This is a genomic window from Ferrimonas marina, assembly GCF_900129905.1.
In the GTDB taxonomy this organism is placed as follows: Bacteria; Pseudomonadota; Gammaproteobacteria; order Enterobacterales; family Shewanellaceae; genus Ferrimonas; species Ferrimonas marina.
Genome location: NZ_FQXG01000008.1, coordinates 12,152 through 69,822, shown reverse-complemented (window position 1 = coordinate 69,822; position 57,671 = coordinate 12,152). Strand labels below are relative to the sequence as shown.

Below are 57,671 nucleotides of genomic sequence, written 5' to 3'. Positions count from 1 at the left end.
GCGAAGCACCAAAAACTTGATCAGCATCTACTACGGGCTTTACCGCTACCCAGGCCTGTTCAATGCGCCAACTGGAGCCGGTAGCGTTATTGCCGCTGTCACCAAAGCGGACAATGAAATTGGTTTTTCGCTGAGTCCCATCCCATCGATTACTTAACTGCCAGTCGCCGTACTCTTTCGCCAGGCCTTCGAAACTGGTGAACTGTGGATTGGCCGGGCTATCGATGGCGTGATCGGTAATGGCACCGGCATGCTCGCCTGTGAGATACCAGTTGAACTGCTTCTCCTTTCCCTCTTTGTTGAGGTAGATGTTCACCACCACCTCTTTCATCACACTTGTGTCTTCCAGATGCAGCGCGGTTACTGAGAACGCCGCCTGGTAGTCACGCAGGAAGGTGGTGCCATCAAAATGATTGCTAAGGGGGTAGGCATAAGCTTCTTCATCAGACCCACGTACGGTTACCGCCCCGGTGGACGTGTCATGTCCTAAAAGATCCAGTCCGCTCAACTGAGCGGGCTCCAGCACCGGCATCACCCCAGGCTGCAGTTCAATGGGGTCAAACCCCGGATCACCGATGATGATACGACCACTGTCAGGATCGGATACCGGGGTGCCAAAATCGTAGTGGCCACGGGCCAGGAACGGGACCGGGTGATCCTCGAAATAGCCATGGATATCGGTGATCTGGAACACCGAGTCGGCGGTGACGTAAGCGTACAGGTACGGGGATTGGGTCTGCTCCTGCTGCAGTTGTTGCGGCCCGACCGGCGCCAGCTCATCCCGGCAATCTTCTGGCTTGCGCAGGGTACACTTGTCGCGGATCCCCATCATGCCAACCTCATTGACCTTGGTCTCCATCAGCAGGAAGTCGTCCGTGGCGTTGACGGTGACAAAGGCGTAGTGGTGATTGTCCGCTTCGATGGTCACCTTCTGATCTTCCCGATCGATCTCTAGAGGCTCCCCTGGCTTGGTGGCCACGGTGTAGTACTTGAAGTTGGTCTCTGAGGTTTCTACCGCCTCCGGATGGCTCAACACCACCTCGGCAGCCCCCATCACCTCCAGGCTCAAGGTGTCAGACAGTGAAACACCGGTCAGCTGGTAGTCACCACCGAAGCCGTCCACGCTGTCCTTTACATCAATGACATAGCCATCTTCGCGGATGAAGTGGGCGTAGCCCTTGCTGTCACGCACCTCGATCAGCTGGCCCACTCCGGGTAATTGCGGTTGCTCCTCCGCCGGCTTGACCTGTGGGTTCATCTCGCTGATCTCCGGGATCAGGGTCGAAGCCTCCACCAGGCGGCTCTGAGGGGCTGACGCTTCATCGCTGCTGTCGTCAGAACAGCCGGCCAGCAGGGCGGCAGAGATAACGAGGGCTAACGAGGTTTTGTTCATTAGGGGCTTCATATCGTATTCCATACGCTAAAAGGACAAAAAATTTTGCCGAATGGTTTGTGTTCGTGGCGGGCATTATTACGTATGCGATACCGATTGCAATCGACTGTGTGACTTTTGTTGAATCAGATCAAGCTTTTCATCAGCGTGGTGCCAAGGCGTGATCGGGCCTTTAAGTGCGCCATTCCTGGCGCTTTGCCATGGGCAAACCGTCACTTTTCGTATATAAGACGTATACTTAGTTCGGTTGTTTTGAAGAGGTACCCCATGGCCCGGATCTCCGCTGCCCAACGGGAAGAGAACTTAGCGCGCTATCGCCAGGGCGTGGTTGAACTGTTCTGGCAGGTTGGCTGGGACGAGCTGACCTATGGGCGCCTGTCTGAGCACCTTGGCGTTCGCAGTTCTACCCTGCAGGCCTACTTCCCCAACCGGGAGGCCTTCGGTGACTGCTTAAAAGGCAAGGTGTTCCCCGTGTTTATCGGCTTTCTGGATCTCAGTTCACGACAAGGCCTGGTCAGCTCCTGGACCCAGGCCCTAGAGGAGCCGCGGTTTCGAATGGTGCTGGAGCTGCTGTTGGGGAACCTGGTGGGCAAGTACCCCACGGATCTGGGGCGCCAGGGGCTGGCGAGATTAAACACCCTGCTCACCGAGCAATTGGGGGAGGCCGCCCAGCAGGACCTGGAACTGCTGCTGGGCCGCAGCGTGCTGGCGATAGCGCAAAGCTAATACAGCAAAGCCAAGGCAGCAATCCGCTCTCCCCCATATGGAGGGGTATTACTCTACCGCATCGCCCAGGGCGTCCTGCACCAGGCGCAAGGTCATCGCCATCACCGCCAGCACCTTACTGGGCACCGGACCAAACAGCAGCGACGTCGCACACAGGTAGTAGATCCAGGGTGAGCCACGCCGACCCTGCCAGAGGCCCCAAGCCAGATAGAAACCGATCCCCAGCCACAGCGCATTAAGCACCAGCAGGGCAACGGTGGCGATAGCGACCACAGTGGTGGAGGGGGTCGCCAGATAGGCGTCCATCAGTTGATAGTAGAGCGGCCACTGCCACAGGCTCAGCAGCAGCTGCAGCCCCAGGTAAAGGCCAATGGCCACGGCCAGGCCCTTGGAAAGATACTGAAAAGGTTGAGTACGCACGGAACTGCTCATGCAATGGAGTCAAGGTGCGCCAAGGGTAGCAGGCCCACGCGGGGAAAAGTAGCGGTGCCGGCCGGGGCCGGCACCGGCTTGCTCAAGCAATCACCAGGAAGAAACCCGTGGTCAGCACAATCCCTATCAGGGCGTAAGGGATCTGGCTCAGGGCATGCTGCATCGCGGTACAGCCACTGCCCTGGGCTGACAGGACGGTAGAGTCACTGAAGAAACAGGAATGGCTGCCCGCCGCGGAGGCGGAGATCAGCGCGCCAATCACCAGCGGCAGTGGCGAGCCGACCTCGGCTGCCAGCGGGAACACGATGGGCATGGCCACCGCGAACAGGCCCCAGGAGGAGGCGGTGCCAAACACCAGTGCGGTCATCACCAGGAAGATGATGGCGGGGAACATCCCCGGGGTCAGCAGCGGCGCCACGGTTTCAATCACGTATTGAGTCAGCCCCAGCTGGTCGTTGACGTTCTTCAGCATAAAGCCCCCCACCACGGTGGCAATGGGCAGCAGCATGATCTTGATGCCGTCGTACACCGCATCAAACATGGCGTGCATACTCAGCAGGTTCTGTACCCCGTACAGCACCATAGTGAATACCAGCGCCACGAACACCCCGGCCAGCAAGTCGATGTCGTAGTACCAGCTGGCGGCCACCAGCACCACCATCGGCAAGGCGAAATTGAGAACCCCCCAGGAGCTGTCGTTACTGGGGCCATCCTGACCCAGGCTGATCTCCTCAACCCCGTCGGGCTTGGGTTGTCCCTTCGCTGCGCGCTGTTCCGCTGCCTTCATCGCCCCCAGGTCCGGCACCTTGCCCAGCGCCACCAGCAGCACCACAGCCAGGGTAACCCAGCCGTACATCATGTAGGGAATCGCCTCGATGTAGACCTTAAGCCCGGCACCGCTTTCCGCCACCTCGTTGGCCTCCAGCAAGCCACCGAAGAACACCGCCCAGGTGGAGATCGGCACCAGGATACAGATTGGCGCCGCGGTGGAGTCCACCAGGTAGGCCAGCTTCTCCCGGGACACCTTGTAGGTATCGGTGATCTTCTTCATCGACGAGGAGATGGCGATGGCATTGAGGTAATCATCAATGAACACCATCAGCCCCAGCAGGAAGGTGACCAGCATCGACTGGCGCTTGCTGCGGATCCGCTTCACCATGGCGTTACTGAAGCTCAGCACGCTGCCGCCCTTCTCCAGGATGGTGATCAAGCCCCCCATCAGGCCGCACACCAGGATCAGCCAGGCGATGGTTTCATCCATCATCACCGTCATCGACAGGTCTACCACGTTGCCCACCAACTCACCGGGTGCCAGCATCAACAGGCCGGCCACTGCGCCAGAGAACAGCGCCTCAACAGTGCGTTGGGTCACCAGGGCGAACACCAGCACCAGCAGTGTCGGCAGCAGGCTTAGCCAGCCATACCCTTGCGCTGGGTCATGGCCCTGGCCGATGGCGACGAAGCCCAGAACGGTGAGTAGCATCACCCCCATCATCAGGGGACGCGAGCGCAGTGGTGCCCAACGGGCTCCCGGCGTGATCGCAGAGGTCTGTGTTGTCATTTAGCAATCCTTTGTCGTTTATCAGGCGGAATGCAGCATCCAATCCACTTCCAACGAGGTGACCGTGTGTTCGAACTCGGCCAGCTCGCTTTGCTTGCATGCCAGGAACAGGGCCAGGAACTCCGGCCCCAGGGTAGGGTAAAAGGCGTCGCCCTTAGCCAGCAGGGCCAGGGCATCGGACATCCGCAGCGGCAGGGCCGCCGCGGCAGTGCTCAGGGGTTCGGGGCAGTGCTGGGCGCCATACTCTTCGGCATGGAGCAGCCCGGCCAGCACCACGGTGACCAACAGGTAGGGGTTCACATCGGCACCGGCGATGCGATGCTCGATGCGGCGATTGGTGCTGTTGCTGTTGGGGATCCGCAATGCCACGCCACGGTGGTTCTCGCCCCAGTTGGCGTGGGTGGGGGCCAGGTGTTCGGCACTGAAGCGGCGATAGGCGTTGATGTTGGGGCACAGCAGCGCCATCGACTCGGGCATCATCGCCAATAGCGCGTTGAGGCTGGCATAGAACTCGGCGCTGGCTTCACCATTAGCCTTGCTAAAGCGGTTGTTGCCCTCACTGTCCAGCACGCTGGTGTGCAGGTGCATGCCGCTGCCAGCTTCGTGGCTGTAGGGCTTGGCCATAAAGGTGGCCTCGAAGCCGTGTTGGTGCGCCACCTTCTTGATCAAGCGCTTGGCGTAGATCACCTGGTCACAGGCGGCCAGGACATCGCCCTGGTGATGGAAGTTGATCTCGAACTGACCCGGCGCCGCCTCCGCCACCGCACCGGAGGTGTTGAGCCCCTGTTGCTGGGCGGCCTCGTTCAGATCCCGCAGAAACTCAGCATAATCATCCAGGTTGTCGATGCGGTGAATGTCGCAGAAGGCCTCGCGCTGATGATGGGCGGGGTTAATGGGCGGCTGCAGCGCGCCGCGCTCATCCCGGCTGGGATCCACCAGGTAAAACTCCAGCTCCAGGGCAATCACCGGGAACTTGTTCCGCGCCTTAAGTCTCTCCACCAGTTCGCCTAAACGATTGCGTGCCTGGAACTGACAAGGCGACTGGCCATCTTCCGCCAGCATGGTCAGCATCACCTGCCCCACCTCGGGGTTGGCGCTGGGGCGCAGGGTGCCAGCAATGGGAAAACAGAGATGGTCACGCTCGCCACTGTGCTGGCCCAGGCCAGCGGACTCCACCACGGCCCCCTGCAGGTTCAGTGAGTTGTTGGAGATCGGCATGTAAACGCCCTGCCCCAGCTTAGCGGCATCCTCGATGGCGATACGCTTGCCCCTGGGGATGGCATTAAGGTCCGGAAAGATCAGATCGAGATACCGTACCTCCGGCCAGGAGTGTTTAAAATTTTCAACATCTCGATGGAACGTTTCCATGCCTGCCACTGCCTCTATCACACTCTGAAGTGTTTCTTTTATTTCACACTTCCGTTCGATAAATCAAACACTCACAACGAACAGAAAATCGACACAAATCACACTTAGCGGCGCAAAACCGACCTTCATAGCGCAAAAAACCATCACCAATAAACTAATCCAGCTGCTTACTGTTCGAAATTCAGGCCAATAAACTTTCTTCCTTGAGCAATATTTTTGACATCACACACCCTTCCGTTTGCTTTTTAGAACAAGCGATGACTAGGATGGTGACAATTATATTGAACACGGATAGGGACTATGACACAGGATGCTCCGGTGATTGCCGTCGTCAGCTGCCGCAAGCAGCTCAATGGCTACACCCTGGCGGCGGTGACCACCTTATATACCGACGCTGTCCTGGCCTTTGGCGGAGTGCCGGTTCTGTTGGCCAGCTACCCGGACTCGGTTTCACTGGACCAGCTGCTCGCTCGGGTGGATGGCGTGTTGCTGCCCGGCAGTCACTCCAATGTGGCCCCGACCCACTACGGTGCCGATCACCAGGAGCCCAAACAGGACAGCGGACGCGATGGTGTCGCCCTGCCGCTGATCCGGCTCTGCGCTGAACAGAAAATCCCACTGTTCGGGATCTGCCGCGGTTTCCAGGAGATCAACGTGGCCCTGGGCGGCACACTGGATCCAGCGGTGTACCAGCGACCGGATGCGCTGGATCACCGCGAGCCGGACACTCCGGACTTTGCCGAAAAATACGCCCATCGACATAGCGTGCGGATCGCTCCGGATGGCCTGTTAAGTCAATGGTGGCCGGACGTGGCCAGCTTCTCGGTCAACTCCCTGCACAACCAGGGGGTCGAACGCCTGGCCCCTGCCCTGCAGCTGGAAGCGATCGCTCCCGACGGCCTGGTGGAGGCGTTCAGCCTGCCTGACCACCCTTTCCTGTTTGGGGTGCAGTGGCACCCGGAATGGCAAGCCACCGAGGAGCCGGCATCACAACTGCTGTTTGAGCGCTTTATCCAGCAGGCCCGCCAGCGACAAGGAGCACGCACATGAATCCAGAGCAACTGGGCCCACGCATCGCCTATCTGCGCAAGCAATACCAGATGTCACAGCGGGAACTGGCTGAACGCGCCGACATTACCCACAGCGCCATCTCCGCCATGGAGAACAGCAAGGTGAGCCCGTCGGTCAGCTCGCTGCACAAGCTGGTGCAGGTGTTCGGCCTCTCCCTGGCGGAGTTCTTCACCTTGGACGAGCCCGACCGCCCCACCCAGGTGGTGCTCAAGCCGGAGCAGCTGATCGAGCTGGGCAATGAGGCGGTGTCGATGAAACTGGTCTGCGATGGCCGCCCCAACCGCCAGCTCGGCTTTCTGCTGGAGCGGTTCGAGCCCAACACCTGCACTGGAACCGAGCGGATCCGCCACGAGGGGGAGGAAGCCGGTACCGTGCTGGAGGGGGAGATCGAGCTGACCCTGGGGGACCAGACCCATCTGATCCGGGCGGGCGAAAGCTACCTGCTGGATACCAGCATCCCACACAAGTTCACCAATCGGTCAAATCGGGTCTGTCGCCTTGTCAGCGCGCACAGTCCCGCCAATTTCTGATCCCAAGGGAGAGGGACATGCACACTCAGCAACAATGGCAGGCACTGAAACAGGAACTGGCGATCGAGGGCCGCGCCTTTATCAATGGCCAGTACCAATCCGCCAATGACGGCACCACCTTTGCCACCATCAATCCCGCCAACGACGAGGTGCTGGCTCAGATCGCCCGCTGCCAGGGTATCGATGCAGATCGTGCGGTAGAGGTCGCCCGGGCCCGGTTTGACCAGGGCGTGTGGAGCCAGATGGCACCAAGCCAACGTAAAGTCCTGATGTTGAGACTGGCCGATCTGGTGGAGGAGCACATCGATACCCTGGCCCTGCTGGAGACCCTGGACAGCGGCAAGCCGATCCGCCACAGCGCCAGCACCGACATCCCCGGTGCCGCCCAGGCACTGCGCTGGTACGCCGAGGCGGTGGACAAGACCTACGGCGAGGTGGCCCCGACCGAACGCGATGTCGTTGCCACCATCACCCACGAAGCGATCGGCGTAGTGGCGGCCATTGTGCCCTGGAACTTCCCACTCTGGCTGGCCTGTTGGAAGCTGGGCCCTGCCCTGGCCGCCGGCAACAGTGTGATCCTCAAGCCCTCGGAGAACACCCCATTAAGCGCCCTCTACCTGGGGCAACTGGCCCATCAGGCCGGGATCCCCGCCGGAGTGTTCCAGGTACTGCCCGGCTACGGCCATGAAGTGGGCGAGGCCCTGGCCCGCCACCCCGATGTGGATTGCATCACCTTCACCGGCTCCACCCGGGTGGCCCGCCAGCTGATGGTCTGCGCCGGCGAGTCCAACCTCAAGCGGGTATGGAACGAGGCCGGTGGTAAGAACGCCAACATCGTGTTCGCCGACCACCCCAACCTGGAGGGCGCAGCCGAAGAGGCCGCCGCCGGCTGCTTCTACAACCAGGGCGAGGTGTGTGTGGCCGCCACCCGGCTGCTGGTGCACGAGAGTATCCACGACCGCTTTGTTGCCATGGTGGAAGCCGCCGCGCAGCGCTTCACCCCCAGGGATCCGCTGGATCCGGAGTCCGCCATGGGCGCGCTGATCGATCAGGAGCACAAGGCCAAGGTGCTGGACTATGTGAAGCAAGGCGTGGCCGCTGGAGCAAACCTGCGCTGTGGTGGCGACCACCCCGGCCCGGGTGCCTTTGTCGCCCCGGTGATCCTCACCGGTGTCGACAACGCCATGGCGGTGGCCCGGGAGGAGATCTTCGGCCCGGTGCTCTGCGTCATCCCGTTCAGCAGCGAAGCGGAAGCCGTGGCCATCGCCAATGACTCCCCCTATGGCCTGGGCGCGGCGCTGTGGACCTCGGATCTGAACCGGGCCCACCGGGTTGCCCGTCAGCTGCGGGCCGGCTCAGTCTGGATCAACAACTACAACGAGGGCGACATGACCGTCCCCTTCGGTGGCTACAAGCAAAGTGGCAATGGCCGGGACAAATCGCTCCACGCCATTGAGAAGTTCATGGAAATCAAAACGACCTGGCTGCGGCTAGAGTCCTACTGAACGGAGTCCCTCATGCAAGCTCATACCTCGTCGTACTACGCCGACAGCGTCAATGACCAACAGCAATACCCGGTTTTGCAGGGCGAACACCAGTGCGATGTCTGCGTGGTGGGGGCCGGCTTCTCCGGTCTCTCCTCCGCCTTGCACTTGGCAGAGCAAGGTTACAACGTCATCGTGCTGGAGAGTGCCCGGGTTGGCTTTGGCGCTACCGGTCGCAACGGCGGTCAGATCGTCAACAGCTACAGCCGGGACGTGGACACCATCCGCCAGCGCTACGACAGCGCTACTGCCGATCAGCTATGCGCCATGATCTTCGAAGGCGGCGACATTATCCGTGAACGGATCCAGCGCTACGACATCCAGTGCGCCCACGTCGAGGGCGGGGTCTTTGCCGCCCTCAATGCCAAGCAGATGGCGGAGCTGGAGGCGCAAAAGCGCAATTGGGAGGCACTGGGTAACAACCAGCTTGAGCTGCTGGATCGCAACGGCATCCGCGCTGCGGTAGGCGCCGATTGCTACCTCGGCGGTCTGCTGGATCGCCGCGGTGGCCACCTGCATCCGCTGAATCTGGCCCTGGGCGAAGCCCGGGCGGTGGTGCTCAATGGCGGCCAGATCTTCGAGCAATCGGCCGTCACCCGCATCGACAAGGGCGCTCAACCTGTGGTGCACACCGCCCAGGGTCAGGTGCGGGCCCGCCAGGTGATCCTGGCCGGCAACGCCTACCTGGATCCCAAGCTGGCCCCCAGCCTGGGGCGCAAAGCGTTTCCCTGCGGTACCCAGGTGATCGCCACCGAGCCGCTGCCCCAGGACCTGGCCGACGAGCTGCTGCCGCAAAACTATTGCGTCGAGGACTGCAACTACCTGCTGGACTATTACCGCCTGACCGAAGACCGCCGTCTGCTGTTTGGCGGCGGGGTGGTCTACGGTGCCCGCGAGCCCGAGTCGGTGGAGGCGTTGATCCGACCCAAGATGGAGAAGGTGTTCCCCATGCTTGCCGGCGTCGGCATCGATTACGCCTGGACCGGCAACTTCCTGCTGACCTACTCCCGCATGCCGCAGTTCGGCCGCATCGACGACAACCTCTATTACCTGCAGGGCTACTCCGGCCACGGCGTCACCTGCACCCACCTGGCCGGACGACTGGTGGCTGAGGCGATCGGCGGCAAGCCGGAGCGCTTTGATGCCTTCGCCTCACTGCGCCACCTGGCGTTCCCCGGCGGACGCCATCTGCAGGTGCCCTTCACCGCCCTGGGTGCCGCCTACTATAACCTGCGTGACAAGCTGGCCTTGTGAGTCTGGAGAGCCCGATGAATCGAACCGTCACCTTTGCCTGCGTCCAGCTCAGCCTGAGCTGGGACCAGGACCAGAACTTCGCCAAGATCACCGACGCCGTCACCGAGGCCGCCGGCAACGGCGCCCAGGTGGTGGTGCTGCAGGAGCTGATCGCCACCCCCTACTTCTGCAAGCGCCAGCAGGCGCGCTACTTCGAGCTGGCGGAAACCACCGAGCAGTGCGCCCTGGTCGCCCACTGCCGTGAACTGGCCGCCCAGCACCAGGTGGTGATCCCGGTCAGCTACTTTGAGCGCTGCGGCAACAGCTTCTTCAACTCGCTGGTGATGGTGGATGCCGACGGCAGCGTGCTGGATAACTACCGCAAATCCCATATCCCCGATGGCCCCGGCTACAGCGAGAAGTTCTATTTCTCCCCCGGCGACACCGGCTTCAAGGTGTGGGACACCCGCTACGGCCGCTTTGGCGCCGGGATCTGCTGGGACCAGTGGTTCCCGGAGCTGGCACGCAGCCTGGCCCTGGCCGGTGCGGAGGCGATCTTCTACCCCACCGCCATCGGCTCAGAGCCGCAGGACCCCAGCCTGGATTCCCGCGATCACTGGCAGCGCACCATGCAGGGCCACGCCGCCGCCAACCTGGTTCCGGTGATCGCCGCCAACCGCACCGGCATTGAGCAGGACGACGGCATCGAAACCACCTTCTATGGCAGCTCCTTTATCACCGACCATACCGGCGCCAAGCTGGCCGAAGCCGGCCGTGACGAGGAGACCATCCTTTACGCCAGCCTGGACCTGGCCGCCTGCGCCCAGGCCCGACACAGCTGGGGGCTGTTCCGCGACCGCCGGCCGGAGCTGTACGACCGCGTCGGTTCATTGACCGGCAACGGCCGCGGCCAATAACGGAGGGGGATGCCATGGAGTTGGCCAGCACACCGAAACAGGACGGTTTCTACCTGCCGGCGGAAACCCACCAGCACCAGCGCATCCTACTGGCCTGGCCAGAGCGGCCCGATAACTGGCGACTGGGGGGCAAACCGGCCCAGCAGGCCTTCGCCACTTTGGTAGAAGCCCTGCTGGAGGTGGTGGCGGTGACCGTGGTGACCAGCGCCGAGCAGTTCCAACCGGCCCGCCGCTGCCTGCCAAAACAGGCGCAAGTCCTAGAGATGAGCTTTGACGATGCCTGGATGCGGGATATCGGCCCCACGGCGCTGCGCAATAGCGCCGGTGAGGTGCGCCTGGTCAGCTGGCACTTCAACGCCTGGGGCGGATTGGAGGATGGCCTCTATTTTCCCTGGGACAAAGATGACCAGGTGGCGCAGAAGGTGGCGGAGCTGACCGGCCTGCCCTACTACCAGGCGCCTATCGTGATGGAGGGCGGTGCCTTTCACTGCGACGGCGAGGGTACCCTCTACACCACCGAGGAGTGCCTGCTCCACCCCAGTCGCAATCCCCAGCTGTCCAAAGCACAGATCGAGGCCTGCCTGCAGGAGTACCTGGGTATTGAGCGGGTTATCTGGCTGCCCCAGGGTCTGGTGAATGACGAGACCAACGGCCATGTCGACAACCTGCTGCACGTAATGGGGCCGGCCAAGGTAGCGCTGACCTGGTGCGATGACCCAAACGATCCCCAGTCCGCCATCTCCCAGCAAGCCATGGCGGTACTCAGTCAGGCCCGGGATGCTCGCGGTCGGGCCATTGAGGTGATCAAGCTGCCCCTGCCGGGGCCGCTCTACTTAACTGAAGCGGAGGCGGCGGGGATTGAACCCAGCCAGGGGATGAAGCGCCAGGCCGGGGAACGGCTTGGCGCCTCTTACGCCAACCTGCTGATCAGCAACGGCTGCCTGTTTGTGCCTGAACTGGATCCCGCCACCGACGATCAGGCCAAGGCAATATTGCAGGCGGCGATGCCGGAGTACCGGCTGGTGGGGATCCCCGCCCGGGAGATCCTGCTGGGTGGCGGCAACATCCACTGCATTACCCAACCGCTGCTGGAGACCCGCAGCGGCTGAATTGCGCTACTGGTTCTCCTTCAGCGCAATCTGGCGCAGCGCCTGCTCAAACTGCTCAACCGGCTGACCACCGGTGATCAGGTAGCGCTCATTGATGACGAAGGTGGGTACCGACTGTACCCCCATGTTGTGGTAGTGCGCCTGCATGGCCCGCACGTGCTGGCCATACAAGCCGGAGTCCAGCACATCCTGGGCACGGCCCACATCCAGGCCGACACTGGCGGCCACGGTCAGCAGATCCGCCTTGTCTGACGGGTCACCGCCGTCAGTGAAGTAGTGCTTGAACAGCGCCTGCTTCAGCTCGGTCTGCTTACCCTCTTCGCCGGCCCAGTGCAGCAGGCGGTGGGCATCGAAGGTGTTGTACTTCTTCATCCCCTCGAAGAAGTTCATGGTAAAGCCCAGCGCCGCCGCCCGCTCGGTGATCATCGCCCGGTTGGCAACGCCCTGCTCCGCGGTCATACGGTACTTGCGCTGCAGGTGCTCTGCCAGGTCTTCCCCCTCAGGGGGCATCTCCGGGGCCAGCTCAAACGGCTGCCAGTGCAGCTCCGCCTCGACCTCCGAGTCCAAGTTTTCCAGCGCCTGGGCCAGCGCCCGGTAACCAATCACGCACCAGGGGCACATCACGTCGGAGACGATGTCGATCTTCAGTTTCTTCACAGTGGGTCCTGTCCTTGCTGTCTTAGCAGTAGATCTTGGGGTCACTGCGAGGGATCTCAACCTTGCTGCGCAATTCGAGTTACCGCACGCGTCAACGGAAACTATGCGCCAGTTCACGTCCACGCCAACACCCCTTGGTTTACACTGAACCCACAGGCGAGCGCGCCTAACCAAGGGAGACATGGAATGAACGATCTCTTTGTGATGAGTGTCGAGGGGCCCGACCGCACCGGGCTGCTGCGAAAGCTGGCGGAGACCACCCACGCCCACGGTGGCAAGTGGCTGGCCAGTAAGCTGAGCAACCTGGAGGGGCGCTTCGTGGCCCTTATCAAGGTGGAGGTGCCCAGCGAGAACACCAGCCAGCTGAAGGAGCTACTGGTGCAAAACAGCGAGGTCACCGTCACCTTTTATCCCTGCCAGCCCAGCACCGAACGGCGTATCAACGCCGCCTTTAACATCGACGCCAATGACCGGCCCGGGCTGGTCAACGACATCACCCAGCTGCTGGCCAACCACGATATCAACATCGAGGAGCTCGATAGCCACCGGCTGGGGCTGTCCGACGGCCAGAACCTGTTCACCGCCACCCTGAGCGTCACCATGCCGCCGGAGCTCGACCCGGCCTTTATCGCCCGGGAGTTGGAGGGGCTGCATGAGCAGATGGCGGTGAACGTGATCCCCACCCTCTGAGCTGGGGTGCCGTATTGAGATAACAGAGTTACGGAAATCAGGCTGAGACGATGAAGCTCAGCCAATAAAAAACGCGGCCCTGGGGCCGCGTTTTTGTGTTTTGGGCTTGGCTTACAGCCAGGCCTTGATGCCGTATTGCGGCTCCAGCATGCCCACCGTCAGCATGGCGAGCAGACAGATCACCAGCACGCCACCGGGGATCACGATGCGATCCAGCTTGGACAGGGTCTTGGGGCGCTCTTTGTCGCCGATCAGGCCATTGTTGTCCAGCAGCATGGTCAAGGCCCAGGCTAGCACCGGGTTGGTCACGGCGGCAGCAAACACGCAGATGCCGGCGGACTGGGAGTCCTTGGCGTCTTTGATCATCTGCATGCCCGCTTCCAGCAGCGGCAGGAACACACCCACCAGCAGCGCCACGCGCATCACCGGCGGCCACACCGCGGCGTCCATCGGGAAGCCCAGGTAGGCCACGATAATACACAGTGAGCCCAGCAGGATGGCGCCACCGGGGATGGGGCGCTTGGCGATGGCCGCGGGGATCATGTAGGTACCCCAGGAGGAGGTGATGTTACAGCCACCTACCGCGGTGCCCACCATCTGGCGGATGGAGCAGGTGGTCATGGTGTCATCCACGTCCATCAGCACCCGGTCGGTACGCTTGGGGTAGTTGAGCTCCTGGAAGATACGGTGACCGAGGAAGTCCGGTGACCACATCGCCACCGCCAGGATGGCGAAGGGCAAGGAGGCGATGAAGTGGCTGACCGTGGGCAGGCCCAGCATCCAACCCTGTTCGGTGGAGCCCCACCAGTACACCGGGTTCAGGTTAGGCAGGCCGGTCGGGGTTTCGAAGGTCAGGTCAAAACCGGCGCCCAGCGCCAGGGCGATGATCAAACCGGTAAAGGCACAGGCCGGGATTGCCAGCCAGCGTTTACCCACCTTGGCCAACACAGCGTACAGTACGATGGTCGCCGCCAGCACAATCAGGCCCACGTGGCCCATCTCAATGCCTTTAGACCAGGCCTGGATGCTGCCGATCTGGCTCATCGCGCCGGTAAAGCCGAGGAACACAAGGAGGCCCCCGGCGACCCCCTCACTGGTGAGATTCACCAGCTTCGAACCACCTTTGAAATAGGACAGCAATAAGCCGAAGATCCCCAGCAGGATCGCCAGCGCCAGCGGATGGGCACCGGCCAGGGCAATCGCACCAATCAGCGGGATCATCGGGCCGTGGTTGCCGGCCAGGTTGGCGCGGGGGTTTAGAAAGCCAGAGGCGAGGATACAGAACAGCAGGGCCGGGATCAGCATCTCCACCCGTGCCACCTCGATGGCAAAGGCTTTGCCCAGCTCGATGTGCTCCCAGCGTGCCGACAGGCCTTCGGCCCAGGCCATCCCCACCGCGGAGTACATGGCAATAATGCCGATGGTACCGGCCAGTGCCGGCACCAGATCTTCCCACTCGAATCGGAAATCCCGACCCGGCAGATTGAGCGCCCAGCGGCGCGGCTTCATGATTTGCAGCTCGTGGTCCAGGTAGTCACTCCGGGACGCGAACTCGCTACTGGGGCGATGCAACTCGCGGTAGGTTTTTTCTTGGTTTTCCTGCATGGAATAACCACTCCAACTTTCAAAGGAACACAATGTCGCTTGAGTCGTCTGACGGTCAGGAAGGGCTGATCACATCGAACGAAAGTATAGCCGTGGCCGATATTTTGGACCCTTCACCCCAGGATTCTGTGATCGCGATCAGATGTAAGACCAATTAACCAAATGTTCTGATAAAGATTTGATCCGACACCAACATAGTCGCTCACAACTTCATCATACAGTGATTATTACCGAGGTCTGGCGCATCTTTTTGCGAAGTGAATAATTATTTTCTTTCCGCTAGGGCGAAAACGTGATTCGCAACACCCCAAAAGTGAGCCCATTCCACCACCGCATCGAACTGACCAAGCTTGGTAAGACAACCAAACCATAGCGATTTGAGGCCGGTTGTGTCCCGGATGTAACGACGCCAACAAAGTGGCAAAGAGGCACAAAAAAGCCCGCCATTCGGCGGGCTTTTTCAGGTCACTGCAACTTACCAACCGGTAACGTCACGCAGCGCCTTGCCGATGTCGGCCAGGGAGCGCACGGTGCGAACACCGGCGTCTTCCAGCGCAGCAAACTTCTCTGCCGCGGTGCCTTTACCACCGGCGATGATGGCGCCAGCGTGGCCCATCCGCTTGCCCGGAGGCGCGGTCACACCGGCGATGTAGGAAACCACCGGCTTGGTCACGTTAGCCTTGATGTAGGCCGCCGCTTCCTCTTCCGCGGTACCGCCGATCTCACCGATCATCACGATCGCTTCGGTCTGCGGGTCGTTCTGGAACATCTCCAGGATGTCGATGAAGTTGGAGCCCGGGATCGGGTCGCCACCGATGCCGACACAGGTAGACTGGCCAAAGCCCTCGTCGGTGGTCTGCTTGACCGCCTCGTAGGTCAGGGTACCGGAGCGGGACACGATGCCCACCTTGCCCGGCTTGTGGATGTGGCCCGGCATGATGCCGATCTTGCACTCGCCCGGGGTGATCACACCGGGGCAGTTAGGGCCGATCATGCGCACACCGGCCTGGTCCAGCTTGACCTTCACGTCCAGCATGTCCAGGGTCGGGATCCCTTCGGTGATGGTAACGATCAGCTTGATGCCGGCGTCGATCGCTTCCAGGATGGCGTCCTTACAGAACGGGGCCGGTACGTAGATCACGGACGCGGTCGCGCCGGTCTGTTCCACCGCCTCGCGCACGGTGTTGAACACCGGCAAGCCCAGGTGGGTGGTGCCACCCTTACCCGGAGACACACCACCGACCATCTGCGTTCCGTACTCGATCGCCTGTTCGGAGTGGAAGGTGCCCTGACCGCCGGTGAAGCCCTGGCAGATCACCTTGGTGTCTTTGTTGATCAAAACGCTCATTACTGGGCCTCCGCTGCTTTTACCACTTGTTGCGCCGCGTCCGTCAGGCTGTTGGCTGCAATGATGTTCAAACCGGACTCCGCCAGCACCTTGCTGCCCAGTTCCGCGTTGTTGCCTTCCAGGCGGACCACGACGGGCACCTTAACGCCCACCTCTTCCACCGCACCGATGATGCCCTCAGCGATGAGGTCGCAACGAACGATACCGCCGAAGATGTTGACCAGTACCGCCTTAACGTTGTCGTCGGACAGGATGATCTTGAACGCCTCGGTCACCCGTTCCTTGGTGGCGCCGCCACCCACATCCAGGAAGTTGGCGGGGCTGCCGCCGTGCAGGTTCACGATGTCCATGGTGCCCATCGCCAGGCCTGCGCCGTTGACCATGCAGCCGATGCTGCCGTCCAGCGCCACGTAGTTCAGTTCCCACTTGGCGGCGTGGGCTTCACGCTCATCTTCCTGGGACGGATCGTGCATCTCGCGCACGCTGTTCTGACGGTACAGGGCGTTGGAGTCGATGTTGATCTTGCCGTCCAGGCAGTGCAGGTTGCCTTGCTCGGTGATCACCAGCGGGTTGATCTCCAGCAGGGCGAAATCCAGGTCCAGGAACATCTGGCCCAGGCCCATGAAGATCTGGGTGAACTGCTTGATCTGGGCGCCTTGCAGGCCCAGCTTGAAGGCCAGCTCACGGCCCTGGTAGGACTGCGGGCCCACCAGCGGATCGATGGCCGCCTTGTGGATCAGTTCCGGGGTCTCTTCGGCGACCTTCTCGATCTCAACGCCACCTTCGGTGGAAGCCATGAACACCACGCGCTGGGTGCCACGGTCGACCACCGCACCCAGGTACAGCTCCTGGGCGATGTCGGTGCAGGACTCCACCAGGATCTTGGCCACCGGCTGACCGTTGGCGTCGGTCTGGTAGGTCACCAGGTTCTTGCCCAGCCAGCTCTGTGCGAACTCGCGGATCTCTTCCTTGCTGGAGGCCAGCTTAACGCCACCGGCCTTACCGCGACCGCCAGCGTGCACCTGGCACTTCACTACCCATTTGTCGCCACCGATCTTGCCGGCCGCTTCTGCGGCTTCTTGAGGGGTGTCGCACGCATAACCTTCGGAGACGGGCAGGCCGTACTCAGCGAAGATCTGCTTAGCCTGATACTCATGCAGATTCATGTGATATGTCCGTTATTACTTCTAATGTCCTTCCAGCCGCCCAGGAGCGACTACTTGGGTGTGGGGCACGTTGCCATGCCCCGAATCGAAAATCAGATGTCCAGCAGCAGACGGGTCGGATCTTCCAGCAACTCCTTGATGGTTACCAGGAAGCCAACCGATTCGCGGCCGTCGACGATGCGGTGATCATAGGAGAGCGCCAGGTACATCATCGGCTGGATCACCACCTGACCATCCACCGCCATGGGGCGGTCCTTGATGGCGTGCATGCCGAGGATGGCACTTTGCGGCGGGTTGATGATGGGGGTGGACATCAGCGAGCCAAACACACCACCGTTGGTGATGGTGAAGTTGCCGCCGGACAGCTCCTCCACGGTCAGCTTGCCCTCCTGGCCTTTCACCGCCAGCTCCTTGATGCCCTTCTCGATCTCCGCCACCGACAGCTTGTCGGCGTCGCGCAGCACCGGGGTCACCAGGCCACGGGGGGTGGAGACAGCGATGCTGATGTCGAAGTAGTTGTGGTAGACGATGTCATCGCCGTCGATGGAGGCATTGACCTCCGGGTAGCGCTTGAGCGCTTCCACCACGGCCTTGACGTAGAAGGACATGAAGCCCAGGCGGATGCCGTGACGCTTCTCGAAGATGTCCTTGTACTGCTTACGCAGGGTCATGATGGGGGCCATGTTCACCTCGTTGAAGGTGGTCAGCATGGCGGTGGAGTTCTTGGCATCCAGCAGACGCTCGGCGATGCGCTTACGCAGGCGGGTCATCGGTACCCGCTTCTCGGTGCGATCACCCAGCTCCGGGGCCGGTGCCTTGGCTTGCGGTGCCGCTGCCGGTGCGGCGGGGGCCTTGCCCTTGTTCTGGATAAAGGCTTCCACGTCCTCTTTGGTGATGCGACCACCGACTCCGGTGCCGCTCAGCTGGGCCGGATCGATGCCGTGCTCGGCCACCAGGCGACGGACCGACGGGCTCAGCGCCTCGTCACCGCCCTCGCTGGGGGCGTCGGCACTGGCCGCTTCCTTGCTCACCTCTTCACCGGCCTTGGCGCCGGCAACGAAGTTGGCGATCACCTGCTCGGCCAGGACGGTGTCACCCTCGCTGTTGAGGATCTCGGTCAGTTGGCCATCTTCCGGGGCCACCACTTCCAACACCACCTTATCGGTTTCGATGTCGACCAGGTTCTGGTCGCGGCTCACCGCCTCTCCAGGCTGAACGTGCCAGGTCGCGATGGTGGCATCGGCCACGGACTCAGGCAGTACGGGAACCTTAATTTCGATGCTCATGCTTCTATCAATCCTTGTCTTCGCTTAATTCAGATTCAGCGCGGCATTCACCAAGGCCTGCTGTTGTTTGTTATGGACGGAAGGATACCCTACTGCCGGTGCGGCCGAAGCCTCACGGCCGGCGTAGGACAGGTTGGCGCCGGAGGGGATAGCCTGCCAGAAGTGGTGCTGGCTGCAATACCAGGCCCCCTGGTTCTGTGGCTCCTCCTGACACCAGACGAAGTCGGTCACGTGCTGGTAATCCTCCAGCACCTTGCTCATCTCCTCGGCGGGGAAGGGATACAACTGCTCAACCCGTACCAGGGCGACGTTGGTTAGCCCCTCACGGCGACGCTTGTCCAACAGGTCGAAGTAGACCTTACCGGAGCAGAACACCACCCGGTTGACGCCCTTGGGATCCAGCTCGTCCACCTCGCCGATGACGTTCTGGTAGGTGCCGTGGGCCAGCTCCTCCAGGTCGCTCACCGCCAGCGGGTGACGCAGCAGGGATTTGGGGCTCATCACCACCAGCGGACGACGCATCGGCCGCAGGGTCTGGCGCCGGATCATGTGGTAGACCTGGGCCGGGGTGGTGGGGATACACACCTGCATGTTGTGGTTGGCACAAAGCTGCAGGAAGCGCTCCAGACGGGCGGAGGAGTGCTCCGGGCCCTGCCCTTCGTAGCCGTGGGGCAGCAGCATGGTCAGGCCACACAGGCGGCCCCACTTCTGCTCACCGGACGAGAGGAACTGGTCGATCACCACCTGGGCACCGTTGGCGAAGTCACCAAACTGGGCTTCCCACATGGTCAGGCCGGACGGCTCCGCGGTAGCGTAGCCATACTCGAACGCCAGTACCGCCGCCTCGGACAGCACTGAGTCGTGGATCTCGATCGGGCCCTGGTCCTCCTTCAGGTGACGCAGCGGCATGTAGGTGGTGGCGTTATCCTGGTTATGCAGGACAGCGTGGCGGTGGAAGAAGGTGCCACGGCCGGAGTCCTGACCGGTGATGCGCACCCGGTACTGCTTCTCCAGCAGGGTGGCGTAGGCCAGGGTTTCCGCCATGCCCCAATCCAGCGGCTTGTCGCCGGCGGCCATCGCTTCACGGTCTTTGTAGATCTTGGCAACCCGGGATTGCAGCTTGTGCGACGGCGGCACCTCGGCGATCTCGCGGCCCAGGCGCTTAAGCTCCTCCAGCGGTTCCTTGTGTTCCCAATCGGCGTCCCAGTCGTGGCCCAGGTAGGGGCTCCAGTCGACGGAGTGCTCAGACATGGTGCGCCATTCCGGCACCACGCAGTCGCCGTGATCGAGCTGCTCGCGGTAGGTGTTGATCTGCTCGGTCACCTCTTCGCTGCTCATCACCCCCTGCTCGATCAGCCGGTCGGCGTAGATCTTACGCGGCGTCGGGTGCTTCTTGATCTTCTGGTACATCAGCGGCTGAGTGGCATTGGGCTCATCCGCTTCGTTGTGGCCATGACGGCGGTAACAGATGAGGTCAATGAACACGTCGCGGCCAAACTCGTAGCGGTAATCCACCGCGATCTGGGCCACCAGCGCCACCGCTTCCGGGTCGTCGGCGTTCACATGGAACACCGGTGCCTGCAGCATCTTGGCGATGTCGGTGCAGTACTCGGTAGAGCGGGTGTCGCGCGGGTTGGAGGTGGTGAAGCCCACCTGGTTGTTGATCACCACGCGGATGGCGCCACCCACATGGAAGCCCCGGGTCTGGGACATGTTGAGGGTTTCCTGCACCACGCCCTGACCGGCGATGGCGGAGTCACCGTGGATGGTGATGGGCATCACCAGCTTGCCGGTTTCGCAGTTGCGGCGATCCATCCGCGCCCGCACCGAGCCCATCACCACCGGGGCAACGATCTCCAGGTGCGAGGGGTTGAACGCCAGCGCCAGGTGGACGTTGCCGCCGGGGGTGGCGAAATCGGAGGAGAAGCCCTGGTGGTATTTCACGTCACCACTGCCCAGTGCCTCGTCGTGCTTGCCGGCGAACTCGTCAAACAGGTCACCGGGCTTTTTGCCCAGCACGTTGACCAGCATATTGAGACGGCCACGGTGGGCCATGCCGATCACCACCTCTTTGGCGCCCTGCTCACCGGAGCGGTAGATCAGTTCGCGCATCATCGGGATCATGGCGTCGCCGCCTTCCAGCGAGAAGCGCTTGGCGCCCGGGAACTTGGCACCCAGGTACTTTTCCAGACCCTCGGCGGCGTTCAGCCCGGCCAGGATCCGTTGTTTGTGCTCGGCGTCGTAGCGCGGCTGGGCCAGCACCGTCTCAAGGCGCTGCTGGATCCAGCGCTTCTCATCGGTGTTGGTGATGTGCATGTATTCGGCGCCAATGTGGCCACAGTAGGTCTTGGCCAGGCTGCCCACCAGATCGGACAGCTTCATGGTTTCGCCACCGTAGGCGTAGGAACCTGTGTTGAACTCCCGGCCCAGGTCCTCGTCGGTGAGGCCGTGGTGGCTCGGGTCCAGTTCCGCTACCGGTTCCCGGTCCCACAACCCGAGCGGGTCAAGCTTGGCGGCCTGGTGGCCACGGAAACGGTAGGCGTTGATCATCTGCAGCACCCGAACCTGTTTCTCTGACAGTTCCGGGTCGACGGTGGTCTTCTTGGAGCGGTTGCTGTCCAGGGCAGTTTCCCGGAAGTAGTCGCGGATCTTGGTATGGGCGACGTCCGCTTCGACCCCATTGGTCGGCAACTCGGCGAAGATGCTATGCCACTCTTCCGATACCGAACCAGGATCGTCCAGGTAGGCCTCGTACAGCTCTTCGATATAGGGGGCATTGGCTCCTGTAAAGTGGGAGCTTGCCCGCCAGGCCTTTAGAGAATCCCGTTGCATTATCCTTCCTTTCTCTTCCTGCTCTGAGGGTCACTGCTCAGAGCTTTATACAGAAAAGCCACGCCGTTGTGTTGCAAAGCGTGGCCCTTCTTCACCTTGTCAGCTCATCGGACCGTTCACACGGCACGGTTGAGCAGCATGGATTTGATGTGGCCAATCGCTTGGGTTGGGTTGAGCCCCTTCGGACAGACGTTCACGCAGTTCATGATGCCGTGGCAGCGGAACACGCTGAAGGCGTCGTCCAGCTCCGCCAGGCGCTCATCGGTAGCGGTATCCCGGCTGTCGATCAGGAAGCGGTACGCGTGCAGCAGACCACTGGGGCCAACGAACTTGTCCGGGTTCCACCAGAACGACGGACAGGCGGTGGAGCAACAGGCACAGAGAATGCACTCGTACAGGCCGTCCAGCTTGGCGCGCTGCTCCGGTGACTGCAGGTGCTCCCGGGCCGGGGTCTTGTCGTCGTTGATCAGGAACGGCTTGATCTTCTCGTACTGCTTGTAGAACTGGGTCAGGTCGACCACCAGGTCACGCACCACCGGCATCCCCGGCAGCGGCCGGATCTTCAGCTTCTTGCCCTTAAAGGTGGAGATGGGGGTGATGCAGGCCAGACCGTTCTTGCCGTTCATGTTGATGCCGTCGGAGCCACAGACCCCTTCCCGGCAGGAACGACGGAACGACAGGCTGGGATCCTGCTCCTTGAGCAGCAGCAATACGTCCAGCACCATCATGTCGGAGCCTTCCGGCAGATCCAGGGTGTAGTCCTGCATCGTCGGCCGGGCGTCAGACTCCGGGTTGTAGCGATAGACAGAAACGTCCAATTTCATCGTCCTGTCCCTCCTTAGTAAGTACGCTTCTTCGGCGGGAAGGCGTCACGCAGCTTCGGCGTCATGTTGACGTCGCGCTTGCCCATCTCACCGGTGATCGGGTTGTACAGGCTGTGGACCAGCCAGTTCTCGTCGTCCCGCTCCGGGAAATCTTCCCGGGAGTGCGCACCACGGCTTTCGGTGCGGAAGTTGGCCGCCATGGCAGTGGCCACGGCCGTCTCCATCAGGTTGTCCAGCTCCAGGCACTCGATGCGCTGGGTGTTGAACGCCTTGGAGCTGTCGGACAGCTTGGCGCTTTGCAGGCGGTCCTGGATGGTTTTGAGCTCCTCCAGGCCTTCGGCCATCGCCTCGCCCTGACGGAACACGGAGAAGTTGAGCTGCATGCACTGCTGCAGGTCCTTGCGGATCTGAACCGGATCCTCGCCGTTGCCGGAGGTACTGCTGTCCCAGCGATTGAGGCGGCTGAGGCTGGCTTCAAGGTCAGACTCGGAGGCGTCGCGGGCTTCACCCTGGGCATCCAGGGTCTCGCCCAGGTGCATGCCAGCGGCACGGCCGAACACCACCAGGTCGAGCAGGGAGTTACCGCCGAGGCGGTTGGCACCGTGTACGGAAACACAGGCAATCTCGCCCACCGCCAGTAGGCCCTGGATCGGCTGCTCGTCGGCGCCAATCACCTGACCGTTCACGTTGGTGGGGATCCCGCCCATCATGTAGTGACAGGTGGGGATCACCGGGATCGGCTCAACCGCAGGGTCAACGTGGGCGAAGGTCTTGGACAGCTCCATGATGCCCGGCAGGCGGGATTCCAGCACTTCTCGGCCCAGGTGGTCCAACTTCAGCTTGGCGTGGGGACCCCAAGGGCCATCGCAGCCGCGGCCTTCACGGATCTCGGTCATGATGGAGCGGGCCACCACGTCGCGACCGGCAAGGTCTTTGGCGTTAGGGGCGTAACGCTCCATAAAGCGCTCGCCATCTTTATTGAGCAGGTAGCCGCCCTCACCCCGGCAACCTTCGGTTACCAGTACCCCGGCGCCGGCGATGCCGGTGGGGTGGAACTGCCACATCTCCATATCCTGTACCGGCACACCGGCACGCAGGGCCATACCGACACCGTCACCGGTGTTGATGTGGGCGTTGGTGGTGGAGGCGTAGATGCGACCGGCGCCGCCGGTGGCCAATACCGTGGCCTTGGCCTTGAAGTAGACAATCTCGCCGGTTTCGATGTCGATGGCGGTGGCACCCACCACGGCACCGTCCTGGTTCTTCACCAGGTCCAGGGCGTACCACTCGGAGTACACCTCGGTCTTGTTCTTAACGTTTTGCTGATACAGGCAGTGAAGCAGGGCATGGCCGGTACGGTCAGCGGCCGCGGCGGTACGGGCCGCCTGCTCGCCACCAAACTCCTTGGACTGGCCGCCGAACGGACGCTGGTACACCTTGCCGTTCTCGAAGCGGGAGAAGGGCAGGCCCATGTTCTCCATCTCGATGATCGCTTCCGGGCCGGTCTTACACATGTACTCAATGGCGTCCTGGTCACCGATGTAGTCGGAGCCCTTAACGGTGTCGTACATGTGCCATTCCCAGTTGTCCTCGTGGGCATTGCCCAGCGCCACGGTGATGCCACCCTGGGCAGACACGGTGTGGGAGCGGGTCGGGAACACCTTGGACAGCAGGGCGCAGCTCTTGCCCTCTTTGGAGATCTGCAGTGCCGCGCGCATCCCCGCGCCACCGGCACCAATCACAATGGCATCAAATTCTTTTACTGGAATAGTCACTTATACACCCCACAGGATCACAACACCGGCGCTCAGATAGGCCAGCAGAACCAGATTGACGGTCAGTTGCAGGAAGGCACGCAGGCCCACTGGCTTGACGTAGTCGGTCAGCACCTGCCACAGGCCGATCCAACCGTGGATCAACAGCGACAGCAGCGCCAACAGGGTGTACACCTTCATCGCAGTACCGGCGAACAATCCCTGCCACACGTCAAAGGTCAGTTGTGGAGTGCAAACGAGGTAGCCCACCAGAAAGATCAGGTAGCTGGCCAGAACCAGTGCGCTGGCGCGCAGCAGGACAAAATCGTGGACGCCGCTGCGTCCGAGGGTGGCGGCGCTTCTCACCATAACCAGATCCCCGCTAATACAGACAATACGGCGGCGCCGGCAAAGGCGACGCGGGCAGAACGGTTGCCGCTCTCCATGGAGCCCTCGAAGTGACCCATATCCATCAGCAGGTGTCGAATGCCACTGCACAGGTGGTAGGCGAAGGCGGTAAGGATGGCCCAGAGGACCAGCTTGGCCAGGAACCCATTCATCAGGGCACTGACCTGGGCGAAGCCATCGGCAGATTCGAGGGAGGTGGCAAACAGCCACAGGAGGATTGCGATGGCGCCAAACAACACCACACCGGAAACACGGTGCAGGATGGACGCAATCGCCGTCGCGGGGAATTGGATCTGTTGCAGATCCAGGTAGACAGGTCTTGGCTTATTCACAGTTCTGCTCACTCAGCTCCATTGAGCAAATAATTATCGTTTTCACCCTTTTCTCAGTAACGCTACGCCTGTCCGGTGAAAAACAGCCATTTCTGTCACTGCCAAGGGGCCCTCATTGCTGACTTTTTGCCACCTTTTGAACCTTCCATTCAGGGCCGACTCTAATCCACACAAGTCGCGCTGAAATGGACCGCTCCCGAGGGTCGCGGCCAGTATACAGAGGCAAAAAAACAAATACAAACGTCACACTTTTGGTTCAATTGCGACTTTAGTTCAGTTTTCACTTGACAGGGATTTGCGCTAATTCACGCGAGATAAACCGAATGAGCCGCGTTCTCGTATGAACGTTCGTCATCTCAAGGGGATTGCCTTTTGTGATTGAGGTCACCTAAACTGTCGGCGCGTGACAACATGGATAACGATAAAAGAAGTAAGGAGAACCAGCTATGGGCGATCACGTTGCCAAGCTTCAGATCCCGGGTCGGGACACCGTAGAGCTCCCGATCAAATCCGGCTCTGCTGGCCACGATGTCATCGACATCAGTAGCCTGGGTAAACACGAACACTTCACTTTTGATCCGGGCTTCCTGGCCACTGCCTCTTGCGAATCCGCGATCACTTATATTGATGGAGCAAAGGGCATTCTGCTCCACCGGGGCTATCCCATTGATCAGCTGGCGACTCAGTCCAGCTACCTGGAAGTGTGCTACCTGCTGCTCAAGGGCGAGCTGCCCACCACCGAGCAGATGAAAGAATTCACCCACCTGGTGACCCATCACACCATGGTGCACGAACAACTGGCGACCTTCTTTAAGGGCTTCCGCCGTGACGCGCACCCGATGGCAATCCTCTGTGGTGTGGTCGGCGCTCTGTCGGCGTTCTACCACGATTCACTGGACGTTAACGACGAGCACCACCGCTCCGTTGCGGCCATCCGTCTCATCTCCAAGATGCCGACCCTGGCGGCCATGGCGTACAAGTACAACCTGGGCCAGCCCTTTGTTTACCCGCGTAACGAGCTGTCGTTCGCCGGTAACTTCCTCCACATGATGTTCTCCGTGCCCTGCGAAGAGTACGTTGTGAACCCCATCATTGAGCGGGCGATGGACCGCATCTTTATTCTGCATGCGGACCACGAGCAGAATGCTTCCACCTCCACGGTGCGCCTGGCCGGCTCCTCCGGTGCCAACCCGTTCGCCTGTATCTCTGCCGGGGTTGCTTCCCTGTGGGGCCCGGCCCATGGTGGCGCCAACGAGGCCTGCCTCAACATGCTGGAAGAGATCGGCAACGTCGACAATATTCCGGAGTTTGTGGCCCGCGCCAAGGACAAGAACGACCCGTTCCGCTTGATGGGCTTCGGCCACCGGGTGTACAAGAACTTCGACCCCCGCGCCACCGTGATGCGCGAAACCTGCCACGAGGTACTGGCGGAGCTGGACATCCAGGATCCGCTGCTGGACGTGGCGATGGAGCTGGAGCGCATCGCGCTGTCCGACCCCTACTTCATTGAGAAGAAGCTCTACCCCAACGTGGACTTCTACTCCGGCATCATCATGAAGGCGATCGGCATCCCCACCTCCATGTTCACCGTGATTTTCGCCCTGTCCCGCACCGTGGGCTGGGTATCACACTGGCAGGAGATGCTGAGCCAGCCGGGCCACAAGATTGGCCGTCCGCGCCAGCTCTACACCGGCCCGACCAAGCGGGATTACCTGCCTGGCAACCAGCGTGGCTAAGCCTACGCACTGAACAAAAACCAGCCCTCGGGCTGGTTTTTTTGTGCCTGTCGTTCGTCTAAAACCCGGTTTTGTCAGAGCAGAGAAGCGATTGGGGCAATCGGTCATACCGTTGTAGTGATTTTCGCCAATCATTAGGTGTGGGTTTCAACACTTGGTTAACAACCTCACCACTCAGCCAAGCTAACTGAAGCTAAGATATTGTATTAATTGATTTTTATATGATTGGCACGTTGCTGGCATATCGATGTGCGTCGCCACATCATCAGTAGGAAACAACAGAATGGACATCGCCCGACTCTTGCCCCTGGTTCTGCTCCTTGGCCTCAGCGGCTGCAACGGCCAAGCCTCCTCAGAGGCGCCGGACCAAGCCGACGTACCGGTGGGGATCCCAGTGGAAACCCAGCCGGTAGGCCAGGACTCCGTCTCCGATTACTACCACACCACCGCCACCCTGGAAGCGCCGGAAGAGGCGCAGGTGGTGAGCCGTATCGGCGGGATCATCGAGACCATCGCCGTTGAGGAGGGGGATCAGGTCAAGGCCGGGCAACTGCTGGCCACCATCGATGCCCAGCGCTATCGCCTCAACCTTTCCAAGGCCCAGGCGGAGCTGGACGTGATCGAGCAGGAGCTGCAGCGACTCAAGCAGATCGCTAACGCACAGCTGGTCAGTCAGGAGCAGATGGCCAAACTGGAATACCAGCAGCAAGCCGCCCTGGCCGAGCGCGACATGGCACAACTGCAACTGGCCTACAGCCGGGTGGTCTCCCCCATCGACGGCGTTATCGCCACCCGGATGGTGAAGATCGGCAATATGGCCCAGGAGCACACCCCGCTGTTTCATGTGGTCCAGCAACACCCGCTGCACGGCATCCTCCACCTGCCGGAACAGGAACTCAGCCGCGTTCAGCTGGGCCAGCACGCCCAACTGGAGGTGGGTGGCGCCCTGGGCCAGGTGCCTGCCACTGTGCTTCGCATCGCCCCGACGGTGGACCCCAATACCGGCACCTTTAAGATCACCCTGCTGGTGGCCAATCCCGATCGGGACCTGAAGGCCGGCATGTTCAGCCGTGCCCGGCTGCGCTTCGACACCCACGACAACGCCCTGGTGCTGCCGCGCATCGCGCTGATCCGCCAGGACCTAGGCCATTCGGTGTTCGTGGTCAGCGAAGGCAAGGCGCAAAGCCGCAACGTCGAGCTGGGCTTCAGCGATGGCGACCGGGTTGAGATCCTGTCCGGGCTCAATCCTGGCGAGGAGGTGGTGATCCGCGGTCACCATCAGCTGCGTGATGACACCCCGGTGGAGGTCATCGACGCCCTGCAACTCGCTGCCAAGCAGTAAGGGGATCCCATGAGCCTGATCCGTACCTCGGTCAAACGGCCGGTCACCGTCTGGATGGGGATCCTCACCCTGCTGCTGTTTGGCATGGTCGGCTTCTCCCGCCTGGCGGTCACCCTGCTGCCGGAGATGAACTACCCCACCCTGACGGTGCGCACCCTCTACCCCGGTGCCGCCCCCATCGAAGTGGAGCAACTGGTGTCCAAGCCACTGGAAGAGTCGGTGGGCATCGTAAAGGGCTTGCGCCGCATGACCTCCACCTCCCGCGCCGGCCTGTCCGATCTGCAGCTGGAGTTCGAGTGGGGCACGCCGATGGACATCGCCGCCCTGGAAGTACGGGAGAAGCTGGACGCCATCTGGTTGCCGCTGGACGTCGATAAGCCACTGATCCTGAGATTTAACCCCAACCTGGACCCGATCCTGCGCCTGGGGGTGAAGTCCCCGCTGGCGGACGAGGCCAGCCTGGTGGCCCTGCGTAGCTGGGCCGAGGAAGACCTCAAGCGCCAGCTGGAGTCGGTCAGTGGCGTCGCCTCGGTCCAACCCTCCGGTGGCCTGGTCCGCGAGGTACAGATCCTGCTGGACCCGGAGCGCCTGGCCCAGCTCAACCTTACCCCGGAAGCACTGGTGGAGCGGATCAACGCAGAGAACATCAATCTGTCCGCCGGCAAGCTGACCCAGGGCAGCCAGGAGCTGCTGGTGCGCACCCTCAACCAGTTCAGCACCGTCGAGGAACTGGCCAACATCGTGGTGTACCGGGAGGAGGGCCGCCAGATCCGGCTGCACCAGGTGGCCCAGGTCAAGGACGCCTTTGCCGAGCGCACCGACATCTCCCGGGTGGACGGTGAGGATGCGGTGGAGATCGCCATCTACAAAGAGGGCGACGCCAATGCCGTGGCGGTGGCTGCCGCGGTCCGTGCCCGACTGGACAAGCTGGCCGAACGCCAGGACGCCCGCGAGATTGAGGTACTGTATGACCAATCCCAGTTTATCCAGGGGGCGATCGACGAGGTGCTCTCCGCCGCCGTGCTCGGTGCCCTGCTGGCAATGGGGGTGATCTACCTGTTCCTGCGGGATCTGCGCCCTACCCTGATCATCTGCCTGTCGATCCCGGTCTCGGTGATCGCCACCTTTAACCTGATGTACTTCGCCGACATCAGCCTCAACCTGATGTCACTGGGGGGGATCGCCCTGGCGGTGGGTTTGTTGGTGGACAACGCCATCGTGGTACTGGAGAACATCGACCGTCATCGCCAGCAACAGGGCCAGGACGGCAAGCCCGAAAGCCGGGCCCAGGCCGCCGAAAACGGCACCCGCGAGGTGGCCGGCGCCATCACCGCCTCCACCCTTACCACCCTTGCGGTCTTCATCCCTTTGCTGTTTGTGGAGGGCGTGGCCGGGGTTCTGTTTGGTGATCAAGCCCTCACTGTCACCTTCGCCCTGGTTGCGTCACTCCTCATCGCCTTAACGGCCATCCCCATGTTGGCCGGACGCCGTGGCCTGCACTGGCCAACGCCCCCCAGCCTGATGCCGCGCGCCCGCGCCGAAGGGCGCTGGGGCCGGCTGCGCCAACAGGGCGCCACCCTGTTTGCCCTGCCCTTTGTGCTGCTGTTTCAATGGCTGCCCGCCACCTTGCTGACCGCCGCGCTGATCCTCGGCCGGGGGCTGCGTAAGCTGTTTGGCTGGCTGCTGCGCCCCTTTACCTGGGCCTTTGCCAAGGCCTTTGGCGCCATCAGCTGGTTCTACCCACGCCTGCTGACAGCAGCACTGAAGCAGCGCGGCCTCACCCTGGCCCTGGCCCTGGGCCTGACCGTCCTGGCTGGCAGCCTGCTGCCGAAGATGGGGATGGAGCTGATCCCACCGATGAACCAGGGCGAGTTCTACCTTGAGGTGCAGCTGCCGCCGGGCACCGACGTAGCCCACACCGATCGGGTGTTGGCCCAGCTGGCCCAGGTGGTGCTGCCGCTGGATTCAGTCCGCCATGCCTATTCCCAGGCCGGCAGCGACGCTCAGCTCTCCTCCGCCACCAACCGCAGCGGCGAGAATTGGGGCCGACTGCAGGTAGTACTGGAAGATCCCAACGCCCAGGCCGAGGTGATGACCCAGCTGCGCCAGGCGGTGCGGCGCATCCCGGATCTGGAAGCGGAGCTGAAACAGCCTCAGCTGCTGACCTTCAAACAGCCGCTGGCGATCGAGATCGCCGGCTTTGACCTGGAGCTGCTCAAGGCCACCAGTGGCCGCATCGTCGCCGCCCTGGCCAGTGATCCGCGCTTTACCGACGTCACCAACAGCCTGCGGGAGGGTCAGCCGGAGCTGGCGATTCACTTCGACCACGCCCGCCTGGCGGCACTGGGCTTGACCGCACCGGAGGTGGCCCGCCACATCGCCACCCTGGTGGGCGGCACGGTCGCCTCCCGCTACACCCTGGAGGATCGCAAGATCGACATCCGGGTACGGGCCCGGGAGCAATCCCGCAACCAGGTGCAGGACATCGGCGCGCTGATCGTCAACCCCGGCGCTGCCCGCCCCATCCCGCTCTCCGCCGTAGCGCGAATCGAGCAATCCGTCGGTCCTGCGGCGATCACCCGCATCGCCCAGCAACGGGTCGCTATCGTCAGCGCCGGCCTCAGCGAAGGCAGCCTGTCCCAGGGCGTGGCCCAGGCCAGAACCCTGCTCAGTGAGCTGGCGCTACCACCGGGCCTGGAGGTGCGCTTTGCCGGCCAGAACGAGGAGATGGAGCAATCCAGTCGCTCCCTCAATATTGCCCTGGGCCTGGCGGTATTCCTGGTGTTCATCGTCATGGCCAGCCAGTTTGAGTCCCTGCTGCAGCCGCTGTTGATCCTGGCCGCGGTCCCCATGGCCCTGGCCGGGGCAGTACTTGGCCTGTGGCTGACCGCCACCCCCATCTCGGTGCTGGTGTTTATCGGCCTGATCATGCTCTGTGGCATTGTGGTCAACAACGCCATCGTGCTGGTGGATCGCATCAATCAGTTGCGCGAACAGGGGTTAGCGCTCACTGACGCCATCCAGCAGGCCGCCGCCAACCGGCTGCGCCCCATTATGATGACCACCCTGACCACCACCCTGGGCCTGCTGCCGATGCTGCTGGGTCTGGGGGAAGGCGCTGAACTGCGCGCCCCCATGGCCATCACGGTGATCAGTGGCCTGCTGCTGGCCACCCTGCTGACCCTGGTGGTGTTGCCGGTGCTCTACCACCTGACCGCAAAACGCAATGATGCGGAGGTGGCCCATGACTGAGTCCGGACTCACCGCCAAGGCGTTGCGCCGCCCGGTCACCGTCACCATGGCCTTCCTGGCGCTGACGCTGCTGGGGCTGGTGGCGGCCCGACTGCTGCCGCTGGAGATGTGGCCGGGATTGGAGATCCCCCAGATCACCGTACAGGTGCCCTACGAAGGGGGCTCTCCGGCGGAGGTGGAGCGGGAGATCACCAACGTACTGGAGGAGTCGCTGGCGACCCTCAGCGGGGTTAAGCGAATGCGCTCCGGCTCCAGCCAAACCGAGTCCTGGGTACGGATGGACTTCAACTGGGATGAGGCGATCGGCAACAAGGTGGTGGAGGTGCGTGAACGGGTCGATGCGGTGCGCCACCGCCTGCCCGCCGACGTCGAACGGGTGCTGATCTGGCAGTTCTCCACCGAGGACATGCCGGTGCTCAACATCCGCCTCTCCTCCACCCGTGACCTCTCTGCCGCCTGGGACCTGCTGGATAAGCAGCTGAAGCGGCCACTGGAGCGTCTGCCTGGAGTATCTCGGGTGGCGCTGTACGGGGTCCAACCCCAGGAGATCCAGATCCGGCTGATCCCGGAACGGCTGACCGCACTGGGGCTGGACCATCAGCAACTGGCCGAGCAGCTGATGGCGCAGAACTTCGTCAACAGCGCCGGCCAGATCCGTTCCGCCAACCAGGTCTGGCAGGTCTCCCAGAAGGGTGAATACCGGGATATCGAGTCGATCCAGCGGCTGACCGTGCGTCCCGGTATCCGTCTGGGTGACGTGGCGGACATTGCCTATCGACAGCCGGAGATGGTGGAGGGTCGTCATTTGGATCGCACCTACGCGGTGGGGCTGGATCTGTTCAAAGAGTCCGGTGCCAATCTGGTGGAGGTGGCGGACCGGATCCACGCGGTCATTGACCAGGTGAAGGACAACCCGCAGTTCGAGGGGATTGAGCTGTTCATCATGGACGACCAGGCTGCCGGGGTGAAGATGTCGCTGCAGGATCTGGCCACCGCCGGCGGCGTCGGCGCCCTGCTCAGCTTTGCCGTACTGTTCCTGTTTATCCGCAACCCACTGACCACCGCGCTGATCGTGGTGGCGGTGCCGCTGTCGGTGATCATCACCCTGGGGCTGATGTACCTGCTGGGCTACACCCTCAATGTGTTGTCGATGATGGGGCTGTTGCTGGCGGTGGGGATGCTGATCGACAACTCGGTGGTGATCAGCGAAAGCGTGCTGCACCAGCAGGCACCAAACCGGCGCCAGGCGGTCATCTTAGGGGTGGATAAGGTCGCCCTGGCGGTGATGGCCGGTACCCTCACCACCGCCATCGTGTTCCTGCCCAACATCTTTGGCGTCAAGGTACAGCTCACCGTGTTTCTCGAGCACGTGGCCATCAGCATCTGCATCGCCCTGTTCTGCAGCCTGCTGATCTCCCGCACCCTGCTGCCGTTGCTGCTGTATCGCTTCGGCCACTTCGGCCAGCAGGCCCGTCGCTTCGACGCACCGCGCTATCGCCGGCTGCTGTCCTGGGTGCTCAACCATCCCAAGGCCACCGGCGCCATCGCCTTGGTGGTGCTGGCCAGCACCGCCCTACCCATGTCCCAGGTGAAGAACGCCGACGACGATGAGGGCGATCCCCGTCGCCTCTACGTCAACTACCAGCTGGAGGGGCGCCACAGCCTGGCCACCAGCGAGGCGATGATCGACCGGATGGAGGCCTACCTCTACGCCAATCAGGAGGCGTTTGGCATCGAGTCGGTCTACAGCTACTACGCCCCCAACGAGCTGCAAACCACCCTGCTGCTGTTGGAGGATCTGCCGATGCCGAAGAAGGCGCTGATGGAGAAGATCAGCGAAGGCTTTCCCAAGTACACCCACGCCCGGCCGGTATTCGGCTGGAACGGCGACGACGACCGCGGCATGCGGCTCTACCTGCGGGGCCGCTCCACCGAGGTGCTGATGGCGCTGGCGGAGCAGTTGGTGCCGATGCTGGCCCGAATGGAGGGGCTAAGCCAGGTGCGCTCCGACGTCAAAGGCGGGGAGCAGGAGCTGATCGTCCAGTTTGACCGACTCAAGCTGGCCCGGTTGGGGCTGGATCTGCAGCAAAGTGCCGAGGTGGTCGCCACTGCCCTGCGTGGCCAGAACCTACGCTCCTTCCGTCATGATCCCTCCGGTGAGATCCAGATTAAGCTGCAGTGGCAGCCCCAGTGGCGCCAATCTTTAGCCCAGATGCGGGAACTGCCGCTGGGTAAGGTGGAGGGCCGGGTGATCACCTTAGGCCAGGTGGCGACCCTGACCGAACAGCCTCGCCTGGAGGAGATCCGTCACGAGGGGCGCCAAACCGCGCTGGCCATCGGCGCCAACCTGGAGGGTCGCGATTACAACGACCTGAAGAAGGAGATCACCGAGCTGATGGACACCCTGCGTCTGCCGGAGGGCTACAGCTACAGCTTTGGCGGTGGCTTCCAGTACCAGGATGAGAGCCAGCAACTGATGGTCACCAACATGCTGCTGGCCATCGCCATGATCTACATCGTCATGGCCGCCCTGTTCGAGTCGCTGTTGCTGCCCACCGCGGTGATCAGCTCCATCCTGTTCTCCATTACCGGAGTGTTCTGGACCTTCCTGCTCACCGGTGCCTCAATGACGGTGATGGGGATGATCGGGATCCTGGTATTGATGGGGATCGTAGTGAACAACGGCATCGTGCTGGTGGACCAGATCAACCAGCGGGAGGCGGATCTGGACCGCCTCAAGCAGGCGATCATCGACGCCGCCATCAGCCGGCTGAGGCCGGTGTTGATGACCGTCGCCACCACCATCCTGGGCCTGCTGCCCCTGGCCGTGTGGGAGACCCGCATCGCCGGTGGTGGCCCCAGCTACACCCCGATGGCCATCGCCATCATCGGTGGCCTGGCCTTCTCCACCCTCACCAGCCTGTTCCTGGTGCCCTACCTCTACCTGATGCTGTGCAAGCTGCGCCACCAGGTGGCCATTGGCGTGGGCCGGGTGGTGGCCCGAGTGGATCGCTGGCTCCCCATGCTGCGCTAAAACCCGGCGGGCAGCGTCCCTCGCTGCCCGGCTGGGCCGAACCAAAGTCGGTCAAAAAACGAACTTAACGGTGCCACACGCGCCATTTAGGTTTAACATTGTGGTTACATCACACTGTTTTTACGAGAACTCTGATGAAACTGCTGCCGATCTTATGCGCCATCGTCTTGATCTCCGCCCAGGCCTGGGCGGACGAGGATCGCTTTGCCGACACCAAGATAGAGAGCCAGACCCTGGCGCCGGGGATCAGCATGCTCACCGGCCAGGGTGGCAACATCGGCGTCAGTGCCGGCGACGATGGCCTGCTGATCATCGATGACCAGTATGCCCCGCTGGCAGAGCGGATCAGCGCAAAACTGGCGGAACTGCACCCGCCAAGCCAGGGCAAGCCCCGCTTTATCATCAATACCCATCACCATGGCGATCACACCGGCGGCAACATCCACTTCGCCCAGGACGGCACCGTCTTTGCCCATGACAACGTGCGTATGAACATGCAGAGCAACGAGGTGGCGGCCGCCGCCTGGCCCATGGTGACCTTCGATAAAGGGATCCAGTTTCACTTCAACGGCGACACCATCAAGGTGTTTCATGGTGGCATCGGCCATACCGACGGCGATGCCATGGTCTACTTCGAGCAGGCTAACGTGTTGCACATGGGGGATCTGTTCTTCAAAGATCGCTTCCCCTTCGTCGACCTCAATCATGGCGGCAGCGTGCGCGAGTACCTGCATCGGGTGGAAGAAGCTCTGACCCTGGTTAACGAGCAGACCCAGATCATCCCGGGCCATGGTGACATGGCCGACAAACAGGATCTGGCCCGCTTTGCCCTGATGTTGGGGCAATCCCTGGAGTGGGCCGAGTCCCACCGCGGCGAAACCCTGGAGCAGTGGCGCAAGCGTCAACTGCCGGAAACCCTGGCTGGCTGGGAGTGGGGCTTTATCACCAAGGAGCGCTGGCTGGAAACCCTCTGGAACGAGATGCAGGAGCACTAAGCCATGTTGATGCAGTTGACCGTCTTCTTAGCCGTTGCACTGCTGTTGAGCCTGGCGCCGGTCTACCTGGGGGTTCGGGTGCTTCGGATCGGCAACCCGGCTCTGTGGGCAGCGATACTGGGCATCGCCGCGGCGCTGGCACTGCAGGATCTGGCCCTGCGCTTTATCGAAACGGACACCATGGCCTGGAGCGCAGCCATATTGGGCGGGGGCATCGCGTTTAGCCTGATGCTGGACTGCCCCATCTGGAAGGCGATCCTGGTCTGTGTGCTGCTGCTGGTGATGCAGGCCCTGGTCACCCACTTCCTGCTCGACGGCGTTGCCCCGTACGAAGAGTTATCCCGCCTGGTGGAGGGCACCCAGAAGGAGCTCTGGCCGCAGTATCAGTAGCACTGAACAACGCCACAAAAAAACGCCGTGTCATCGACACGGCGTTTGTTGTTTCGGCCTATCAGCCCTGGGCCAGCACGCGGCGAACCCGCTCAAGATCCTCCGGGGTATCCACCCCGGCCGGCGGGGTTTGCTCCGCCAGCGCTACATGGATCTTCTCCCCCTGGTAGAGCACCCGCAGCTGCTCCAGCGACTCAATGGTCTCCAGTGGACTGACCGGCCACGCCACATAGCGGCGGATGAAGCCAGCACGATAACCATAGATACCGACATGGCGCCAGGCGCCAGGGCTAACCCCCTGGGTTTGGGCAAACTGGTCACGGTCATAGGGAATGGGTGCACGGGAGAAGTAGAGAGCATGACCGTGGCGGTCACACACGACCTTCACCGCGTTGGGGTTGTGCATCTCCTCGGCATCCTCGATCGCCACCCCAAGGGTCGCCATCTGGGCCGGGCCCTTGGCCAGGTTGTCCGCCACCTGGCGGATGTTGGCCTCGGGGATCAGCGGCTCATCGCCCTGCACGTTCACCACCAGGGTGTCGTCGGACAGCCCCAGCAGGCTAACCACCTCGGCCAGGCGCTCGGTGCCGCTTTGATGATCCGCTGAGGTCATCACCACCTCGACCACGCCCTCGAGTGCTTCGGCCACCCGGGCGTCATCGGTGGCGACCACCACCCGATCCGCGCCGGAGGCCTGGGCCCGCTCGGCGACGTGCTGGATCATCGGCTTACCGGCGATCTCCGCCAACGGCTTGCCCGGCAAACGGGTGGAGCCATATCGGGCGGGGATCACCACCACAAAACTCATTGCTCGTCGCTCTCCAGCGGCGTTGCCCGGTCTTCCAGCAGCACCGGGATCCCCTCAGTAATGGGGTACACCAGGCGGTCCGCCTTGCAGATCAATCGCTGACCTTCGCGATCGTATTCCAGCTTCCCCTTACACACCGGGCAAGCGATGATCTCCAGCAACTTGTTATCAAACGCCATCGAGCACTTCCTTCACTTTGAGCATAAATTGGCTATCAAAATCTGCGCCCAAACTAGCAGTTACCGGTAGGTAATACCAGTTAGCCTGGGCAAAGTCGCGGCACTTGACCGCATCTTTTTCCGTCATCACCAGGCTTTGGCCCGGCTGGGTCAGGGCCGCCAGTTCGGCCCGTTGGTAAGCCTGGTGATCGGCAAAGCTGTGGCAGGCCACCGGCGTCGTGCCAAGCTCAGCCAGGGTGGCAAAAAAACGCGGCGGATGGCCGATGCCAGCCATGGCTACCCAGTCACCTTCCGGGCTGGCGGCCAGATCGTCCTGGACCCGGCGCCATTGGGCCGGCTCCAGGGTCATCAGAAACTCACCACGTTGGGGCTGGCCACCGTTGCACACCACCCAGTCACACTGGGACAGCCGGGCAATCGGTTCACGCAGCGGCCCCATCGGCAAGCGCCAGCCGTTACCGAAACGGCGAGCGCCATCCACCACCGCCAGCTCCAGTTGCCGGGCCAGTCGATAGTGCTGCATGCCATCATCACTGATCAGGATGTCCACCTCGTTCTGCAGCAACTGGGCCGCGGCGACACGGTCTGGCCCCACCGCCAACGGCACCCCGGTACGGCGGGCCATCAGGGCCGGTTCATCGCCGCAAAGCTCCGCCGGGGTTTGGCTGTCGACCCGAAGGGGATAGTGCTCCGCCTTGCCACCGTAGCCGCGGCTGATAATGCCGGGACGCAGGCCCTGGCGCTTAAGCAGCTCTACCAGATAGATCACCGTCGGGGTCTTGCCATTGCCACCAACGCTGATGTTCCCCACCACCACCAGGGGCACCGACAGCTCCGGTTGCTCCAGCCAGCCGCGTCGGTAAGCCCAGCGGCGCAGTGTAGAGATAAGAACAAACAGTGCGGTCAAAGGTGCCAGCAGCCACAGCAGGGGGTGACCCTGCTGCCAGGCCCGCTCCAGCCACGCCTGCATCAGTTCTCCCCGAACTGCATCTGGTGCAACTGGGCGTAAGCGCCACCGGCCGCCAGCAGGGTCTTATGGTCTCCCCGCTCGACAATGGCGCCTTTGTCCATCACCACGATCTCATCCGCCGACTCGATGGTGGACAAGCGATGGGCAATCACCAGGGAGGTACGACCCTGCTGCAGTCTGTCCAGGGCGGACTGGATCGCCCGCTCTGATTCGGTATCCAGTGCGGAGGTGGCCTCATCCAGGATCAGGATCGGCGCGTCACGCAGAATTGCCCGGGCGATAGCGATACGCTGGCGCTGGCCACCGGACAGCAGCACGCCGTCCTCGCCCACCAGGGTATCCAGCCCTTCCGGCAGGTCATTGACGAAGGGCATCACGTGGGCCGCTTCCGCCGCCGCTTCGATCTGTGCCCGGGTCACCGAGCTGTCGCAGGCGTAGGCGATGTTGTTGGCGATGGTGTCGTTGAACAGCACCACCTGCTGAGACACGGTGGCGATCTGCGAACGCAGACTGGACAGGCTCAGCTCCTTGATGTCCTGGCCATCCACGGTGATGCGGCCGGAATCCAGCTCATAGAAGCGCGGCAGCAGGCTGGAGAGGGTGGTTTTGCCCGAGCCCGAGCGTCCCACCAGGGCCACGGTTCTGCCCGCTGGCACCGCCAGCTCAATGCCCTTGAGCACCGGCTCTTCGCTGTTGGGGTAGGTGAACACCACCTGGTCAAAGTGGACGTCACCGCGACACTGGTTCAGGGTCTTTTTGCCCTCGTCAGCGGCTTCCACCTCGTCCAGCACCGAGAACACGCTGTGCGCGGCGGCGATGCCGCGCTGGAACTCGGCGTTGACCTTGGTCAGGTGACGCACCGGGGTCATCAGGCCCATCATCGCACCGATGATCACCACGAAGGAGCCCGGGGTCAGGTTGCTCAGTACGCTGTCGAAGCTGGCAACAAACAGCACCACCGCCAGCGCCATGGCACCAAGGATCTGGATCGCCGGCTGGCTGATCGCCTGGGCGGCGGCCAGCTTCATGTTCTGCTGACGGGTGCGGTTGTTGACCTTGTCAAAGCGCTCTGCCTCCAGGGTCTGGCCACCGAACGCCAGCACGTTCTTGTGGCCCTTGAGCATCTGCTCGGTGGCGCTGGTGACACCGCCCATGGCCGCCTGAATGTTCTTGGACACCTTGCGGAAGCGACGGCTCACCAGGGCAATCACCCAGGCCACCACCGGCCCCACCAGGAAGAAGATGGTGGACAGCTGCCAGCTCTCCCAGAACATGATGAACAGCAGCGCGATAACGGTGAAGCCGTCGCGCACCATAGACACCAGCGCACTGGAGGAGGCACGGGAGACCTGTTCGGTGTCGTAAGTCACCTTGGAGATCAGGTCGCCGCTGGAGCGGGTATCGAAGTAGCTCACCGGCAGACGCAGGTACTTCTCAAACACCGCCTGACGCATCGAGCGAACCACATGTTGGCTGACCCAGGCCAGGCAGTAGGTGGAGACAAAGTTGCCCAGCCCCCGAACCACAAACAGGCCGATGATGATCAAGGGTGCCCAGCGCAGTGCCGAGGCGTTGCCCTCGGCCAGGCCGTTGTCGATAAGGGGCTTGACCAGGTAGATCATCGCCGCATCAACACTGCCGTACACCGCCATGGCAATGACAGCGGCGACGAAGGCCAGCTTGTAGGGCCGAACATAGGGCCAAAGCCGCTGGAAGGTCGGCCACACCTGACCGGAATTCTTTTCGCTCATGTACCGAAATCTGCGTTTTTACGAAGGGGCCATCATACTCCGCGGCTCGAGGGATACCAATGTCTTAGCTTGATTTGTAGACCAGTAACCGTCTTATTGCCGGTTATACCACCAGGGCGCCCGGTCCTGGCGAAAGCTGGTGAGGCTCAGGCTGCCGTCCGGGCCAAACTCCCCCTCCAGCTGTCCCATCTGGCCGCTGTGCCACAATTGCGCCCCTTGGGCACGGTAGCGCTGCTGCACCTCCGCCCTGGGAAAGCCCCATCGGTTGGGCCAACCGGCGGCAAACACCACATGATGGGGGGCAAAATGCTCCACCAGGGCCAGGCTGCTGGAGCTGGCTGAGCCATGGTGAGGCGCCAGCATCAGGCTCACCGGCCCGGGCCAGCCCTGCGCCAGCAGGTGACGCTCACCCCCTGCCTCGATATCCCCCGGCAACAGCACGCGATGGCGGCCATCGCTGAGCATCAGCACGCAGGAACCATCGTTGCCCGCCAGCGGCGCCTGGGTCCAACGCAGGGTCAAACCCTGCCATTGCATTGGCCCCTGCTGACAAGGTTGGCCATCGTGCCCCACCACCTGGGCCCTGGGAAAGGCTGCGCGGATAGCCCCGGCACCGCCGGCGTGGTCATTGTCGCCGTGACTCACCACCAGGTAATCCAACTGCGCAACCCCACGGGCGGCCAACAGCGGCAGTACCACACTCTGGGCGTAGCTAAAGCCCGGTCCACTGGCCCCGGTATCGTACAGCAAGCCATGGCGCCCTCGCTGCACCAGTACAGAGAGCCCCTGTCCCACATCGATCACCACCAGCTGCCAGCCCGGCGGTGTCGTGCTGAATGCCAGCAGGCCCGGCAGCAGCAACAGTGGTGCCTGCCATCGCCAACCCCGCCAGGGGCGCCAGCACAGCAACAGCAAGGCCAACAGCGCCATAAGCAACAGCGGCCAAACCCCGGCAGGGAGGATACCGCTGCCCCAGCCTAGCTGGGCCGCTCCCCGCGCGGCCCAGTCCAGAGGGCTAATCAGGGCATCCGCCAGCCATAGTAGATTGGGGCCACCAAATAACGCCACGGCAGCGGTAAGCAAACACACCGGCAGCACCAACACACTGAAATAAGGCAACAGCAGCAGGTTAGCCCACACACCGTGCAGGCTGTAATGACCAAACCAGGCCAGCTGCACCAACCCCAGCCCCAGGCTCAACACACACTGGATCGCCAGCAGGCTTTGCCAGCGGGGCCGGCCCTTGGGCATCGCCCAGGCGGTGAGCAGGATCAGTACCACCGCACCAAAGGAGAGCCAGAATCCCGGACTCATCGCCGCTAGGGGCTGTGCCAGCAACACCACCGCCGCCACTCGCAGCAAAAGCTCCCAGGGCTGCCCCTGGCGACACTGCCAAAGCAGCAGCAATCCCAGCAGCACCGACAGGCAGGCCCGCTGGGTGGGCAGGGCAAAGCCCGCCAGGGTGCCGTAGCCCACCACCGCCAGCGCGGCCAGCATCCAGGCCAGCGGCCGGGCCCGCCCCCGGGGATCAGGCCAGAGTCGACGAACGCCCTGCCCGGCCAGCCACAACACCAAACCCGCCACGATGGACAGGTGCAAACCGGAAATGGCCATCAGGTGCAGCAATCCGGCCTGGCGCAGCTGCTGCCAGCGCTCGTCGCTGATGCCACGCCGGTCCGCCAGCACCAGGGCACGGATCAGATCCCCGCGAGGCAACGACGCGGTGAGCCCAGCCAACTGGTGCATCAACGATTGGCGCCAGTGCCCGGGGCTGGCCAACGGCTGACCCGAGCGGATATAGCCCTGGGCGGTCACCCCCTGGGCCAACAGGCTTCGGCGCCGGTCAACTCCGCCCTGGTTGGCGCTGCCCCAGGGATCCCGCAGTTTCGCTTCGATCCGGTAGCGCTGCCCCAACGCCAGCGGCGGGCCGTTATACCAGCCCAGCTCCAATCGGTTTGCCGCCCAAAAGGGCAGCTTTTCACCCGCCACAGTCTCGACCCGCCATTGGGTTCGCTGGTATAGTGCGTCGCCGACTGGCACCGAGTCGACCACCACAACCAGCTGATGAATACCGGGATTCAGTGCACGTTGTGGTGAGGTCAAGGCGTGACTGTGCAGTTGCCCATAGGCCAGCCCCAACAGGGCGCCTACCACAAATGGGTAACGGATCAGCAATATCGACACGGGTATAATGGCCAGCAAGGCTGGCAGAGGGAGCAGTACGGGCCAAACTACACTTAGCGTCAGGACTGCGACCCATCCCAGTAGGAAAACATTCATCCTTAGTTATTTAGGTAACATTGGCACCCCATGCCAAAAAGAACACTAAGACGCTTCATGCCGGATCCCGAACTGATCCGTCAGAACAAATACCTAAAGATGCTGGGCCCCTGGATGCAGCGGGCCAACATCTGGCACCTCAACCGGCGCTCTGCCAGTGGAGCACTGGCCCTTGGTGTGTTCTCCGCCTGGATGCCTATCCCGTTCCAGATGATCCTGGCGGCCATCCTGGCCATCATCGCCGGGGTCAATATGCCCCTGGCCATCGCCACCGTGTGGATCTCCAATCCCATTACCATGCCGGTAATGTTCTACGCCGCCTACCTGATGGGTACCTGGGTGATGAACTGGGAGCGCACCGGCTTTCACTTCGAGTTGAGCTGGGGCTGGCTCGCGGACAGCCTGCATGACTATGGCCCCCCCTTCCTGCTCGGCTGTGCCCTGCTGGGACTGATCTGCTCGTTGGGCACCTACTTGGTGATCAACAGCCTGTGGCGCTACTCCATCCTGTTCAGTTGGAAGAAGCGTCGTGAAGACCGACAACAGCGCTACTCCTGACAAGCATTCCCCCCTTAGCCTAGGCTTAAGGCCTTTCTCACTGCCCTTGGGGCACCATGTCGACACACCCTGCTCTGCCCTGGGTGGGCCTGTTGCTCACCCTGGCCGCGGCTTTGCTGTTGGAGTGGCAAGCCCGGGACCTGATCTGGAGCCTCTGGCTTAGCTCCCTGCTTTTGGGCTGGGTCGATATCCTGTTGATGCTCGGCCGCGCCCCCTGGCCACTGCGGCGTCGCCTCGGCCAGGGGTTGTTCTTCCTGTTTCACTTCAGCTTCTTTCACTTCGTCCACGCCATGGTGCTGTCGGACTTTCTGCCTCTGTCCCAGGGCAGTGGCGCCGACACTGACCGGTTTCCCGCCCTGTTCACCAGCGCCTTGCAAAACTACTGGCCCATGGTGCTGGCCACCGCGCTCAGCCAATGGGACAAACTTGGCTGCTGGCCCGAGGGCGTGCCGCTGAACAAGGTGATGGCCCGCCCCTATCGCAATGTGGTGCTGCTGCACCTGACCATTCTGGCCCTGGCCCTGCTGGAAGCACTGGGGTGGCAATCGGCGGCACTGTGGCTGGTTTTGCTGTTGCTCTATGGCCCCTGGGCTCGCAGTAAACCGGTGATAGAGAGCAAAAAAGCCCAGCACTGACGACCAGGCTGGGCTTTTACAGGTCGGCTTACGCCGGAGCAGGGGCAATGCTTGTTAAGCCGGATTGGCCAGCGCAGAGAAGGGTTGCGCCGCCTCTTCGCCGCTGGCATCGCTGCCATCCAGCGCGCCATCACGGGTGCCTGGCAGCAATACGTACACCAGACCCATCGCCGGGGTCAGGGTGATACCCATCAATGCTGCAGCAATGGGATCCTTGCCGCGGATAAAGGCAAACAGGGCACAACAGGCTACCAGGGCCAGGTAAATCGAAATCTCCGTCACGGTCACTTCCTCAGGGTTCGAAGGGGTGGAGTCGTCGTCCCTGTAGTGACACCAGCATGCCCTCGCTGGCATTGTGAAGATTGGGGGGAATCTGACCATCATGGTGACGGGATAGCAGGCTGAGAACTAGGTCAGTTAACGACACGAAGTGATCCCCTCCCCCATTGGCACCAGCCGCGACCTGAGCTTTAAGCGTTCGCACCAGTCGTGATCGAGAGAAGAGGGGGAAAAGAGGAGAGCCAGGCACAACCAGTCCCAGGCGGACCAGAGGTCAGCCCGGAATCGATGCCCTCGTTGAGGTGAGTTGCGTTACGTCGCGTTAAATGGCGTTAGCGGCCCTTGGGGCGACTGCCGCCCTTAGGCAGTGGGGTATCGCCGATAACGTACTTAGGCAGGCAAACCTTGTAGATAGGACAGCGAGGGCAACCGCGCAGTGCAGCCATGGGGCAAACCGGGGGTGGACTCTGACGTTTCATTGTAACCTCCACAAGTAGTCAGACCAGCTAGCCCATGGTGCGGCAAGGTAAGGATAAGCTCACTGATCCCGGTCAATTTTTAACCAAAGACCTTGCCGGGCTGAGGCCGCCCCCATTGGGGGTTGTGGCGCTCCCACCGCTTCATACCGTACTGCTCAGCTCAGCAACAGCAGTCCACACACCAACATCAGCAGGGCGGGATAGCCTTGCTGCTGCCACTGGTTGGTTGCCTTGGCCCGGCCGCTCAGTGGCACCGACGAGAAGTAATCACGGCTTTTCACCTGCACCCAGCGGCAAGCCGCCACCACCAGCAGCAAGGTGGTGGTTAGCATCAGAACCACCAGCAGGACCGAGCTGAGCCCCACCAATGTGGGTGACACCCAAACCAGTAGACAGAGCCCAGCCACGCCAAGCAGGCCGCTGCCGACCCGGGCCAAGTCCAATGACCGCAAGCATCCAACCACACTGCGCCAAACCTGTCGCTTGCCCGTTGCGCCATGCCCGAGCTGCACCGTTAAGGCCAGCAACACCAGCAGCCAGGGTGCGACCAAACTCGGTGGCATCAACTCCACCGCCGAAACCAGGGCCAGGGTGGCCGTCAACAGGGACAAGGGGGACAGGGCCGCTCGCTTCAACATCATCGCTCCAAATCTACAACGCCCCGGGCACCGCTACGCTGCCAGCAACCCCGGATGGGCGCAGGCAGCGCGGCGGTACAAGAAGCGGACGAAAGAGAGCGGTGCCGACCGGTCTCCCGATAAAAATCGGCGCAGATCAGACCCCATTGCAGAAACGACATCAAAGCAGTCAGCGTTAACCCGAGCAACGCCGGTACGACCGGGCTGCAGCGCTTCGGTGTAACGGGCAGTCCAGGCGAGACTCGATGAAAAGGGCTTAAATGCCCGCTTGCCGTGACTTTACGAGCGTCCAGGCCTAATACGGAACCCGGCTCAGCGGTAAAGCCAGCACAACGGATAGCCTGGTCGAAGCGGTGGGTGGCCTGGCCCGCTGAGAATGAAAAATTCGAAGTGACGCATGGGCGCAGTCAATGCGGATTCTGTGCGAAGCGATTGGATTGGGGGAGCCAGCCCCTTGGGCTGGAGTCGATATAACCGGGTTAAGCACACATCACGAGACAATAAGTGCCGATGCGGTTCAGCCCCGCTCGTGTCCGTCCACGGATTCGGTGCCATCCAGGCGCTTTAGCACCCGGGCCGGGGCACCACCCACCAGGCAATCCGCTGGCACATCCCGATTGACCACCGAGTTGGCCGCTACGATGGCGCGGGCACCGATGGTTACCCCCTGGTTGATCACCGCGTTGCCGCCAATCCAGGCATCGTTCTCCACCCGGATAGGTTGGCAGATTGTCTGCCACTGGCGTCGCTCAAGGTGATTGAGCGAATGGGAGGCGCTGTAAAACTGGACGCTGGGCCCCACCATCACGTTGTCCCCCAGGCTGATGGGCGCGCCATCGAGCATCACCACACCGGTGTTGAGGAAGGTGTTACGGCCGATGCTGATGGTCTGGCCAAACTCACAGGAAAACGGTGTCCGGATTAAGCTCCCCTCCCCCACCGCCCCCAGCAGGGCACGAAACAGCGGTTGGGTTGCGTCAAAGCTGGCGCAGTGCGCGATCTGGTGCTGCAAAGAGAAAGCGCGGTCGCGTAAGGTGGTGATGCTCTCATCGCCACCGTCAAAGGGCAGGCCGGAGATCATCTTTTCGTATTCGGTCATCGCGCTGTGCCTCATCGCCTCAGGTGCGGTACAACACCTTGATCAGGTGGTAACCAAACTTGGTCTTCACCGGGCCGATGGGCTTGAGGATGGGGCCGGTGAACACCGCCTTGTCGAACGGACCGACCATGTCGCCCTTGCGAAACTCGCCCAGGCTGCCACCTTTTTTGCCCGAGGGACAGGTGGAGTGCTTCTTTGCCAGGGTTTGAAAGTTGGCGCCTTTGTCGAGCTGCTTGAGCAGCTCCTGGGCCTTGGCTTCGTGTTTGACCAGGATATGCAGGGCGGCGACAGTGCGGGCCATGGGACTCTCCGACAGGAAATTGAGGGCGGCGCAGTGTATCACCGCCACCGGGGCATTGCCCAGTGGCGGCTTGGGGCAAGTTTAGCGCTGCAGCGCCTGGGCCGGGTGCAGGCGGCTGGCCTGCCAGGCCGGGTACCAGGTGGCGATCAGGGTGACTACAAAGGCCAGCAGGGAGACGCTCACCACATCCTGCCAAATCAGCTGGGAGGGCAGGAAGTCGATGAAGTACACATCGCCGGAAAGGAAGTTGATGCCCAGGGCGGATTCAATCCAGGCCATCAGATCCGACAGCTTCCAGGCCAGTAAGGAGCCGATAATGGCCCCCAGCAGACAGCCAAAGGCCCCGGTGGCGGCCCCCTGAACCATAAAGCTGGCCAGGATCCCGCCCCGGCTCATCCCCATGGTGCGCAGAATAGCGATCTCCGCCTGCTTGTCCCGGACCGACATCACCAGCGAGCAGATAATGTTGAAACTGGCCACCGCCACCACCAACACCAGCACCAGGTAGGTCAGCATCCGCACCAGCTGGATATCGCTGTAGAGGTGGCCCTGGGTGCGGGTCCAATTGGACAGCAGCAGGTACTGGGCCTGGCGGTAGCCGATGTTGTGCACCAGCTGCTGGGCCTCGAACAGATCGGTCACCTTGATCCGCACCCCGCTTGCTCCGGCAGTCAGGCCAGCAATATCGGCGGCGCGGGCCATGTTGGTGAAGGCGGCGGTACGGTCGATCTCGCCGCCCAGGTCAAACAGCCCGCTGACGGTAAACACCACGTTGCGGGGGGCGCTTAAGGGGTTGTCGCCCGCCGACGGCATCAATAATGAGACCCGGTCACCCACCGACACCGACAGGCTTTGGGCCAGGGCCTGGCCCAGCACCAACACCGGCTCATCCTGCTCCAGGCTCTGCCAGGCAGCCTCGTCCATAAACTGGGCCGCCGCAGAAACCTGACGCTCCCATTGGGGCAGCACCCCGCGCAGGGAAACCGGCTTCATCACGTCGCCCCGTTGCAGCAAGCCCTCGATCAACACAAAGGGAGCAGCGGCCTCAACGCCAGGCTCTGAGGCGGCATCGGCCACCAGCTCCGGCCAGCCCTCCAGGTTGCCGTCCATCGCCACCAGCTCACCGTGGGGCACCACCGCCAACAGACGGTCTCTCAGCTCCCGCTCGAAGCCGTTCATCGCCGACAGCACCAGGATCAGTACCGCAACCCCCAGGGTGATCCCCACCACCGAGGAGAGCGAGATAAAGGAGACAAAGCCGTTGCTGGTGCGGGTGCGCAGAAAGCGCCAGCCGATCTGCAGCGCCAGGGGTTTACTCATGGCCCACCTGCTCCAGGTGGCCGGCACGCATCTCCATCTGGCGATCCAGTCGCGCCGCCAGTGCCCGGTCGTGGGTCACCACCACGAAAGCGGTGCCCTGCTCTGCCGCCAACTCGCGCAGCAGCTGGTACACCTCCTCGGCGGTGTGTTCATCCAGGTTACCAGTGGGCTCATCCGCCAGCACCAGTGCCGGCTGGTTCGCCAGGGCCCGGGCGATGGCCACCCGCTGGCGCTCACCGCCGGACAGCTCGCCGGGCCGGTGTTCCAGACGATGACCCAGACCGACCCGCTCCAGCAGTGCCGCCGCCCGCTCCCGGGCGGCGCCCTTGCCCTTGCCGGCAATCAGCTGCGGCATCGCCACGTTCTCCAGGGCGCTGAACTCCGGCAGCAGGTGATGGAACTGGTAGACAAAGCCCAGCTGCTCATTGCGCAGCCGATTGCGCTCCCGCTCTGACAGGGTGGACAGTGCCTGGCCCTGGAACAGCACCTCCCCCTCAGTGGGGAAGTCCAGGGTGCCCAGCAGGTGCAGTAGGGTGCTCTTGCCGGAGCCGGAACTGCCCACGATCGCCACCAGCTCCCCCGGCATCACCGCCAGGTTCAGCCCCGACAGTACCCGGGTCTCCTGCCGACCATCACGGTAGGCTTTGCCCAACGACTGGCACTGTAACAACGGCTTACTCATAACGCAGAACCTCCGCGGGATTGACATGGGATGCCCGCCAGGCGGGATACAAAGTGGCCAGAAAACTCAAACCCAGGGCGCCGAACACCACCAGGGCAACCTGCTCAAAATCGATGATCACCGGCAGCGGCTGACCCGGCGGCAGCAGCCAGATCCCCAACAGGTCCAGCACCGGCTGAAGATTGAGCGCCAGCAGCAGGCCTAACGCCAGGCCCAACAACGTGCCCAGTACCGAGCTGCTCATCCCCTGCACGGCGAAGATCCCCATCACCTTAGTTCGACCCAGCCCCTGGGTCTTAAGGATGGCCACGTCGGCGGTCTTATCGGTCACCATCATCACCAGTGCCGAAACGATGTTGAAGGCTGCCACGGCGATGATCAGCCCCAGCAGCAGCGACATCATCCGCTTCTCCATCTTCACTGCGGCAAACAGCTGACCATACTGGCTACGCCAGTCGCTGATCCCCGGCGGCTGGTCCCAGTCACGCCAGGATTGCGCCAGGGCAGCACTGATCCGGGGTGCATCGAAGGCATCCTCCAGGTACAGGCGGATACCGGGCTTCTGGCGCAGCAGCCGTTCGGCATCATCGATGTGGATCAGGGCCAGGCTTTGGTCCACCTCGGAGCCCAGGCTGAAGATCCCCTGGACGGTAAAGTTACGCTGGCTGGGCACCCGGCCCAGTGGGGTATAGCGGGCCCCTTCGGCGGCAATTACCCGGACGCTGTCGCCGGTGTAGACGCCAAGCCGGGCCGCCAGTTGAGCCCCCAGCAACAGGCCATACTGGCCCCCTTGCAAAGCACGATACTCACCCTGGATCATGGCGTCGGCAATGGTGGAGTGGTCCGCCTCGACCACAGGGTCGATCCCCAGTAACTGCACACCGCCCATCTCGCGACCGCGCATCACCATCGCTTCGGTGGCCAGGATAGGCACCTGGGCCTTAACCCGGGGCAAGACAGACAGCTGCTGTGCCACCTGGGCGGCGTCCGCCTCTGCGGCTTCCACCACCACCTGGGGCACAGACCCGAGGATCTGTCCCTTGAGGCGCCCCTCCAGTCCGTTCATCACCGAACTGACGATGATCAGGGCTGCCACCCCGATGGTGATCCCCAACACGGAGAACAGGGTGATAAAGGAGACAAATCGCGTGTCTTTGCGGGCGCGCCAATATCGAAGACCGATCAGAACCGGTACTTGAGAGAACATAGAGGCAGGTTGGCTAAAGTCATAAGTTCACGGATAATATCAGAATCATAAACACCCACAAGGACATTCCATGGCGCAGTCCGACGACGCCTTTTTCAGTGTTGCCAGCCAGTTTGAGGTGCTGCTCGACCCCATCGAGCCGGATCGCCTGTGGCTGGAGCCCGAGGCGTTGCGCGCCAGCATGCCCAGCGCCTTCCAGTTGATGAGCCAGGTCAGTGACCTTGAACAGCACTGCCTGCCACTGCTCAAGGGACTGGAGCAGCATGCCCAGGGGTTGGCCGAGTACCTGACCCTGCAGTCGCAGAAGATCGATCTGGTGCTTCAGCACCAACTGGCCCAGGACCCCAACGCCCGCTGGCGTGCCCAGGGGCTGCGCTTTGGCGGCTCCGGCGTCAGTGTGGTGGTGCCCGAACCCCTGCCCCAGGGGACGGCGCTGGCGATGCGCCTGTTTCTGCCCAAGGAGCAGGTGGCAGCTTACGCCCATGGCGAGGTGCAACAGTGCAGCCCCAACGAGCTGGGCATGGTGGCAGAGATCCACTTCAGTGCCATCCTGGAAGCCGACCAGGAGCGTCTGGTGCGAGCCAGCCTGCTGGTTCAGCAGCGCCATCTGCGTCAACGCGCGCAGCAGCGCGCCGGCTCCTGATCCCAACCTACACTAAAGACCGGCCGGACACCCACCGGCATCGTTACGGAACGCAGCATGAGCCGTTTTTCCCCATTGAGCCCACCGAGCCTGGGCCCCGGCAGTCGCAAACGTCTGACCGGCTTAAGTGGCGCCGCCCGCGCCCTGACGGTAGACCAACTGATCCGTCAATCCCCGGGCCTCACCGTGATCCTGACCGAGGATACTCCCACCGCCCTGCATTTGGAGCAGGAGCTGGGCTACCTCAGCCACGCCGACTATCCGGTGCAGCTGTTCCCGGACCGGGAGACCCTGCCCTACGACAGCTTCTCACCCCACCAGGATATTGTCTCTCAGCGACTCCAGGCCCTCAGTGCCCTGCCCTCGCTCAAGTGCGGGGTGTTGATCCTGCCGGTGCCCACGGCCCTGACCCGGCTCTGTCCGGTGGACTATGTCGCCGGCAACGTGCTGGTGTTTGAGCAGGGCCAGACCCTCGACACCGAGGCGCTGCGCCGCAACCTCACTCAGGCCGGCTACCACCACGTGGAGCAGGTCTACGAGCACGGTGAGTACGCCATCCGTGGTGCCATCGTCGATCTCTTCCCCATGGGGGCCAGCCAGCCACTGCGACTCGACCTGTTCGACGACGAACTGGAGAGCATCCGCCCCTTTGACCCGGATACCCAACGCTCCGAGGGCGGCATCGAGCGCATCGCCCTGCTGCCGGCCCGGGAGTTTCCCACCGACGAGGTCGGCATCGAGCGTTTCCGCGCCAACTACCGTCACACCTTTGAGCGCATCAGCAACGAGGCGGAGTCGCTGTACCAGCAGGTCAGCAAGGGGATCCTGCCCGGTGGGGTTGAGAGCTACCTGCCGTTGTTCTTCGACAGCACCGCCACGGTATTCGATTACCTGCCGGAGCAGGTGCAGCTGATCACCGTCGGTGCCATCCAGGAAGCCAGTCAGCGCTACCTGACTGACGCCCACGCCCGCTACGACAACCAGCGGGTTGACCCACTGCGGCCGCTGCTGGCCCCGGAGGCATTGTTCCTGCGGGACGAGGAGCTGTTTGCCGCCATCAAGCCCCATGGCCGCATCGCCATCGAGGCCGCGACCTCAGAGATCAGCAAGGACGCCCGGGCAGCGGTCGCGCCCCTGACCGATTTCGAGATCAATCACCAGCTCAAGGAGCCGCTGGCTCCGCTGCGCCAGCAGCTGGCCAAATGGCCCCGCACCCTGTTCATGGTGGAATCAGAAGGGCGCCGGGAGGCGCTGCTGGAGCTGGTGCGTCCGCTGCAATTGGAGCTGCCGGAGTTTGACCACTGGCAGACCTTTGTCCAGGGCGACGCCTCGCTGGGGGTGATCGTCGCGCCACTGGAGCAGTCGGTGCTGCTGGAGCAGGAGGGGATCGCCCTGGTGGGCGAGGAGGAGCTGCTGGGTGGACGGGTGCGTCAAGGCCGACGCCAGCGTCAGCGCCGCGGGGTCAGCTCCGATACCCTGATCCGCAACCTGGCTGAGCTCAAGGTGGGCCAGCCGGTAGTGCACCTCAAGCACGGCATCGGCCGCTACCTGGGGCTGGAAACCCTGGATGCCGGTGGCATGACCGCCGAGTTCCTGATGCTGGAGTACTCCACCGGTTCCAAGCTCTATGTGCCGGTCAGCGCACTGCACATGATCAGCCGCTACAGTGGCGGCGAAGACGCCTCGGTGGTGCTCAACAAGCTGGGCTCCGAAGCCTGGGAGAAGGCCCGCCGCAAGGCCGCGGAGAAGGTTCGCGACGTGGCCGCCGAGCTGCTGGAGATCTACGCCCAGCGCGAGGCCAAGCCCGGCTACCGCTTCGGTCTGGACAGTATCGAGTACCAGCGCTTCTGTGCCGCCTTCCCGTTTGAGGAGACCGTTGACCAGGCCAACGCCATCGATGCGGTGCTGCGCGACATGCAAACCGGCACTGCCATGGACCGATTGGTCTGTGGCGACGTGGGCTTTGGCAAGACCGAGGTGGCGATGCGCGCCGCCTTTGTCGCCGTGCATGGTGGCAAGCAGGTGGCGGTGTTGGTGCCCACTACGCTGCTGGCCCAACAGCACTATGACAACTTCCGTGACCGCTTTGCCGACTGGCCGGTGCGGATCGAGGTGATGTCCCGCTTCAAATCCGCCAGCGAACAGAAGAAGGCGATGGCGGATCTGGCCGAGGGTAAGATCGACATCATCATCGGTACCCACAAGCTGCTGCAAAGCGACATCAAGTTCACCGATCTCGGCCTGCTGGTGGTGGACGAGGAGCACCGCTTCGGCGTCCGCCAGAAGGAGAAGATCAAGGCACTGCGGGCCGAGGTGGATATCCTCACCCTGACCGCCACCCCGATCCCCCGTACCCTCAACATGGCCATGAGCGGCATGCGCGATCTCTCCATCATCGCCACCGCACCCAAGCGCCGGCTGTCGGTGAAGACCTTCGTGCGTCCCAACGACGCCGCCCTGGTGCGCGAGGCCCTGATGCGGGAGATCCTCCGCGGTGGCCAGGTCTACTACCTGCACAACAGCGTTGAGACCATCGACAAGTGCGCCGAGGACTTGGCCGCGCTGGTGCCGGAGGCCCGCGTCGCCGTGGCCCATGGCCAGATGCGGGAGCGCCAGCTGGAACAGGTGATGAGCGATTTCCACCACGGTCGCTTCAACCTGCTGGTGTGCACCACCATCATTGAGACCGGCATCGACATCCCCAACGCCAACACCATCCTGATTGAGCGGGCCGACAAGTTCGGCCTGGCCCAGCTGCACCAGTTGCGTGGCCGGGTCGGCCGCTCGCACCACCAGGCCTACGCCTACCTGCTAACCCCGGGTAAGCGACTGACCAAGGACGCGCAAAAGCGTCTGGAGGCGATCGAACAACTCGAGGATCTGGGCGCCGGCTTCATGCTGGCCACCCAGGATTTGGAGATCCGGGGCGCGGGCGAGCTTTTGGGAGATGAGCAGAGTGGTCACATCGCCAAGATCGGTTTCAGCCTCTACATGGAGATGCTGGAGCAAACGGTAGAGGCATTGCGCCAGGGCCATCAGCCGTCGCTGGATCAGCTGCTGGAGGAGCAGACCGAGCTGGAGCTGAGGATCCCCGCCCTGCTGCCGGAGGACTACATCCCCCACGTCAACACCCGCCTGGCGATCTACAAGCAGGTGGCCTCCTGCCGGGATGAAGACAGCCTGCTGCAGGCCAAGGTGGAACTGGTGGACCGCTTCGGCCGGCTGCCGGAGGCCGCGGAAAACCTGCTGGCCCTGGCCAAGCTCAAGCTGAAAGCCAACAAGCTGGGCATTCGCCGCATTGAAGCCAACGCCAAAGGAGGCAGCTTCGACTTCAGCGAACACACCCCGGTGGAAGCCAGCACCTTGATTTCCCTACTGCAGTCCCATCCCAAGGCACTTAAGATGGACGGGCCGACCAAATTACGATTCAATCAAGAGACAGACGCGGCAGCCGCTCGCCTGCAAGCCATCGAGCACTGGCTCAGCCAGTTTGCCGCCGATCTTTAGTACGAGGTGCACGAGAGAGTGAACGCCCTAATTCGAACTACCCTGGCCGCCCTGACCGCCCTGGCGATGCCGGTCCAGGCTGAAGACCCGACCTGGTTTGAGGTGGAGCTGCTGGTGTTCAGCCGCGCCGATGCCTCCAGCGAGCACTGGAGCGACGATAACCAACCCGCCGCACCGACAGCAGGGCTGGATCTGCTGGGGCCAACCTGGTTGCCGGACGTCAGCCAGCTTGAGCTGGCACTGAACCGTTGCAGCACGGAAGAGTGGTTGCTGGATGCCGCCGGCTGCGAGGCCCGGGAGCAACCGCCGACGCCGAACTGGCCGACCCAGTTACCGATCCAGGCCTATGCCGAAGAGCTTGGGGATGCGCTGGAGGGGGAGGCCTACCTGTTGCCCCGCTCCATGCTGGAGTTTGAAGGGGCGGCCCAGCAGCTCAGCCGCCAGGGCAAGACCCTGCTGCTGCACACCGGCTGGCAGATGCCGGTATACGGCCGTCGAGCCGCTCAGCCGTTCGAGCTTTATGCCGGTCGCAACTACGGCGATCGCTATGGTCGCGATGGCCACCTGTTAACCGAACAGGAGGAAAACCTCTACCGCCTGCCGCTGTTCAGTAACCTGTTGCCGGAGGGTGAGAGCCAGGATCCGGTCTGGCAACTGGATGGCTGGTTGAGGATCTACCTTGACCACTTCCTGTTTATCGAAAGCCGACTGGATCTGCGGGTGGAGGGAGAGCGGCAGGTCGCCACCGAAGAGCAAACCGAGCAGGTACTGTTTGACGCCCTGCCCACTGAGCCCGATGCGGACAGTGAGGCACTGGCCCCTACCATCGAGCCCTACCTGTACACCATCAGCCTGGATCAGAGCCGTCGGGTGCGCAGCCGGGAGATCCACTACTTCGACCACCCGCAGCTTGGGCTGGTGGTGCAGATACGCCGGATGGAGCAACCGCAGCCACCGTCAGAGGAGAGCGAGACCGCGCTCAGTCGCTGATCTCGAACTCCAGATAGAGCTCGTCACCGTCGTACTCGTTCACCAGAACGTCTTCGACGGTGGCCTGTTCCGGGCCGACATTGGCCCAGTCAATCAAGGCATCCACTGCCCGATCGCCCCCTTGAGCCAGGATCTCCACACTGCCATCCGACAGATTCCGGGCATAACCGGTGACACCGAGCTTACGCGCGGTTTGCTGTGCCGATGCCCGAAACCAGACTCCCTGAACCCGTCCTGATACCCTTGCCACCACACTCTTCATCCTGAGCTGCTCCAAATGAGGGTTGCTGCATTAGTAACCTATTGATCTTTTTTAGCGAATAACAACGCAACAGTCCAGCGGCGCCTGTCTGTCCGCCCTCTAGCTAAAGATAGTGGAATCTGGCTTCAGGGATAGCCGACAAGGTGGGATGAGGCCCCGGAGACAAAAAAGGCAGCCGGCAATGGGGCACGGCTGCCTGGGTGCACCTCGGTAACTGCATGCCCAAATCCGGGGGCACTAAGCGCAACTGGCAAGCGGTAATGTCCGCTCGCTGAGGCGGGGGACGCAGGGCGTCAATGCGCAAAAGTTACCAAATAAAAGACAGGCGAATCAAGTTCAAGACACTGAGTCTTTGAACGTTTTAATCATCGAGAGGTGTGCACTGATCGAGGCAAACTTATGGCCCTGCTGCTCATCCCAAACCACCGAGTAGAAGGGGCTGAGTGTGTCGGCAATCCGTTGGGTATCCAGCACATCGTCCTGCTTGGCCAGCACACATACCGCCTTGCCCTGGTTCTTCTCGCGGAACTGGCTGACGCACTTGGTGGCGATGTCGGCGTACTCCTCAGGCCGGTCGATCTTGCCCTCCATGTTGTGCTCCGGCCACAGGTTCGGATTGAACAGCACCGAACGGATCCCACAGAGGAAGCCGACACGCTCCGACCAATAACCACCCAGCCCCACACCGACGATCAAGGGATTGGGATCGTCGCTGAGCTTGAGCTGCTTATCCACCTCTTTGAGCAGGTGCTGCATGTCATGCTTGGGGTGCAAGGTGGAGTAGCTGAGAAAGCGCACATCGTCATCGATGAACTGCAGCTGCATCACCTTCTCGTGGTTGCCCGGACTGGTGGCATCGAAACCATGCAAATAGAGAATCATCCTTCGCTCCTATCTCATCCGTTGCTGCGCCTTAACAGGGTTGCGACAGCACCTCCGCCAGTTCCACCGCCTGGCGCCAGCGCGGCAGGTCCCGCAGCTCCCGGCCGGTCAGGGCCGGACGGCCGGCCAGACCCTGTACCGACTCCGGCACCGAGCTCCAGGCCGACATCGACTGGGCCACCTTCAGCGCTTCCGCGCCCTGGTTGCAGATCAATGCAATATCGCAACCCGCCGCCAGGGCCTGCTGGGCCCGTTGGGCCAGATCACCAGCGGTAGCAGCCCCGGTCATCCCCAGGTCATCGGAGAAGATCACCCCATCAAAGGCCATCGACTCACGCAAGATCTGTTGCAGCCAGATGCGGCTATAGCCTGCAGGCTGTGAATCGATTTCAGGGTAGCTCACATGGCCCGGCATCACCCCATCCAACTGCCCGCTCAGGGCGCGGAAGGGTACCAGGTCCAGGGCTTCAAGCTGGGCCAATGGCCTCGGGTCCACCGGCGCCTCAAAATGGCTGTCCGCCTTAACGCTGCCATGGCCGGGAAAGTGTTTACCCACACTGGCCATCCCCGCCTCGGCCATCCCCTCGATGTAGGCTTGGGCCAGGCTGGTGACCGCGTCGGGATCCGCTGAGAAGGCGCGCAGTCCAATCACGTCCGAACAGATGTCCAGGTCCATCACCGGGGCAAAACTGAAATCGATGTCCACCGCTCTCAGCTCCGCCGCCATCAGCCAGCCCATCTCGGCGGCCCATTCCGCCGCCTGGCTCAGGGCGCCATCGGCGTGGCGCAGCAGATGTCCGGGGCTGGGCAGACGGGTGAACTCGCCATGAAAACGCTGTACCCGGCCACCTTCGTGGTCCACCGCCAGCAACAGTTCAGGCCGGCGGGCGCGAACCGATTCAATCAGTTGGATCAGTTGAGAGACGTTGTCGAAGTTTCGGGTAAAGAGGATCAGGCCGCCTAAACTTGAACAGTCCAGTAGAGCCCGGTCGAGATCCGTTAACTCGGTGCCGGCGAGATCCGCCATGATGGGTCCCATTGATTCCACTCCTGGCAAATGGGTTGGGTCGGCTGTGGCCCTAGTGTACCATCCTGCAGCAAGCAGACACGACAAGGCGCAACCGCAAGGACGTAAAATGATCAGCGTTTTCGACATGTTCAGTATCGGTATCGGCCCCTCCAGCTCCCACACCGTGGGACCGATGCGGGCCGCTAACCGCTTTATCGACGACCTCCGCCACAGCGATAAACTGGCGGCGGTCACCGAGGTTCGGGTGGAGCTGTTTGGCTCCCTCGGCCAAACCGGCAAGGGCCACGGCACCGGCAAGGCCGTGGTACTGGGCCTACTGGGCGAGGAGCCCGAGCATTGCGATCCCGACACGGTGGAAGCCAAACTGGCCGAAGTCTCAGAGCAGCAAGCCCTGCGCCTGGGCGGCGAGCACGAGGTGGCACTGACCCGCAAGGATGGGATCACCTACCACCGCCGCAAATCCCTGCCGGAGCACGCCAACGCCATGCAGATCCGCGCCTACAGCCGCGGCACCCTGCTCTACGCCCGCACCTATTTCTCCATCGGTGGCGGCTTTGTGCTGGATGAGGAGGAGATCCAGCGCGACGAGGCGATCAACCAAATCACCCAGCCCCAGCCTTACCCCTTCGATACTGCTGCCGAGCTCACCGAGCTGTGCACCGAGCATGGCCTGTCCATCTCCTCACTGATGCTGGCCAACGAGCGGGTGCTACGCAGCGATGAGCAGATCCAGGACGAGTTGTGGACCATCTGGCAGACCATGAAGGCCTGCGTTGATCGTGGCTGTCGCAGCGAGGGGATCCTCCACGGTGGACTCAAGCTGCGTCGCCGCGCCCCGGCCCTGTACCGTCGCCTGCAGGCGGAGGGGCGGACCAGCAACGATCCGCTCAACGCCATGGACTGGGTCAACCTGTTTGCCCTGGCGGTCAACGAAGAAAACGCCGCCGGAGGGCGGGTGGTCACCGCTCCCACCAACGGTGCCGCCGGCATCATCCCCGCCGTGCTGTGCTACTTCGACCGCTTTATCCAGCCGGTGGATCGGGACACCTGCACCCGCTACCTGCTTACCGCTGCCGCCATCGGCATCCTGTACAAGAAGAACGCCTCCATCTCCGGTGCCGAGGTGGGCTGCCAGGGTGAGGTGGGGGTCGCCTGCTCCATGGCAGCCGGCGCACTGACCGAGATCCTCGGTGGCACCGTGATGAACGTGGAAAACGCCGCCGAGATCGGCATGGAACACAACCTGGGGCTGACCTGTGACCCGGTCGGAGGACTGGTTCAGGTGCCCTGCATCGAACGTAACGCCATGGGCGCGGTCAAGGCGATCAACGCCTCCCGTCTGGCGTTGCGGGGGGATGGCATGCACAAGGTCTCGCTGGATAAGGTGATCAAGACCATGTGGGACACCGGCATGGACATGCGCTCCAAATACAAAGAGACCGCCAAGGGCGGCCTAGCGGTCAACATCGTCGAGTGTTAGTGGGCTGAGCCTGCAAAAAATACAAAAAGGCCGGGGTTTCCCGGCCTTTGTCGTTTTGGTACTAGGTGCTAGGTGCTAGGTGCTAGGTGCTAGGTGCTAGGTGCTAGGTGCTAGGTGCTAGGTGCTAGGTGCTAGGTGCTAGGTGCTAGGTGCTAG

At 62.4% G+C, this 57,671-nt stretch carries 50 protein-coding genes (1 of these 50 cut by a window edge); 20 read left to right on the top strand and 30 right to left on the bottom strand.

What is annotated here, in order from left to right; all coding sequences use genetic code 11:
- Positions 1-1,405: the 5' portion of a hypothetical protein gene (locus BUC04_RS18475; protein ID WP_143165790.1), read on the bottom strand. Its footprint begins 449 nt before the window's first position; only the first 1,405 of its 1,854 coding nucleotides appear in the window; its start codon is at positions 1,403-1,405; its stop codon lies off the left edge, out of view.
- Positions 1,406-1,660: 255 nt separating this feature from the next.
- Here BUC04_RS18475 and BUC04_RS18470 point away from each other — a divergent pair, with 255 nt between their 5' ends.
- Positions 1,661-2,119 carry a TetR family transcriptional regulator gene (locus BUC04_RS18470; protein ID WP_067660201.1) on the top strand — a complete coding sequence of 153 codons (459 nt, stop codon included), beginning with the start codon at positions 1,661-1,663 and terminating at the stop codon, positions 2,117-2,119.
- A gap of 48 nt (positions 2,120-2,167) precedes the next feature.
- On the opposite strand, the gene BUC04_RS18465 is transcribed toward BUC04_RS18470, so the two are convergent.
- The 3 genes from BUC04_RS18465 to BUC04_RS18455 form a co-directional block, all read right to left on the bottom strand.
- A complete protein-coding gene (locus BUC04_RS18465; RefSeq protein ID WP_067660203.1) occupies positions 2,168-2,539 on the bottom strand; it encodes a hypothetical protein in 372 nt (123 codons plus the stop codon).
- 94 nt (positions 2,540-2,633) lie between these two features.
- Positions 2,634-4,112 (bottom strand): Na+/H+ antiporter NhaC family protein, encoded by a 1,479-nt coding sequence (locus BUC04_RS18460; RefSeq protein WP_067660206.1) that lies wholly within the window; start codon positions 4,110-4,112, stop codon positions 2,634-2,636.
- 21 nt (positions 4,113-4,133) lie between these two features.
- Positions 4,134-5,480 carry a glutamine synthetase family protein gene (locus BUC04_RS18455; RefSeq protein WP_067660209.1) on the bottom strand — a complete coding sequence of 449 codons (1,347 nt, stop codon included), beginning with the start codon at positions 5,478-5,480 and terminating at the stop codon, positions 4,134-4,136.
- A 300-nt stretch (positions 5,481-5,780) separates the two neighbouring features.
- Between BUC04_RS18455 and BUC04_RS18450 the strand changes: the two genes are divergently transcribed.
- From BUC04_RS18450 to aguA, 6 genes are read left to right on the top strand one after another with little or no spacing between them, the layout of a single operon-like run.
- The gene (locus tag BUC04_RS18450) at positions 5,781-6,530 is read left to right on the top strand and encodes a gamma-glutamyl-gamma-aminobutyrate hydrolase family protein (protein WP_067660212.1); all 750 of its coding nucleotides are present in this window, start codon (positions 5,781-5,783) and stop codon (positions 6,528-6,530) included.
- On the top strand, positions 6,527-7,081 hold the full coding sequence (puuR, locus tag BUC04_RS18445) for an HTH-type transcriptional regulator PuuR (protein ID WP_067660215.1): 555 nt from the start codon (positions 6,527-6,529) through the stop codon (positions 7,079-7,081). Before BUC04_RS18450 ends, puuR begins: the two co-directional genes overlap by 4 nt.
- 17 nt (positions 7,082-7,098) lie before the next feature.
- Positions 7,099-8,586, top strand: coding sequence for an aldehyde dehydrogenase (locus BUC04_RS18440; RefSeq protein WP_067660217.1), 1,488 nt, complete (start codon positions 7,099-7,101; stop codon positions 8,584-8,586).
- A gap of 12 nt (positions 8,587-8,598) precedes the next feature.
- Positions 8,599-9,879: an NAD(P)/FAD-dependent oxidoreductase gene (locus BUC04_RS18435; protein ID WP_067660220.1), complete on the top strand. Its 1,281-nt coding sequence runs from the start codon at positions 8,599-8,601 to the stop codon at positions 9,877-9,879.
- 14 nt (positions 9,880-9,893) lie between these two features.
- Complete coding sequence (gene aguB, locus BUC04_RS18430) at positions 9,894-10,775, top strand: N-carbamoylputrescine amidase (protein WP_067660223.1); 882 nt, start codon at positions 9,894-9,896, stop codon at positions 10,773-10,775.
- 14 nt (positions 10,776-10,789) lie between these two features.
- Complete coding sequence (gene aguA / locus BUC04_RS18425) at positions 10,790-11,884, top strand: agmatine deiminase (RefSeq protein ID WP_067660226.1); 1,095 nt, start codon at positions 10,790-10,792, stop codon at positions 11,882-11,884.
- Positions 11,885-11,890: 6 nt separating this feature from the next.
- Here aguA and BUC04_RS18420 read toward each other — a convergent pair whose 3' ends face one another.
- Entirely contained in the window at positions 11,891-12,541 is a 651-nt protein-coding gene (locus BUC04_RS18420) for a DsbA family oxidoreductase (RefSeq protein WP_073326061.1), read from the bottom strand.
- A 186-nt stretch (positions 12,542-12,727) separates the two neighbouring features.
- Here BUC04_RS18420 and BUC04_RS18415 point away from each other — a divergent pair, with 186 nt between their 5' ends.
- On the top strand, positions 12,728-13,231 hold the full coding sequence (locus tag BUC04_RS18415; protein ID WP_067660229.1) for a glycine cleavage system transcriptional repressor: 504 nt from the start codon (positions 12,728-12,730) through the stop codon (positions 13,229-13,231).
- 111 nt (positions 13,232-13,342) lie between these two features.
- On the opposite strand, the gene BUC04_RS18410 is transcribed toward BUC04_RS18415, so the two are convergent.
- From BUC04_RS18410 to sdhC, 9 genes are all read right to left on the bottom strand, one after another.
- Entirely contained in the window at positions 13,343-14,836 is a 1,494-nt protein-coding gene (locus tag BUC04_RS18410; RefSeq protein WP_067660232.1) for a DUF3360 family protein, read from the bottom strand.
- Between the two features lie 475 nt (positions 14,837-15,311).
- Entirely contained in the window at positions 15,312-16,184 is an 873-nt protein-coding gene (gene sucD / locus BUC04_RS18405) for a succinate--CoA ligase subunit alpha (RefSeq protein ID WP_067660235.1), read from the bottom strand.
- The gene (sucC, locus tag BUC04_RS18400) at positions 16,184-17,350 is read right to left on the bottom strand and encodes an ADP-forming succinate--CoA ligase subunit beta (RefSeq protein WP_067660238.1); all 1,167 of its coding nucleotides are present in this window, start codon (positions 17,348-17,350) and stop codon (positions 16,184-16,186) included. Before sucC ends, sucD begins: the two co-directional genes overlap by 1 nt.
- Positions 17,351-17,442: 92 nt before the next feature.
- Positions 17,443-18,636: a 2-oxoglutarate dehydrogenase complex dihydrolipoyllysine-residue succinyltransferase gene (gene odhB / locus BUC04_RS18395; RefSeq protein ID WP_067660241.1), complete on the bottom strand. Its 1,194-nt coding sequence runs from the start codon at positions 18,634-18,636 to the stop codon at positions 17,443-17,445.
- 24 nt (positions 18,637-18,660) lie between these two features.
- A complete protein-coding gene (gene sucA, locus BUC04_RS18390; RefSeq protein ID WP_067660244.1) occupies positions 18,661-21,468 on the bottom strand; it encodes a 2-oxoglutarate dehydrogenase E1 component in 2,808 nt (935 codons plus the stop codon).
- 116 nt (positions 21,469-21,584) lie between these two features.
- Positions 21,585-22,292, bottom strand: coding sequence for a succinate dehydrogenase iron-sulfur subunit (locus BUC04_RS18385; protein WP_067660247.1), 708 nt, complete (start codon positions 22,290-22,292; stop codon positions 21,585-21,587).
- Between the two features lie 14 nt (positions 22,293-22,306).
- The gene (gene sdhA, locus BUC04_RS18380) at positions 22,307-24,067 is read right to left on the bottom strand and encodes a succinate dehydrogenase flavoprotein subunit (protein WP_067660250.1); all 1,761 of its coding nucleotides are present in this window, start codon (positions 24,065-24,067) and stop codon (positions 22,307-22,309) included.
- Positions 24,068-24,415, bottom strand: coding sequence for a succinate dehydrogenase, hydrophobic membrane anchor protein (gene sdhD / locus BUC04_RS18375; protein WP_067660252.1), 348 nt, complete (start codon positions 24,413-24,415; stop codon positions 24,068-24,070).
- On the bottom strand, positions 24,409-24,786 hold the full coding sequence (gene sdhC / locus BUC04_RS18370) for a succinate dehydrogenase cytochrome b556 subunit (RefSeq protein WP_218006142.1): 378 nt from the start codon (positions 24,784-24,786) through the stop codon (positions 24,409-24,411). The genes sdhD and sdhC overlap by 7 nt, the downstream gene beginning before the upstream one ends.
- Positions 24,787-25,232: 446 nt before the next feature.
- Between sdhC and BUC04_RS18365 the strand changes: the two genes are divergently transcribed.
- The 6 genes from BUC04_RS18365 to BUC04_RS18340 all read left to right on the top strand — a co-directional run bounded on the left by BUC04_RS18365 (position 25,233) and on the right by BUC04_RS18340 (position 35,535).
- Positions 25,233-26,522, top strand: coding sequence for a citrate synthase (locus BUC04_RS18365; protein WP_067660258.1), 1,290 nt, complete (start codon positions 25,233-25,235; stop codon positions 26,520-26,522).
- 283 nt (positions 26,523-26,805) lie between these two features.
- Positions 26,806-27,864, top strand: a complete 1,059-nt coding sequence (locus BUC04_RS18360) for an efflux RND transporter periplasmic adaptor subunit (RefSeq protein ID WP_067660261.1) — start codon at positions 26,806-26,808, stop codon at positions 27,862-27,864.
- A 9-nt stretch (positions 27,865-27,873) separates the two neighbouring features.
- Positions 27,874-31,116, top strand: coding sequence for an efflux RND transporter permease subunit (locus tag BUC04_RS18355; RefSeq protein WP_067660264.1), 3,243 nt, complete (start codon positions 27,874-27,876; stop codon positions 31,114-31,116).
- Positions 31,109-34,150, top strand: coding sequence for an efflux RND transporter permease subunit (locus BUC04_RS18350; RefSeq protein WP_067660267.1), 3,042 nt, complete (start codon positions 31,109-31,111; stop codon positions 34,148-34,150). The genes BUC04_RS18355 and BUC04_RS18350 overlap by 8 nt, the downstream gene beginning before the upstream one ends.
- Positions 34,151-34,284: 134 nt before the next feature.
- Entirely contained in the window at positions 34,285-35,145 is an 861-nt protein-coding gene (locus BUC04_RS18345) for an MBL fold metallo-hydrolase (protein WP_067660270.1), read from the top strand.
- A gap of 3 nt (positions 35,146-35,148) precedes the next feature.
- Entirely contained in the window at positions 35,149-35,535 is a 387-nt protein-coding gene (locus tag BUC04_RS18340; protein ID WP_067660273.1) for a hypothetical protein, read from the top strand.
- Between the two features lie 61 nt (positions 35,536-35,596).
- Here the strand turns inward: BUC04_RS18340 and kdsB are convergent, their stop codons facing one another.
- From kdsB to BUC04_RS18315, 5 genes are all read right to left on the bottom strand, one after another.
- A complete protein-coding gene (kdsB, locus tag BUC04_RS18335; protein WP_067660276.1) occupies positions 35,597-36,343 on the bottom strand; it encodes a 3-deoxy-manno-octulosonate cytidylyltransferase in 747 nt (248 codons plus the stop codon).
- Complete coding sequence (locus BUC04_RS18330) at positions 36,340-36,522, bottom strand: Trm112 family protein (RefSeq protein WP_067660279.1); 183 nt, start codon at positions 36,520-36,522, stop codon at positions 36,340-36,342. The genes kdsB and BUC04_RS18330 overlap by 4 nt, the downstream gene beginning before the upstream one ends.
- The gene (gene lpxK, locus BUC04_RS18325; RefSeq protein WP_067660281.1) at positions 36,512-37,492 is read right to left on the bottom strand and encodes a tetraacyldisaccharide 4'-kinase; all 981 of its coding nucleotides are present in this window, start codon (positions 37,490-37,492) and stop codon (positions 36,512-36,514) included. Before lpxK ends, BUC04_RS18330 begins: the two co-directional genes overlap by 11 nt.
- Positions 37,492-39,243: a lipid A export permease/ATP-binding protein MsbA gene (gene msbA / locus BUC04_RS18320; protein WP_067660284.1), complete on the bottom strand. Its 1,752-nt coding sequence runs from the start codon at positions 39,241-39,243 to the stop codon at positions 37,492-37,494. The genes lpxK and msbA overlap by 1 nt, the downstream gene beginning before the upstream one ends.
- A 93-nt stretch (positions 39,244-39,336) precedes the next feature.
- Entirely contained in the window at positions 39,337-41,523 is a 2,187-nt protein-coding gene (locus tag BUC04_RS18315) for a DNA internalization-related competence protein ComEC/Rec2 (RefSeq protein ID WP_073326059.1), read from the bottom strand.
- Positions 41,524-41,553: 30 nt separating this feature from the next.
- Between BUC04_RS18315 and BUC04_RS18310 the strand changes: the two genes are divergently transcribed.
- Both BUC04_RS18310 and BUC04_RS18305 read left to right on the top strand, forming a co-directional pair.
- Entirely contained in the window at positions 41,554-42,081 is a 528-nt protein-coding gene (locus tag BUC04_RS18310; protein ID WP_067660291.1) for a DUF2062 domain-containing protein, read from the top strand.
- Between the two features lie 56 nt (positions 42,082-42,137).
- Entirely contained in the window at positions 42,138-42,716 is a 579-nt protein-coding gene (locus BUC04_RS18305; RefSeq protein ID WP_143165789.1) for a DUF6498-containing protein, read from the top strand.
- 54 nt (positions 42,717-42,770) lie between these two features.
- Here BUC04_RS18305 and BUC04_RS18300 read toward each other — a convergent pair whose 3' ends face one another.
- The 8 genes from BUC04_RS18300 to BUC04_RS18270 all read right to left on the bottom strand — a co-directional run bounded on the left by BUC04_RS18300 (position 42,771) and on the right by BUC04_RS18270 (position 48,721).
- Entirely contained in the window at positions 42,771-42,998 is a 228-nt protein-coding gene (locus BUC04_RS18300) for a hypothetical protein (protein ID WP_067660300.1), read from the bottom strand.
- Between the two features lie 329 nt (positions 42,999-43,327).
- The gene (locus BUC04_RS24105) at positions 43,328-43,474 is read right to left on the bottom strand and encodes a hypothetical protein (protein ID WP_169799589.1); all 147 of its coding nucleotides are present in this window, start codon (positions 43,472-43,474) and stop codon (positions 43,328-43,330) included.
- A gap of 155 nt (positions 43,475-43,629) precedes the next feature.
- Positions 43,630-44,112, bottom strand: a complete 483-nt coding sequence (locus BUC04_RS18295; protein WP_067660303.1) for a hypothetical protein — start codon at positions 44,110-44,112, stop codon at positions 43,630-43,632.
- Between the two features lie 517 nt (positions 44,113-44,629).
- Positions 44,630-45,211, bottom strand: a complete 582-nt coding sequence (locus BUC04_RS18290; RefSeq protein ID WP_067660307.1) for a sugar O-acetyltransferase — start codon at positions 45,209-45,211, stop codon at positions 44,630-44,632.
- Positions 45,212-45,230: 19 nt separating this feature from the next.
- On the bottom strand, positions 45,231-45,512 hold the full coding sequence (ppiC, locus tag BUC04_RS18285) for a peptidylprolyl isomerase PpiC (protein WP_067660311.1): 282 nt from the start codon (positions 45,510-45,512) through the stop codon (positions 45,231-45,233).
- An 81-nt stretch (positions 45,513-45,593) separates the two neighbouring features.
- Positions 45,594-46,832, bottom strand: a complete 1,239-nt coding sequence (gene lolE / locus BUC04_RS18280) for a lipoprotein-releasing ABC transporter permease subunit LolE (protein WP_067660314.1) — start codon at positions 46,830-46,832, stop codon at positions 45,594-45,596.
- The gene (gene lolD, locus BUC04_RS18275; RefSeq protein ID WP_067660318.1) at positions 46,825-47,514 is read right to left on the bottom strand and encodes a lipoprotein-releasing ABC transporter ATP-binding protein LolD; all 690 of its coding nucleotides are present in this window, start codon (positions 47,512-47,514) and stop codon (positions 46,825-46,827) included. The genes lolE and lolD overlap by 8 nt, the downstream gene beginning before the upstream one ends.
- Complete coding sequence (locus BUC04_RS18270) at positions 47,507-48,721, bottom strand: lipoprotein-releasing ABC transporter permease subunit (RefSeq protein WP_067660321.1); 1,215 nt, start codon at positions 48,719-48,721, stop codon at positions 47,507-47,509. The genes lolD and BUC04_RS18270 overlap by 8 nt, the downstream gene beginning before the upstream one ends.
- Before the next feature lie 70 nt (positions 48,722-48,791).
- Here BUC04_RS18270 and BUC04_RS18265 point away from each other — a divergent pair, with 70 nt between their 5' ends.
- The 3 genes from BUC04_RS18265 to BUC04_RS18255 are packed head-to-tail and all read left to right on the top strand — an operon-like array spanning position 48,792 to position 53,861.
- Positions 48,792-49,364, top strand: coding sequence for a hypothetical protein (locus tag BUC04_RS18265; RefSeq protein ID WP_067660324.1), 573 nt, complete (start codon positions 48,792-48,794; stop codon positions 49,362-49,364).
- Between the two features lie 57 nt (positions 49,365-49,421).
- Positions 49,422-52,871 carry a transcription-repair coupling factor gene (gene mfd, locus BUC04_RS18260; protein WP_067660327.1) on the top strand — a complete coding sequence of 1,150 codons (3,450 nt, stop codon included), beginning with the start codon at positions 49,422-49,424 and terminating at the stop codon, positions 52,869-52,871.
- Between the two features lie 18 nt (positions 52,872-52,889).
- The gene (locus BUC04_RS18255) at positions 52,890-53,861 is read left to right on the top strand and encodes a CsiV family protein (RefSeq protein ID WP_067660330.1); all 972 of its coding nucleotides are present in this window, start codon (positions 52,890-52,892) and stop codon (positions 53,859-53,861) included.
- Here the strand turns inward: BUC04_RS18255 and BUC04_RS18250 are convergent.
- The 3 genes from BUC04_RS18250 to nagZ all read right to left on the bottom strand — a co-directional run bounded on the left by BUC04_RS18250 (position 53,851) and on the right by nagZ (position 56,044).
- Positions 53,851-54,123 carry an acylphosphatase gene (locus tag BUC04_RS18250; RefSeq protein ID WP_067660333.1) on the bottom strand — a complete coding sequence of 91 codons (273 nt, stop codon included), beginning with the start codon at positions 54,121-54,123 and terminating at the stop codon, positions 53,851-53,853. The genes BUC04_RS18255 and BUC04_RS18250 overlap by 11 nt on opposite strands.
- A 336-nt stretch (positions 54,124-54,459) precedes the next feature.
- Positions 54,460-55,005, bottom strand: coding sequence for an alpha/beta hydrolase YcfP (ycfP, locus tag BUC04_RS18245; RefSeq protein ID WP_067660336.1), 546 nt, complete (start codon positions 55,003-55,005; stop codon positions 54,460-54,462).
- A 31-nt stretch (positions 55,006-55,036) separates the two neighbouring features.
- Positions 55,037-56,044 (bottom strand): beta-N-acetylhexosaminidase, encoded by a 1,008-nt coding sequence (nagZ, locus tag BUC04_RS18240; protein ID WP_067660339.1) that lies wholly within the window; start codon positions 56,042-56,044, stop codon positions 55,037-55,039.
- A 97-nt stretch (positions 56,045-56,141) separates the two neighbouring features.
- On the opposite strand from nagZ, the gene BUC04_RS18235 reads away from it, so the two are divergent.
- On the top strand, positions 56,142-57,515 hold the full coding sequence (locus tag BUC04_RS18235) for an L-serine ammonia-lyase (protein ID WP_067660341.1): 1,374 nt from the start codon (positions 56,142-56,144) through the stop codon (positions 57,513-57,515).
- The last annotated feature ends 156 nt before the right edge of the window (positions 57,516-57,671 follow it).

Bases quoted from the DNA above. Each gene is read 5' to 3' on its own strand.
- BUC04_RS18470 (WP_067660201.1), top strand. From the start codon at position 1,661: ATGGCCCGGATCTCCGCTGCCCAACGGGAAGAGAACTTAGCGCGCTAT.
- BUC04_RS18460 (WP_067660206.1), bottom strand. From the start codon at position 4,112: ATGACAACACAGACCTCTGCGATCACGCCGGGAGCCCGTTGGGCACCA.
- BUC04_RS18455 (WP_067660209.1), bottom strand. From the start codon at position 5,480: ATGGAAACGTTCCATCGAGATGTTGAAAATTTTAAACACTCCTGGCCG.
- BUC04_RS18450 (WP_067660212.1), top strand. From the start codon at position 5,781: ATGACACAGGATGCTCCGGTGATTGCCGTCGTCAGCTGCCGCAAGCAG.
- puuR (WP_067660215.1), top strand. From the start codon at position 6,527: ATGAATCCAGAGCAACTGGGCCCACGCATCGCCTATCTGCGCAAGCAA.
- BUC04_RS18440 (WP_067660217.1), top strand. From the start codon at position 7,099: ATGCACACTCAGCAACAATGGCAGGCACTGAAACAGGAACTGGCGATC.
- BUC04_RS18435 (WP_067660220.1), top strand. From the start codon at position 8,599: ATGCAAGCTCATACCTCGTCGTACTACGCCGACAGCGTCAATGACCAA.
- aguB (WP_067660223.1), top strand. From the start codon at position 9,894: ATGAATCGAACCGTCACCTTTGCCTGCGTCCAGCTCAGCCTGAGCTGG.
- aguA (WP_067660226.1), top strand. From the start codon at position 10,790: ATGGAGTTGGCCAGCACACCGAAACAGGACGGTTTCTACCTGCCGGCG.
- BUC04_RS18415 (WP_067660229.1), top strand. From the start codon at position 12,728: ATGAACGATCTCTTTGTGATGAGTGTCGAGGGGCCCGACCGCACCGGG.
- BUC04_RS18410 (WP_067660232.1), bottom strand. From the start codon at position 14,836: ATGCAGGAAAACCAAGAAAAAACCTACCGCGAGTTGCATCGCCCCAGT.
- sucD (WP_067660235.1), bottom strand. From the start codon at position 16,184: ATGAGCGTTTTGATCAACAAAGACACCAAGGTGATCTGCCAGGGCTTC.
- sucC (WP_067660238.1), bottom strand. From the start codon at position 17,350: ATGAATCTGCATGAGTATCAGGCTAAGCAGATCTTCGCTGAGTACGGC.
- odhB (WP_067660241.1), bottom strand. From the start codon at position 18,636: ATGAGCATCGAAATTAAGGTTCCCGTACTGCCTGAGTCCGTGGCCGAT.
- sucA (WP_067660244.1), bottom strand. From the start codon at position 21,468: ATGCAACGGGATTCTCTAAAGGCCTGGCGGGCAAGCTCCCACTTTACA.
- BUC04_RS18385 (WP_067660247.1), bottom strand. From the start codon at position 22,292: ATGAAATTGGACGTTTCTGTCTATCGCTACAACCCGGAGTCTGACGCC.
- sdhD (WP_067660252.1), bottom strand. From the start codon at position 24,415: ATGGTGAGAAGCGCCGCCACCCTCGGACGCAGCGGCGTCCACGATTTT.
- BUC04_RS18365 (WP_067660258.1), top strand. From the start codon at position 25,233: ATGGGCGATCACGTTGCCAAGCTTCAGATCCCGGGTCGGGACACCGTA.
- BUC04_RS18360 (WP_067660261.1), top strand. From the start codon at position 26,806: ATGGACATCGCCCGACTCTTGCCCCTGGTTCTGCTCCTTGGCCTCAGC.
- BUC04_RS18355 (WP_067660264.1), top strand. From the start codon at position 27,874: ATGAGCCTGATCCGTACCTCGGTCAAACGGCCGGTCACCGTCTGGATG.
- BUC04_RS18350 (WP_067660267.1), top strand. From the start codon at position 31,109: ATGACTGAGTCCGGACTCACCGCCAAGGCGTTGCGCCGCCCGGTCACC.
- BUC04_RS18345 (WP_067660270.1), top strand. From the start codon at position 34,285: ATGAAACTGCTGCCGATCTTATGCGCCATCGTCTTGATCTCCGCCCAG.
- BUC04_RS18340 (WP_067660273.1), top strand. From the start codon at position 35,149: ATGTTGATGCAGTTGACCGTCTTCTTAGCCGTTGCACTGCTGTTGAGC.
- kdsB (WP_067660276.1), bottom strand. From the start codon at position 36,343: ATGAGTTTTGTGGTGGTGATCCCCGCCCGATATGGCTCCACCCGTTTG.
- BUC04_RS18330 (WP_067660279.1), bottom strand. From the start codon at position 36,522: ATGGCGTTTGATAACAAGTTGCTGGAGATCATCGCTTGCCCGGTGTGT.
- lpxK (WP_067660281.1), bottom strand. From the start codon at position 37,492: ATGCAGGCGTGGCTGGAGCGGGCCTGGCAGCAGGGTCACCCCCTGCTG.
- msbA (WP_067660284.1), bottom strand. From the start codon at position 39,243: ATGAGCGAAAAGAATTCCGGTCAGGTGTGGCCGACCTTCCAGCGGCTT.
- BUC04_RS18315 (WP_073326059.1), bottom strand. From the start codon at position 41,523: ATGAATGTTTTCCTACTGGGATGGGTCGCAGTCCTGACGCTAAGTGTA.
- BUC04_RS18310 (WP_067660291.1), top strand. From the start codon at position 41,554: ATGCCAAAAAGAACACTAAGACGCTTCATGCCGGATCCCGAACTGATC.
- BUC04_RS18305 (WP_143165789.1), top strand. From the start codon at position 42,138: ATGTCGACACACCCTGCTCTGCCCTGGGTGGGCCTGTTGCTCACCCTG.
- BUC04_RS24105 (WP_169799589.1), bottom strand. From the start codon at position 43,474: ATGAAACGTCAGAGTCCACCCCCGGTTTGCCCCATGGCTGCACTGCGC.
- BUC04_RS18295 (WP_067660303.1), bottom strand. From the start codon at position 44,112: ATGTTGAAGCGAGCGGCCCTGTCCCCCTTGTCCCTGTTGACGGCCACC.
- BUC04_RS18290 (WP_067660307.1), bottom strand. From the start codon at position 45,211: ATGACCGAATACGAAAAGATGATCTCCGGCCTGCCCTTTGACGGTGGC.
- ppiC (WP_067660311.1), bottom strand. From the start codon at position 45,512: ATGGCCCGCACTGTCGCCGCCCTGCATATCCTGGTCAAACACGAAGCC.
- lolE (WP_067660314.1), bottom strand. From the start codon at position 46,832: ATGAGTAAACCCCTGGCGCTGCAGATCGGCTGGCGCTTTCTGCGCACC.
- lolD (WP_067660318.1), bottom strand. From the start codon at position 47,514: ATGAGTAAGCCGTTGTTACAGTGCCAGTCGTTGGGCAAAGCCTACCGT.
- BUC04_RS18270 (WP_067660321.1), bottom strand. From the start codon at position 48,721: ATGTTCTCTCAAGTACCGGTTCTGATCGGTCTTCGATATTGGCGCGCC.
- BUC04_RS18265 (WP_067660324.1), top strand. From the start codon at position 48,792: ATGGCGCAGTCCGACGACGCCTTTTTCAGTGTTGCCAGCCAGTTTGAG.
- mfd (WP_067660327.1), top strand. From the start codon at position 49,422: ATGAGCCGTTTTTCCCCATTGAGCCCACCGAGCCTGGGCCCCGGCAGT.
- BUC04_RS18250 (WP_067660333.1), bottom strand. From the start codon at position 54,123: ATGAAGAGTGTGGTGGCAAGGGTATCAGGACGGGTTCAGGGAGTCTGG.
- ycfP (WP_067660336.1), bottom strand. From the start codon at position 55,005: ATGATTCTCTATTTGCATGGTTTCGATGCCACCAGTCCGGGCAACCAC.
- nagZ (WP_067660339.1), bottom strand. From the start codon at position 56,044: ATGGGACCCATCATGGCGGATCTCGCCGGCACCGAGTTAACGGATCTC.
- BUC04_RS18235 (WP_067660341.1), top strand. From the start codon at position 56,142: ATGATCAGCGTTTTCGACATGTTCAGTATCGGTATCGGCCCCTCCAGC.